Annotated in this window: 47 protein-coding genes (2 of these 47 cut by a window edge); 6 read left to right on the plus strand and 41 right to left on the minus strand. The window is 62.4% G+C overall.

Features of this window, described 5'->3' with window-relative positions:
- The 7 genes from DWV48_RS04020 to DWV48_RS04050 form a co-directional block, all read right to left on the minus strand.
- Positions 1 to 75 carry the start of a serine dehydratase subunit alpha family protein gene (locus DWV48_RS04020; RefSeq protein WP_118653632.1) on the minus strand. It extends 1,290 nt beyond the left edge of the window, so only the first 75 of its 1,365 coding nucleotides appear in the window; its start codon is at positions 73 to 75; its stop codon lies beyond the left edge, outside the window.
- 201 nt (positions 76 to 276) lie between these two features.
- Positions 277 to 684 (minus strand): nucleoside-diphosphate kinase, encoded by a 408-nt coding sequence (gene ndk / locus DWV48_RS04025; RefSeq protein WP_118653560.1) that lies wholly within the window; start codon positions 682 to 684, stop codon positions 277 to 279.
- A 392-nt stretch (positions 685 to 1,076) separates the two neighbouring features.
- Entirely contained in the window at positions 1,077 to 2,504 is a 1,428-nt protein-coding gene (argH, locus tag DWV48_RS04030; RefSeq protein ID WP_118653561.1) for an argininosuccinate lyase, read from the minus strand.
- Positions 2,505 to 2,541: 37 nt separating this feature from the next.
- Positions 2,542 to 3,843, minus strand: coding sequence for an argininosuccinate synthase (locus DWV48_RS04035; RefSeq protein WP_118653562.1), 1,302 nt, complete (start codon positions 3,841 to 3,843; stop codon positions 2,542 to 2,544).
- Between the two features lie 779 nt (positions 3,844 to 4,622).
- Positions 4,623 to 5,399 carry an amino acid ABC transporter ATP-binding protein gene (locus tag DWV48_RS04040; protein WP_294122561.1) on the minus strand — a complete coding sequence of 259 codons (777 nt, stop codon included), beginning with the start codon at positions 5,397 to 5,399 and terminating at the stop codon, positions 4,623 to 4,625.
- 3 nt (positions 5,400 to 5,402) lie between these two features.
- A complete protein-coding gene (locus DWV48_RS04045; RefSeq protein WP_199588893.1) occupies positions 5,403 to 6,596 on the minus strand; it encodes an amino acid ABC transporter permease in 1,194 nt (397 codons plus the stop codon).
- A 169-nt stretch (positions 6,597 to 6,765) separates the two neighbouring features.
- Complete coding sequence (locus DWV48_RS04050) at positions 6,766 to 7,647, minus strand: transporter substrate-binding domain-containing protein (protein WP_199588897.1); 882 nt, start codon at positions 7,645 to 7,647, stop codon at positions 6,766 to 6,768.
- A gap of 351 nt (positions 7,648 to 7,998) precedes the next feature.
- Between DWV48_RS04050 and DWV48_RS04055 the strand changes: the two genes are divergently transcribed.
- Positions 7,999 to 8,832, plus strand: coding sequence for an HAD family hydrolase (locus DWV48_RS04055; protein WP_118653563.1), 834 nt, complete (start codon positions 7,999 to 8,001; stop codon positions 8,830 to 8,832).
- Positions 8,833 to 9,189: 357 nt separating this feature from the next.
- Here the strand turns inward: DWV48_RS04055 and polA are convergent, their stop codons facing one another.
- The 3 genes from polA to glf form a co-directional block, all read right to left on the minus strand.
- Complete coding sequence (gene polA / locus DWV48_RS04060; protein ID WP_118653564.1) at positions 9,190 to 11,988, minus strand: DNA polymerase I; 2,799 nt, start codon at positions 11,986 to 11,988, stop codon at positions 9,190 to 9,192.
- A gap of 204 nt (positions 11,989 to 12,192) precedes the next feature.
- Complete coding sequence (locus tag DWV48_RS04065) at positions 12,193 to 13,326, minus strand: glycosyltransferase family 2 protein (RefSeq protein WP_118653565.1); 1,134 nt, start codon at positions 13,324 to 13,326, stop codon at positions 12,193 to 12,195.
- On the minus strand, positions 13,319 to 14,521 hold the full coding sequence (glf, locus tag DWV48_RS04070) for a UDP-galactopyranose mutase (RefSeq protein ID WP_118653566.1): 1,203 nt from the start codon (positions 14,519 to 14,521) through the stop codon (positions 13,319 to 13,321). Before glf ends, DWV48_RS04065 begins: the two co-directional genes overlap by 8 nt.
- A gap of 186 nt (positions 14,522 to 14,707) precedes the next feature.
- Here glf and pta point away from each other — a divergent pair, with 186 nt between their 5' ends.
- Together pta and DWV48_RS04080 are read left to right on the plus strand one after the other, a co-directional pair.
- Positions 14,708 to 15,688 carry a phosphate acetyltransferase gene (pta, locus tag DWV48_RS04075; protein WP_118653567.1) on the plus strand — a complete coding sequence of 327 codons (981 nt, stop codon included), beginning with the start codon at positions 14,708 to 14,710 and terminating at the stop codon, positions 15,686 to 15,688.
- Positions 15,689 to 15,847: 159 nt separating this feature from the next.
- Positions 15,848 to 16,330, plus strand: a complete 483-nt coding sequence (locus DWV48_RS04080; protein WP_118653568.1) for a universal stress protein — start codon at positions 15,848 to 15,850, stop codon at positions 16,328 to 16,330.
- Between the two features lie 63 nt (positions 16,331 to 16,393).
- Here the strand turns inward: DWV48_RS04080 and DWV48_RS04085 are convergent, their stop codons facing one another.
- The 8 genes from DWV48_RS04085 to DWV48_RS04120 all read right to left on the minus strand — a co-directional run bounded on the left by DWV48_RS04085 (position 16,394) and on the right by DWV48_RS04120 (position 24,528).
- Positions 16,394 to 17,563, minus strand: coding sequence for an acetate/propionate family kinase (locus tag DWV48_RS04085; RefSeq protein ID WP_118653569.1), 1,170 nt, complete (start codon positions 17,561 to 17,563; stop codon positions 16,394 to 16,396).
- A 135-nt stretch (positions 17,564 to 17,698) separates the two neighbouring features.
- A complete protein-coding gene (locus tag DWV48_RS04090) occupies positions 17,699 to 18,034 on the minus strand; it encodes an HIT family protein (protein ID WP_118653570.1) in 336 nt (111 codons plus the stop codon).
- Between the two features lie 201 nt (positions 18,035 to 18,235).
- Positions 18,236 to 18,502: an exodeoxyribonuclease VII small subunit gene (gene xseB / locus DWV48_RS04095; protein WP_118653571.1), complete on the minus strand. Its 267-nt coding sequence runs from the start codon at positions 18,500 to 18,502 to the stop codon at positions 18,236 to 18,238.
- Positions 18,503 to 18,561: 59 nt separating this feature from the next.
- On the minus strand, positions 18,562 to 20,019 hold the full coding sequence (gene xseA, locus DWV48_RS04100) for an exodeoxyribonuclease VII large subunit (protein ID WP_118653572.1): 1,458 nt from the start codon (positions 20,017 to 20,019) through the stop codon (positions 18,562 to 18,564).
- Between the two features lie 240 nt (positions 20,020 to 20,259).
- A complete protein-coding gene (locus DWV48_RS04105; RefSeq protein WP_118653573.1) occupies positions 20,260 to 20,973 on the minus strand; it encodes a zinc metallopeptidase in 714 nt (237 codons plus the stop codon).
- 245 nt (positions 20,974 to 21,218) lie between these two features.
- On the minus strand, positions 21,219 to 22,358 hold the full coding sequence (tgt, locus tag DWV48_RS04110; RefSeq protein WP_118653574.1) for a tRNA guanosine(34) transglycosylase Tgt: 1,140 nt from the start codon (positions 22,356 to 22,358) through the stop codon (positions 21,219 to 21,221).
- 213 nt (positions 22,359 to 22,571) lie between these two features.
- Positions 22,572 to 23,030, minus strand: a complete 459-nt coding sequence (locus DWV48_RS04115) for a hypothetical protein (protein WP_118653575.1) — start codon at positions 23,028 to 23,030, stop codon at positions 22,572 to 22,574.
- A 697-nt stretch (positions 23,031 to 23,727) separates the two neighbouring features.
- A complete protein-coding gene (locus tag DWV48_RS04120; RefSeq protein ID WP_118653576.1) occupies positions 23,728 to 24,528 on the minus strand; it encodes an SDR family NAD(P)-dependent oxidoreductase in 801 nt (266 codons plus the stop codon).
- Between the two features lie 282 nt (positions 24,529 to 24,810).
- Here DWV48_RS04120 and DWV48_RS04125 point away from each other — a divergent pair, with 282 nt between their 5' ends.
- Positions 24,811 to 26,226 (plus strand): hypothetical protein, encoded by a 1,416-nt coding sequence (locus DWV48_RS04125; RefSeq protein ID WP_118653577.1) that lies wholly within the window; start codon positions 24,811 to 24,813, stop codon positions 26,224 to 26,226.
- Between the two features lie 117 nt (positions 26,227 to 26,343).
- On the opposite strand, the gene DWV48_RS04130 is transcribed toward DWV48_RS04125, so the two are convergent.
- The 3 genes from DWV48_RS04130 to DWV48_RS04140 all read right to left on the minus strand — a co-directional run bounded on the left by DWV48_RS04130 (position 26,344) and on the right by DWV48_RS04140 (position 29,044).
- Entirely contained in the window at positions 26,344 to 26,772 is a 429-nt protein-coding gene (locus tag DWV48_RS04130) for a peptidylprolyl isomerase (protein WP_039910319.1), read from the minus strand.
- A gap of 103 nt (positions 26,773 to 26,875) precedes the next feature.
- Positions 26,876 to 27,646, minus strand: coding sequence for an AAA family ATPase (locus DWV48_RS04135; RefSeq protein WP_118653578.1), 771 nt, complete (start codon positions 27,644 to 27,646; stop codon positions 26,876 to 26,878).
- 114 nt (positions 27,647 to 27,760) lie between these two features.
- Positions 27,761 to 29,044, minus strand: coding sequence for a uracil-xanthine permease family protein (locus tag DWV48_RS04140; RefSeq protein WP_118653579.1), 1,284 nt, complete (start codon positions 29,042 to 29,044; stop codon positions 27,761 to 27,763).
- Positions 29,045 to 29,316: 272 nt separating this feature from the next.
- Here DWV48_RS04140 and DWV48_RS04145 point away from each other — a divergent pair, with 272 nt between their 5' ends.
- Positions 29,317 to 30,039 (plus strand): M48 family metallopeptidase, encoded by a 723-nt coding sequence (locus DWV48_RS04145; RefSeq protein WP_118653580.1) that lies wholly within the window; start codon positions 29,317 to 29,319, stop codon positions 30,037 to 30,039.
- Positions 30,040 to 30,147: 108 nt separating this feature from the next.
- On the opposite strand, the gene DWV48_RS04150 is transcribed toward DWV48_RS04145, so the two are convergent.
- The 17 genes from DWV48_RS04150 to DWV48_RS04235 form a co-directional block, all read right to left on the minus strand.
- Positions 30,148 to 30,285: a rubredoxin-like domain-containing protein gene (locus tag DWV48_RS04150; protein WP_118653581.1), complete on the minus strand. Its 138-nt coding sequence runs from the start codon at positions 30,283 to 30,285 to the stop codon at positions 30,148 to 30,150.
- Positions 30,286 to 30,512: 227 nt separating this feature from the next.
- Positions 30,513 to 31,022: a flavin reductase family protein gene (locus DWV48_RS04155; protein ID WP_199588894.1), complete on the minus strand. Its 510-nt coding sequence runs from the start codon at positions 31,020 to 31,022 to the stop codon at positions 30,513 to 30,515.
- Between the two features lie 219 nt (positions 31,023 to 31,241).
- Complete coding sequence (gene smpB, locus DWV48_RS04160; protein WP_118653582.1) at positions 31,242 to 31,730, minus strand: SsrA-binding protein SmpB; 489 nt, start codon at positions 31,728 to 31,730, stop codon at positions 31,242 to 31,244.
- A 2-nt stretch (positions 31,731 to 31,732) separates the two neighbouring features.
- Entirely contained in the window at positions 31,733 to 32,590 is an 858-nt protein-coding gene (locus DWV48_RS04165; RefSeq protein WP_118653583.1) for a lipopolysaccharide assembly protein LapB, read from the minus strand.
- A 119-nt stretch (positions 32,591 to 32,709) separates the two neighbouring features.
- Positions 32,710 to 34,908, minus strand: a complete 2,199-nt coding sequence (locus tag DWV48_RS04170; protein ID WP_118653584.1) for a ribonuclease R family protein — start codon at positions 34,906 to 34,908, stop codon at positions 32,710 to 32,712.
- A 337-nt stretch (positions 34,909 to 35,245) separates the two neighbouring features.
- Positions 35,246 to 36,193 carry a permease-like cell division protein FtsX gene (gene ftsX, locus DWV48_RS04175; protein WP_118653585.1) on the minus strand — a complete coding sequence of 316 codons (948 nt, stop codon included), beginning with the start codon at positions 36,191 to 36,193 and terminating at the stop codon, positions 35,246 to 35,248.
- Positions 36,180 to 37,343, minus strand: coding sequence for a cell division ATP-binding protein FtsE (ftsE, locus tag DWV48_RS04180; RefSeq protein WP_118653586.1), 1,164 nt, complete (start codon positions 37,341 to 37,343; stop codon positions 36,180 to 36,182). The genes ftsX and ftsE overlap by 14 nt, the downstream gene beginning before the upstream one ends.
- A 109-nt stretch (positions 37,344 to 37,452) precedes the next feature.
- The gene (locus tag DWV48_RS04185; RefSeq protein ID WP_118653587.1) at positions 37,453 to 38,340 is read right to left on the minus strand and encodes a YitT family protein; all 888 of its coding nucleotides are present in this window, start codon (positions 38,338 to 38,340) and stop codon (positions 37,453 to 37,455) included.
- A 7-nt stretch (positions 38,341 to 38,347) separates the two neighbouring features.
- Positions 38,348 to 39,478 (minus strand): peptide chain release factor 2, encoded by a 1,131-nt coding sequence (prfB, locus tag DWV48_RS04190; protein ID WP_118653588.1) that lies wholly within the window; start codon positions 39,476 to 39,478, stop codon positions 38,348 to 38,350.
- Positions 39,478 to 42,453: a preprotein translocase subunit SecA gene (gene secA / locus DWV48_RS04195; RefSeq protein WP_118653589.1), complete on the minus strand. Its 2,976-nt coding sequence runs from the start codon at positions 42,451 to 42,453 to the stop codon at positions 39,478 to 39,480. The genes prfB and secA overlap by 1 nt, the downstream gene beginning before the upstream one ends.
- Before the next feature lie 337 nt (positions 42,454 to 42,790).
- Complete coding sequence (gene rpmE / locus DWV48_RS04200; protein WP_118653590.1) at positions 42,791 to 43,231, minus strand: 50S ribosomal protein L31; 441 nt, start codon at positions 43,229 to 43,231, stop codon at positions 42,791 to 42,793.
- 181 nt (positions 43,232 to 43,412) lie between these two features.
- Positions 43,413 to 44,861 carry a citrate synthase gene (locus tag DWV48_RS04205; RefSeq protein WP_118653591.1) on the minus strand — a complete coding sequence of 483 codons (1,449 nt, stop codon included), beginning with the start codon at positions 44,859 to 44,861 and terminating at the stop codon, positions 43,413 to 43,415.
- Between the two features lie 116 nt (positions 44,862 to 44,977).
- Complete coding sequence (locus DWV48_RS04210; protein WP_118653592.1) at positions 44,978 to 45,265, minus strand: ACT domain-containing protein; 288 nt, start codon at positions 45,263 to 45,265, stop codon at positions 44,978 to 44,980.
- Positions 45,266 to 45,491: 226 nt separating this feature from the next.
- Positions 45,492 to 46,295: a Cof-type HAD-IIB family hydrolase gene (locus DWV48_RS04215; RefSeq protein WP_118653593.1), complete on the minus strand. Its 804-nt coding sequence runs from the start codon at positions 46,293 to 46,295 to the stop codon at positions 45,492 to 45,494.
- Positions 46,296 to 46,470: 175 nt separating this feature from the next.
- Positions 46,471 to 48,333, minus strand: a complete 1,863-nt coding sequence (locus DWV48_RS04225) for an adenine deaminase (protein WP_233546135.1) — start codon at positions 48,331 to 48,333, stop codon at positions 46,471 to 46,473.
- Positions 48,334 to 48,673: 340 nt separating this feature from the next.
- Positions 48,674 to 49,888: a tyrosine--tRNA ligase gene (tyrS, locus tag DWV48_RS04230; protein ID WP_199588895.1), complete on the minus strand. Its 1,215-nt coding sequence runs from the start codon at positions 49,886 to 49,888 to the stop codon at positions 48,674 to 48,676.
- Positions 49,889 to 50,001: 113 nt separating this feature from the next.
- Positions 50,002 to 52,098 (minus strand): U32 family peptidase, encoded by a 2,097-nt coding sequence (locus DWV48_RS04235; RefSeq protein WP_158574815.1) that lies wholly within the window; start codon positions 52,096 to 52,098, stop codon positions 50,002 to 50,004.
- A gap of 181 nt (positions 52,099 to 52,279) precedes the next feature.
- On the opposite strand from DWV48_RS04235, the gene DWV48_RS04240 reads away from it, so the two are divergent.
- Entirely contained in the window at positions 52,280 to 54,490 is a 2,211-nt protein-coding gene (locus DWV48_RS04240) for a transglycosylase domain-containing protein (protein WP_118653596.1), read from the plus strand.
- Between the two features lie 168 nt (positions 54,491 to 54,658).
- Here DWV48_RS04240 and DWV48_RS04245 read toward each other — a convergent pair whose 3' ends face one another.
- The 3 genes from DWV48_RS04245 to DWV48_RS04255 form a co-directional block, all read right to left on the minus strand.
- Entirely contained in the window at positions 54,659 to 55,096 is a 438-nt protein-coding gene (locus DWV48_RS04245) for an arginine repressor (RefSeq protein WP_118653639.1), read from the minus strand.
- Between the two features lie 153 nt (positions 55,097 to 55,249).
- Complete coding sequence (truA, locus tag DWV48_RS04250; RefSeq protein ID WP_118653640.1) at positions 55,250 to 56,077, minus strand: tRNA pseudouridine(38-40) synthase TruA; 828 nt, start codon at positions 56,075 to 56,077, stop codon at positions 55,250 to 55,252.
- A 61-nt stretch (positions 56,078 to 56,138) separates the two neighbouring features.
- Positions 56,139 to 57,671: the 3' portion of an ATP-binding cassette domain-containing protein gene (locus tag DWV48_RS04255; protein ID WP_118653597.1), read on the minus strand. It continues 792 nt past the right edge of the window; only the last 1,533 of its 2,325 coding nucleotides appear in the window; its start codon lies off the right edge, out of view — the gene reads right to left on this strand; its stop codon occupies positions 56,139 to 56,141.

Raw genomic sequence — 57,671 nt, forward strand, 5'->3', positions numbered from 1 at the left:
CGTGCATCCCAGCGCGCAGATGAGTTCGCCGTTCAACAGGTCGCCCAACGCGGCGTCGCGATCCTCAACCGTCATCTCGTCTACGCTCTTCTCTGCCACGGGAACCCCCTCGTTCGTATGTCCGATGCTCTTCAGTGTAGCGAACCCGAGCGGCTCCGCGCCATAACAAACCCCGCGCCGTCCGCCGTTAGGCAGATGGCGCGGGGTCGTTAGGGGGTACCGTGCGATTCGACCCCCGACACGGCTTGCAATTGGACTACGTCTCCAACTGGGAAACTAGCCGAAGAAGCGCTCGATCTCGATGGCGGCGTTCTCCAGCGAATCGGAACCGTGGATGACGTTGGCGTTCACATCGACGGCGAAGTCACCGCGGATGGTGCCGGGCGCGGCGTCAAGCGGGTTGGTGGCGCCCATGAGCGTGCGCATCTTGGAGACTGCGGAGAGGCCCGAGACGACCATCTTGACCACGGGACCGCTCGTCATGAACGCGACGAGATTGGGGAAGAACGGCTTGTCGGCGAGGTGGGCGTAGTGGACCTTGACGGTCTCGTCGTCGAGCACGCACTTCTCCATCTTCTCGATGGTAAGACCGGAGCGCTCGATGCGGTCGATGATGAGCCCGGTCTTGCGGTCACGCACGGCATCGGGCTTAATCATGATGAAGGTCTGCTCCATAGCGGGCATGACGTCCCCTTTCAACAGGTATCAACGGTGCGCGCAGGTCGGGCACCCATGAGGAGCCTTCATTGACGGCGACGCGCTGGCCTCATCTTACCCCATGCCACCCTTGACGATTCTCCACCCTCTCCCAAAGTTCACTTTGGAACGCTTCAATTCAGCTATCTGCGGGAAATCACCATCGAGAGTTAACTCTCGATGCAGCAACGACGTCCAAACCGCAACGGTGTTCGGGCAGAGGCGCCATCCGGGTCGCATCGGTATCCGGGACGCAGCGACCACCCGGAGCCGGCGTCTCGCCGCAATTGCCACCCGACGGAGGCGCGGCCTCGGTCGGGTGGCCAGCGAGAGCGGCATCAGGAGCCGCAACCGCGCCTTCAACCGGAGCCCAAGGGTCCCTACGCGCCCGCACCCATGGAGACTACATAGCCCAGACCGCCCACGCGCGCCTCGTCGCCCACGAGCGACGTGCGAACGAACTTGAGCTGCTCCTTCACCGCGGAAGGCGACGTCCCACCCTCCGTGGTGCGCGCGGCGACAATCGCATCGATATCGAGTGCCGAGGTAATGTCGGGCGCGAACAACGGGCTCGCCTCTTGGAAGACCTCGAACGGCAGATCCTCCAGCTGGCATCCGCGGTGGTCGCACTCCAGCACCAAATGCCCCACGACGGCATGGGCTTCACGAAAGGGCATGCCCTTCTTGGCGAGATAATCGGCAACATCCGTGGCTGCCAAATGACCGACCCTGCAGGCGGCGCGCATGCGCTCGGCGTTGATGTGCATCGTGTCCACCATGCCCGCCATCACCTCGAGGCACTGGCTAAGCGTACGAGCGGAGTCGAGCGCCCCCTCCTTGTCCTCTTGGAGATCCTTGTTGTACGCAAGCGGCAGACCTTTGCAGGTCACCAACAGCTGCATGAGGTTACCGTACACGCGCCCGGTCTTACCGCGGATAAGTTCGGCGAAATCGGGGTTCTTCTTTTGCGGCATGATGGACGAGCCGGTCGAGAAGGAATCAGACAGCGTGATGTACCCGAACTCGGAGCTGCTCCACAGCACGATTTCCTCGGCCAGACGCGAGAGATGCATGGCCATGGTCGAACAGGCAAAGTGCAAATCGAGAAGAAAATCTCGATCGGACACGGCGTCAAGCGAATTGGGGATCACGCGCGTGAAACCCATGGCGTAAGCGGTTGCCACGCGGTCGAGCGGATACGTGGTGCCCGCAAGCGCAGCGGCACCGAGCGGAGAGGCATCCGCGGCCTCAAACGCCGCATCGAGCCGCTTGAAGTCGCGCGTGAACATCCAGTAATACGCGAGCAGATGATGCGAGAGCAAGACCGGCTGCGCGTGCTGCAGGTGCGTCATGCCGGGCAGGACCACCGTGCCATTATCGATCGCCACGCGCACCAACACCTGCCGAAGCTTGAGGTTGGCCTCCATGAGCTGCTTGGAAAGAGCCTTGGCGGCGAGGCGCGTGTCGGTGGCCACCTGGTCATTGCGCGAGCGACCCGTGTGTAGGCGCTTGCCCGCTTCGCCTATCCTGCGCGTCAACTCGCTCTCGATGGCCATATGGATGTCTTCGTCATTGATGTCAAAGACGAACGCGCCCGCATCGATCTCGGCCTCAATCGCCGCGAGACCGCTGGCGATGGCTTCATAATCCGCCTCGGTGATGATTCCTTGCTTAGCGAGCATCGCGGCATGTGCGCGCGAACCGGCGATATCCTGTTTATACAGATGCTTATCGACGGGAAGCGATGCACCGAACTCCTGCGTGGACACATCCACGCCGCCCTCGAACCGTCCGCCCCAAAGTGCCATATATCCGCTCTCCTTAGGTAAACTCGATGCGGTTTCGTTAGTAATTCACGACCTGGTCGCAAGCAGTGGACTGGGCATCCGCCACGACCTCGAAATGGACATCTTGACCAGCACCGGCGAGCTGCGCCTGCTTGATGGCCCACGTCTTGATGGAGAGGCCCTGGATGTCGATGAAGCCCTTGGCGGCCTTCTGGTCGAACGCATCGTCGTTGTCGTAGGTGGCGAGCGCGGGGTCGTACAGGGCAGCGGCGCTCTTGCGGCCCACGACCACGCATCCGCCCTTGTAGAACTTGAGCTTCACCGCGCCGGTGAGATCCTGCTGCGTGGCGCCCATAAAGGCATCGAGCGCCTGCTTGAAGGGGCTGAACCAACGGCCGTTGTAGACCTGGTCGGCCCAAAGCTGCTCAAGGGCGAGCTTGTGGTGGAGCACGTCGCGCTCCAGGCACAGATCCTCAAGCGCCTTGTGAGCCTGAATGAGCGCAAGACCCGCCGGGACCTCGTAGCACTCGCGAGACTTGAGACCCACGTAGCGGTTCTCGATCATGTCGATGCGGCCGTAGCCGTTCGCGCCTGCGATGGCGTTGAGCTTTGCAATGAGCTCCGCCAGCGGCAGCTCCCGCCCGTCAAGGCTCGCCGGCACGCCAGCGACGAAGCCGATCTCGACATAGGTGGGCGCGTCGGGCGCGTCAACGGGGTCGACGGTCATCGTCCAGATGTCCGCCGGGGGCTCCGCCCACGGATCCTCGAGGACGCCGGCCTCGATGGCACGGCCCCAGAGGTTATCGTCGATGGAATACGGCTTCTCGATGCTCTGCGCAACCGGCACGCCATGCTTCTGGGCATAAGCAATCTCGTCGGGGCGCATGCCGAGGTCCCACTCACGCACCGGGGCGATGACCTTGAGAGAGGGGTCGAGGGCCGTGATGGAGGTCTCGAAGCGCACCTGGTCGTTGCCCTTACCGGTGCACCCGTGGGCAACGCTCGCCGCGCCGTACTTGTGAGCCACCTCAACGAGGTGCTTGGAGATCAACGGACGGGACAACGCGGAAAGCAGCGGATACTTGTTCTCGTACATGGCATTGGCAGCAAGCGCGCAGGTGATGTAGTCCGAGGCGAACTCGTCGGTCATGTCGACCACTTCGACGGCGATGCAGCCGAGCATCTTGGCCTTCTCGGCAACCTTCTCCAGGCCGTCGTGCTCCTGGCCCACATTGCCGAGCATGGCGATGACGTCGAGACCCATCTCGTTTTGCAGCCATTTTATGCAGACGGAGGTATCGAGGCCGCCAGAATAGGCAAGTACGACTTTTTCCTTGGAGACAGTGTTCACGGTGTTCATGGGTTCATCCTTTCGATATGCCATTCGGCTTGAGAACGGGTGAGCCCAACTGATTGCGATATCCCCACATGGTGCAATTGGGGTACGTCCCCATTGCACCAAACGCGCCGCGAGTCGCGTGCGGCCGTTTGGTAAGAAAAATCCGCCTTGCGGCGGACCCTCCCTCGACGATATCAGTTGGACTCTGCTTGGAGGACTTGACCTCCAAGCGAACAGAGACAACGAGTTATCGTCGTCGGGAGATTGAACGCTGGCGTCGGGCGGCCGCATCGGCGGCGTTCTGGCAAGGCATGATGGCGATGTGCGCCATGCCCTCATATGTAGCCAGAAGCTGTGCCACGGTTACTCATCCCTTCGAAACCAGCCGTGTCAATCGTTGGTCACTATAGTAGCCTAAAGTGACATCGATTCACGCGACGTTCTGTTATGTTGCGACTTTGTTACCACCCCGTACCCTGGCGCGCATCATCCGGCGCTCGAACAATCCTGCTCGCACGAAGGCCACATTAAGTGGCCTTCGGCTCGTGCGGAACTCGCGGCGGATGATGCGCGCCAGGGGACGGGCTACGGCAACGAATAGAAATTCCACGTACTACGCCTCTCCCCAAACATGTGCCGCGCCCCCTCCGCCCATATCGTCCCGCGCGCAGTTCGCGACAGCGCTGTTTGAGCACGGGATGATATGGGCGGAGGGGGCGCGTTCGCCTTGAAGTGATGAGGTGAAAAACTGTTCGAGCGCCGGATGATACGGTCCGAGACGCGGGGCGGCGAGCGCCTGTCTACTCTTTGAGATAACGCGAGAGGAACTCACGGGTACGTGCGTGGTGTGGCGCAGTGAAGATCTGCTCGGGGTCGCCCTGCTCGGCAATCACGCCCTTGTCCATGAAGACCACGCGGTCGGACACGGTGCGCGCAAACTCCATCTCATGCGTCACCACGACCATCGTCATACCGTCGCTGGCCAGGCCTCGCATGACTTCGAGCACCTCTCCGACAATCTGCGGGTCCAAGGCGCTGGTAGGCTCGTCGAACAGCATGATCTTGGGACGCATGCATAAGGCGCGGGCAATCGCCACGCGCTGCTTCTGGCCACCGGATAGCGTCGAGGGCGCAGCGTGGGCAAAATCCGCCAGACCCACCGAGCGCAAGTGCTCGAGAGCGACCGTCTCGGCCTCCCCCTTCGACATCTTCTTGCGCGTTACGGGAGCCAGCGTGCAGTTTGCCAGCACATCCATGTTGTTGAACAGGTTGAATCCCTGGAAAACCATGCCGATGTCCTCGCGTAGCGAGTTCACGTCCACGTGGTCGGCGGTGAGGTCGCTTCCTTGAAACCACACGTGTCCCGCGTCGGGCGTCTCGAGCAGGTTGATGCAGCGCAGAAGCGTCGACTTACCCGATCCGGAGGCACCGATGATCGTCACCACCTCGCCGGGTGCGACCTCCAGATTGACGTCGCGCAGGACTTCGAGGTCGCCGAAGGACTTGCGCAGGCCCTCGATACGCACCATGTAATCGCCGGCGGGAGCCGTAACGGCGGTGTTGTCGTTCATAGCCATGGTCTAGTGCTCCTCGACGTTGACGGGCTGATCGGAAGTGCTGCCAAGCTTCACCGACTTGACGTTGAGGCGGTTCGCCAGGCGACCAAGCAGCCACGAAGCGATCATGGTGAGGCACAGGTAGATCACGCTCGTCACGAGCGCCGCCTCGAACTTGGCATAGTAGATGCCGCCCACGGTGGTAGTTGCGAACATAAGGTCAAAGGTGCCAATGACGGAAAGGACCGACGAGTCCTTGATATTGATGACGAGCTCGTTGGAAAGACCGGGGATGGCGAATTTGACGCCCTGGGGGAACACGACCTTGCGCATGGCCTCCCACTGGGACAGGCCAAGCGAACGGGCCGCCTCGGTCTGACCGGTGTCAACCGACTCGATGCCGCCGCGTAGCACCTCCATCATATACGCCGTTGAGTTGAGGACGATGGTGACGAGACCGGCGGTAAACGTGCTCCAGATCGCGTTGATCTGCGTGGTGGTGAGGTCGGTCATCTTAAAAAGCGCGAACACGCCGAAGAAGATGATCATGGCCTGGACCATCATGGGCGTGCCGCGGACCACGGTGCTGTAAAGGCGCGCGAAACCGCTGCCCACGACTTTCCAAAAGCGAACGAAATCGTTGTCGGAACGGTCGATGACCTGGATGCGCAGGAACACCAAGAGCAGTGCGAGGAAAAACGCGATCACCGTGCCGAACACCGCGAGCGCGACGGTGGTCTTGAAGCCGGAGAAGAAGATGGCGCGACTGTTGTAGAGCATATAGAGCATGCTCTCGAGCGTGGAGGCGGGACGCGTCTCGGCCGTAACCGCGACCTGCCAAGCAGATGCGATCCCCATGCCAAGGCGGTCGAGCGCGAGTACGGCAGTGATACCGCACACCGCATACGATCCGTAGCGCAACGCGCGCGCAACGGTAGGTTGGGTAAAGGGCGACACCTGCGCGTACGTCTTCCACCGAGCGAGCTTGAACGCCAAGGCCACGGCGGCAAGCACGAGCCAAGCAACGAGCAGGTAGTACAAGACGACCTCAAGCGCATACGCACCGGCAAGGAAACTCAGTGCGGGGCGCGGCTGGCTGGACAGGCTCATGCCCATCGCCGCAATCACACTCGTTCCCAACAACACGTAGCGATGATCATCCAAAACAAACGAGGCCAAGCGACCAAGCGGGCGAGCACCCGCCGATGCGGTGGTCATGGATCGACTCCTTTAATTGAATAATAGCGATACGGCCACCGATCGTGAGATGGCGGCCCAGCAAGATGTATAAAGCCCGAGCGCGAACATATTCTCGTAGGGCGTTTTGTGGAGCGAAGCGCAACCACGCCCGAAGAGATTATGTCCGCGCTCGGGCGGTTTGGATACGTTATGCAGGCTGACGATCCATGCAGGCGGACCACATGTCCTGACGCTCCTCGTCATCGATGCCCGCGATGATCTCGTTGATCTGGTCGAGGACGGCCTTGTTCTCATTGGCCACCGCGGCGTTATCGGGCATGAGGGAATCCTCGAAGGAGTCCTCCATGTCGAGCACCACGAGCTCCGGATAGACCTCGAGCAGCTTGGGGGCGGAGAGCATGGAATAGGTGATGATGTCGCACGTACCGTTCATCAGGTTCTCGACGACCATGGGCTGCGTCTCAGCAGGCGTCATATGGTTGACGTCAGGAATCTGCTCGATCACGTCGTCGTACATGGTCGCCGCCTGGCCGAGAATCGAGGCGCCCGCAAGCTCGGCAAACGTCGTGGCACCGGCGTAGGCCGAATCGTTCTTGCAAATCATGATGATGTCGTCATCGACATAGGAGTCGGAGAACGCGGCGGCGTCCTCGCGCTCGGGCGTGACGGACATACCGGCGCACACGATATCGATCTGACCGTTGTTGAGCGCGTCGATCAGCGAGCCGAACTCGAGCTTGACCGCGACGGGCTCCATACCCAGGCCCTCGGCGATCATCTTGGCAACTTGGACGTCATAGCCGTCGGCGTAAGCACCCGAGACGTTCTCGATTGGAATGGTGTACTCAGACTCCTCGGAGACCTGCCAGTTATACGGGGCGTATGCGGCCTCCATACCAACACGCAGCGTCTTGCCATCGCCCAGCTGAGCCGCCGATGCGGAAGCGTCGGTGCTACCGCTCTGTCCTGCATCCTGGGCAGCGGGGCCGCAGCCCGCAAGGAACATCATGCCTCCCACGCTCATAGCCGTTATGCCGGAGAGCTTAAGGAACTCCCTGCGCGAACGCATAGCGGGTTGGATAGATACGTCAACAGTCTCACGAGTCATGATGAACCTCCAATGTTTGTCTGAGACCCCTTCCGCACGACGCAACCAGAGGGGGCCCATCCCCCTCTCCCTTGCAACTTAATGCGTGAAAGTTCCGCGTGCTGTAGGGCAGGATACTCCGTTTTGGTGGAGCATAATCAGGAGGTATACCAAGAAATAGATTAGTTACATTTCTTATACATGCACATGCATAGAATTTCAGCGGGCAGAGAAATCGAGCGCGGTAACCGCTTTTGTACCGATGTGCGGCACTCAGGCTATACAATACCTGCGAACATCAAGGCGCGCGCCGCCCAAACCGGAAAGGATCACATGCTTCCCTCGTACCTCGCCGATACCGACCTCTCCTCGATCAGACTCGTCGCCACCGACATGGACCTCACCCTGCTCGCCGATGACAAATCCATGCCCGAGGGCGTTGACGAACGCATTGACGCACTCGCGCGACGCGGCGTCGTGTTCTGCGCGGCGAGCGGCAGGCCCGCGCTCGCCCTGCGCGAATCCTTCCCGGCCCATCACCAAGATATGGCGCTCGTCGCCGACAACGGGGCATCCGTCTACCTGCGCGATGAGCTCATCTACCGCGACCTCATCGATCACGACCTGTACCGCGAGGTCCTCACGCGTTGCGTCGAATCGGGGTGCGGCGTCCCCGTGCTCTGCGCCTTCGACGTCGCGTACGCGCTTGAGCGCGACCGTGTGCACCATGACGTGGTGAGCATCTACTACCGCAATATCATCTACATCGACACCTTCGAGGAAATCGATGTCGACTCGAATAAGATCTCGATATACTTCCCCAACTGGGACAGCAAGCGCAATTTCGATGAGGTGTATGGGCCGGAATTCGGAGAGCGCCTGTACGTCACGTGCGCCGGTGATGAATGGCTCGATTTCATGAACCTCGGTATCGACAAGGGGTCGGGCATTCGCCATCTGGCGGAACATCTGGGCATCAAGCTCACCGATATCGCCGCCTTCGGCGACACCTATAACGACATCCCCATGCTCGACATCATAGGCCACAGCTACGTGATGGCCAATGCCGCCGAGCACATGCATGCCCACGGCAAGTTCCTCGCCCCGAGCAACAACGAGGCGGGCGTGCTCACCGTCATCGACCGCATCATCGAGGCGATGGCATAAAGCCCCATCACGATCGACTCGCAAACCAAAACCGCGAAGCCCATCACCAGCGACATGCAGTCGATTAAAAATCGAGTTTCGCACCGCTGATGATGCGGAATGATCAGAAGCCAGAGGCCCAGCACCAGCCTCCACGCCCCTTCTTCCATCTACCAACGCACGGCCAGCGAGACTCTGCCGCGAATCGGACGAAAATGTAACGAATTCTCGAAGGGGTCGAGTAGACGGGGGTTTTGGCCTCCTGCCAACTGGGGTTTTACCATCCAGACCGGCCGTCTACTCGGGGCGTCTCGAAACTCGTTACAAAATCGAGCGATTCGCGGTAACTCGGCGGGAAAACCGCGATATCGCAAAGAGCTACTTCGCCTCTGCCCAGGTCTCGCCGATGCTGGCGTCCGCGATGAGGGGCACGCGGAGCTGAGCCACGCCCTCCATTTCCTCGCGCACCATGGCCACGAGCGCGTCGACCTCGGATGCCGGGCACTCGAAGTCCAACTCGTCATGCACCTGCAGAATCATCTTGGCGGCAAAGCCCTCGGCACGCAGTCGCTCGGACACGCGCACCATGGCGATCTTGATGATGTCTGCAGCGGAGCCCTGCATCGGATGATTCATCGCCGTGCGTTCGCCGAACATGCGCTGCGCGGGCACGCGCAACTCAGGGATGGGGCGGCGGCGCCCGTACATGGTCTCGGCATATCCGGTCTGCTTCGCGAAGGCCACCGTCTCATCCAGGTATGTGCGCACGCCCGGGTACGCGCGGAAGTAGGCGTCGATCATCTCACGGGCCTCCGCCATGGGGATATCGAGCGTCTGCGACAGACCGTATGCCTGCTGGCCGTACACGATGCCGAAGTTCACCGCCTTGGCGCGGCTGCGCAGCTGCGGGGTCACCTCGTCAACCGCGACACCGAACACGCGCGCGGCGGTCTCGGCATGGAAGTCCTCGCCCTCGTTGAAGGCACTCACCAGATGCTCGTCGCCCGAGAGGTGCGCCAGCAGCCTCAGCTCGATCTGCGAGTAGTCGATGGCCACAAAGACCGAGCCCTCCTCCACCGAGAACGCCTTTTTGACCGCATGGCCCAGCTCGGAGCGAGTGGGGATGTTCTGCAGGTTGGGATTGGAGCTCGATAGGCGGCCCGTCGCGGTGATGGTCTGGTTGTAGGTTGTGTGTACGCGGCCGTCGTTGCGGCGCTGGCCGCCGAGGGTGTCCAGGTACGTCGACTTGATCTTGGTCTTCTCGCGGTACTCAAGGATGAGGCGGACGATCTCGTGGTCCTTCGCGAGATCCTCGAGGACCTTGGCGTTGGTGGAGTAGTAGCCGCGCTGGGTTTTCTTGAGGCCAGCCGTGGGCAAGCCGAGCTTGTCGAAGAGAATGCGGGAGAGCTGCATAGGGCTCGAGAGATTGAACTCCTCGCCACCCGCAAGCTCGCGAATGCGAAGCTCGAGCGACTGGATTTGACCAACGAGTTCCTCGGACTGCGCCGCCAATCGTGCGGGGTCGACGTACATGCCCGCGCGCTCCATGGACGCAAGCACGCGCACGAGCGGCATCTCGATCTTGGTGAAAATGTCCTCCGCGCCCTGAGCCCCAAGCGCGGCGGCGAGCGGCTCACGCAGGATGCGGGCGAGCCAGGCGGATCGAGCAGAGGCGCTCACGGCATCCGCCGGCGCGCCCGCCTCCCCCGCCGCGGGTGGCAACGAGGCATGCAGGTACGTCTCGGCAAGATAGGAATCGGCAAAATCCGAACGCACGGAATCGAGCAGGTACGCGGCAACCACCGTGTCAAATAACCGCGAAGAGTCAACCAACAGCGGGTCCAGGAGCTCCGTCTCACTCGAATCGACGGGCGAGAGCTCGTGGAGCAACGCCTTAACGTCGCAAGAGATCACGCGCCCCTCGCTCAGGATATGATGCAGCACCCCAGGAATGACCCCCGCCGAGAGGTCAAGGTCGATCGTGGATATCGCACAGGGGCCGAGCGGTTCCTCGAATGACAGCAGGGCGCGGTCGGTGGCGACCCACAGGCGACGCGTCATGCCGAAGAGCGCTCCATCTTCCTTGTCATCCTCCATGGCGACACCCAGCCACTCGTCCGCATCGAGGGCACGACAGAGCTCGTCGAAGCACGCGTTCATCTCCTCAGATGCGGCCCGCTCTTCCTCATCGCCCTTCTGGGCCGCAGAGGCGTCGAGGGCAACACGCAGCACCTCGGGCATCTCCAGGCTCGTAGCCACAGGAGCCGAAGCGGCGCCTTCCCCGAGCAGCGCGAGGAAGCGGTTCTGCATCGCCATGATGCCGAGCTCACCCAGGGCGGCAGAAACGGACGACGCGTCGAACGCCGGGAACGCCACCTCGGTCAGGTCGCACTCGATGGGCGCGTCCGTCATGATCGTGGCGATCTTGCGGGAGATGAGCGCGTCATCGATGTGCGCGCGCAGGTTCTCGCCCATCTTGCCCTTGACCTCGTCGGCATGGGCAATAACCTCGTCCAAGCTGCCGTACCGGGCGATCAATGCGCTCGCCTTTTTGGGGCCGATGCCCGGCACGCCGGGAATGTTATCGGAAGAGTCGCCCTTGAGACCGTAGAAATCGGGTACGAGATTGGGCGTGATGCCATGGTAGAGGTCGTCCACGCTCTCGGGTGTCATGATGGCGATGTCGGAAAGGCCCTTGCGCGTGGAGACCACATGCACATGTTCTGTAACAAGTTGATACATATCGCGGTCACCGGTGACGAGATACATATCGCACTCCGCCTCTTCACCGCGGCGGGCGAGCGTACCCAGAATATCGTCGCCCTCCCAGCCTTCGAGCTCGATCACGGGGATCGAGAGGTTCTTCAGCAGTTCTTTGATCATGGGGAATTGGCTGCGAAGATTCGGATCCATGGGTGGACGCTGGGCCTTGTACTGGGGCAGCATCTCCATGCGGACCTTCGGACGGCCCTTGTCGAACGCGCAGACCACGCCGTCGGGCGAGAACTCGTCGACCATCTTAAGGAACATGTTGAGGAAGCCGAATACTGCGTTGGTGGGGCGGCCGTCCGGCGCGTTCATGGTGGGGGGCACAGCATGGAAGGCGCGGTGCATGAGCGAGTTGCCATCGATGACGGCGATGACGCGTCGGGCACGGGCAGGCGTGAAATCAGGCATGGAGGACCTCTCTCGTCCGTTTTCTCTCGCAAACCAGTCTACCCCACCGCCCGGACAAGTAGGCGCAGGCCGATAGATGGCAGTAGGCCCCGGAAGGACATCCCTCACTAATCATTCCACAGGATTTGCGCAAAGCGCAGATCCGAGGGCGTTTGGGGAGGGATGTCTTTCCGGGGCCGACCGAGCACGTCCGCTCGGCAAACCCTAGTTGAACTTGAAGATCTTAGACGCAAGATGGTACATACCGATGGTGGTCTTCTCTCCCAGCTTGCCCGGCAGGTTCGTGCCCCAGCCAATCACGCCGTGGCGCGCCTTGCGGTACATCTTCTCGTCATACGTGCGCAGATCGTTCCATAGGGCAGCAAGCTCATCATCGATGCCCGGCTTGTCGGAAAGCTTGGTGAACACCGAGCAGATGGCCATCATCATGGTGAAGTAACCCATCATGTAGGAGCGCAATTTCTCCTGTTCGACGTCCTCGTACAGGTGGTAGGACTCCATCATGATGCGCGTAATGCGGAACTGCTGGTCCAGGCGCTTGACCATAGTGGCCTCGTTTACGCTCTGACCCTCACGACCAATGAAGTAACGATACAGGTCGATGTCGGCGTAATAGAGAGTCTTGCAGTTGGGCAACGGCACGTACGCGTAGATATTGTCCACGTAGAAGGTGTGCGGTGGCATGGGGAGGTCGTGCCCGCGCAAGACATCCGTGCGGTAGCACAAAGAGTGCATGAGCAGGTTCTGATCGGGGCGGAAGCGCCCGATCTCCTCCCAGGAAAAGACCTTTTTGCGCGGCAACGCCATGCGATAGCTGATCGTGGTGTGCGTGCCCTCGTGAACCTTCTCGTACACGTAGTTCGAGATGAACAGGTCAACGCGCAGGTTACGCTCCTCAAATCCGCGAAGAATGGTGAGCATGGTGGAAAGCGCGGCGGCGTCGAGCCAGTCGTCGGAATCGACGACCTTGTAGTACGTACCCTGGGCTTCGCGCAGGCCGGCACGCACAGCCATGCCATGGCCGCCGTTCTCCTGATGCACCACGCGGACAATGCCCGGATACCGCGCCTCCCATTCATCTGCCTTGGCGCCCGTTTCGTCCTCCGAGCCGTCATCGACGATGATGATCTCGATGTCGGACGCGAACTTGGATCCCTCGAGGATTGAGGTGATGCAGTGATCCATATCCTTAGCGGCATTGTAACTGGGGATGCCAAAAGAGAGCACCTTGTGGCCCTCCCCCGCCGGCGTCACAGAAATCGTCCTGATGGGAAACGCGACGCGGGCAGCCTCGATATCGTAAGCAGTCGCAACGCAGTTCTGTTCGGTATTAGGCATGGCAGGCGATGATCTCGTCGGAGAGGTTAAGGGCGGAAGCGGTCACGGCATCCATATCGTAGTAACGATACTCGGCAAGACGGCCGACCGGGTGGAAATTCGTGATGTGCTGCACGCGCTCGAGATACCGCTCGTAGAGCTTGCGGTTGTCGGGGTCGAGAATCGCGTAGTACGGGGTCTGGCCGCTACCCGGCTCGTAAGCGTGGCTGTACTCCTTCATGATGGTGGTCTTGCCTTCGACCTCTTGCCCTGTCATGTTCTTGAACTCGGTGATACGCGTGAAGTCCTCGGACACCGTGTAGTTAACCGTGCCAACCGGCTGGAAGCGATCCATGTCGAGGGTCTCGAACTTCATGTCGAGCGTACGGTACGGCAGAGCGCCCAGATCAAGGTTGAACAGCTCATCAAGCGGACCGGTGTAGATGACCTCGCCACCGTAGACGTTGCCGCGAACCTTAACCGTGGTCTCGTCGAGCTCGAAGATGTCGCGTGCGTCGACACCACAGAACACATCGATGCAATCATGGTCGAGCATGTTCTCGAACAGGGCGGTGTAGCCTTCCGCGGGCATACCCTGGAAGGGGGCCTGGGGGAAGTAACGGTCATCGTCACCCACGAACACGGGGACGCGCGCAGTGACGGACGGATCGATCTCGTCGGGCGTCTGACCCCACTGCTTCATCGTGTAGTGCAGGAATACGTTCTCGTACACGTAGTCGGCGACCTCGGCCAGGTCCGGGTCGTTTTTCTCGCGAAGCTTCAGGATCGGAACCTTCACATCCTTGCCGAACGTGTCGACGAGCTTGTTGTAGAGCTCCTCACCGCGCTGATCGCCAAAAGCGAGCAACAGGCTCTTGTGGTTGAAGGGCACCGGCATGAACGTGCCGTGAACGTTGGCGAGCACTTTGTGCTGATAATCGGTCCACTCGGTGAAGCGGGAGAGGAAATTGTGCACGTTCTCGTTGAACGTATGGTAGATATGCGGGCCGTACATATGCACCAGAATCCCGGCCTCGTCGTAATAGTCATACGCGTTGCCGGCGATATGGTCGCGACGCTCCAAGACGGCGACGCGGAATCCGACGGTCTCGGCGAGGCGACGGGCGCACACGGCGCCGGCGTATCCCGCGCCGACGACGATCATGTCGTACGCGTTCGGGTTGAAGTCCTCCGGGAGACCGAAAGTGATCTGCATGACAGCTCCTTGCAGGCGGTGGCGACATCTCTTCCCATGAAGCGACGAGCGGGGTCGCCATGGCCCGCATATCGCGTTTTCATCCAAATGATTATAGCGGTCGAGTCATATAATTACCTCTGTCACACCAATAATGCTCATCGCGCGCAGCGGCACGCGATGAGCGATTCATTCTGAGGAGCGTACATGAGCGATTTCCTGAGCCGCATGAAAGCCACCGCCAAGGCGGATAAAAAGACCGTCGTCCTGCCCGAGGGCGAAGATCAGCGCACCATCGACGCAGCGAAGATCATCGTCGAGGAGGATCTCGCCAACCTGGTCATCTTGGGTGACCCCGATAAGATCGACGTCCCCGGCGTCACCGTGATCGACCCCAAGTGCGGCCCCAAGCACGAAGAGTACGCCCAGAAGTTCGCCGAGCTCCGCGCAAAGAAGGGCGTGACCATCGAACAGGCCCGCGCCCAAATGAACGACGCCACCTATTACGGCACCATGATGGTCAAGATGGGAGATGCAGACGGCCTCGTGTCCGGCGCCTGCCACTCCACCGCCGACACGCTGCGCCCCGCCCTGCAGATCCTCAAGACCGCCCCGGGCACCAAGCTCGTCTCCGCATTCTTCATCATGTGCACCCAGACCCCGCAGTTCGGCACCGACGGCACGCTGATCTTCGCCGACTGCGGCCTGAACATCAACCCCACCTCCGACGAGCTCTCCGAGATCGCCATCGCGTCCGCCAAGAGCTGGCAGACCTTCATGGGAGGTGCCGAGCCGCACGTGGCGCTACTCTCCTACTCCACCATGGGATCGGCTGGCGGCGAGGTCGCCAAGAAGGTCCAGGAGGCTGTGGCGTTCTGCAAGGACAAGGCTCCCGAGCTCGCCATCGACGGCGACCTTCAGCTCGATGCCGCCATCGTGCCCACCGTGGCGCAACTCAAGGCCCCGGGCTCCCCGGTCGCCGGCAAGGCGAACGTACTCGTGTTCCCCGACCTCGAGGCCGGCAACATCGGCTACAAGCTCGTGCAGCGTTTCGCCGGTGCGGATGCCTACGGCCCGATCCTGCAGGGCATCGCCAAACCGGTGAACGACCTGTCGCGCGGCTGCTCGGCCGAGGACATCGTGGGCGTGGTGGCCATCACGGCCGTTCAGGCTCAGATGGCCGAGTAAGCCTCCGATTCATCGCACGTGGCCATGGGGCCGGGCGTTGCTTTGGCAGCGCCCGGCCCTTTCCCTATCAAAACGCAAGGTGCGGCCGAAACGACTACGGTTGCCCGCCAAAGGGTACAGATGTCATAACGGATGCCAAGGCGAGAGAAAGGGGCACCCATGTTGTTCAAGAACGTTTTGGTTCCCTTCGATGAGTCCGAGCACGCGCAGGCGGCGCTCCATCTTGCCATCGACTTCGTGGGGGACGACCCCACGGCGACGATCCATATCGTCACGGTCGTATCGAACGATATCATGCCGCCCTCGATGATCTCCGCCGCTGGTGCCTTTGGAGAGGTCCCCATCGACTACACGAGCTACGAGTCACTCCTCACCTCGATCGCCGAGCGCTCTGACCGCGAGCTGCGCGACAGCATCGGCAGCATCCTTGGCAAGGACCTAGATGCCATCAAGGCCAAGGTCGTCATTGATACGCGCCTGGCACCCTCCCCTGTGGACGGGATCACCAACTACGCCGCCGACCATCGCTGCGACCTCATCATCATGGGCCGGCGCGGCTTGGGCGCCCTGCGCGGCATGCTCGGCAGCGTGAGTTACGGCGTTCTGCGTTCGTCCGAGATTCCCGTCCTCACGGTCAAGTAGTCCCCAACTGAAAGCGGCCCCTCATGTGAGGGGCCGCTTCGCGTGATGCTCTGGTGAGCGAGGTTACTTGGCCAAGCGCTCGACGTCCAGCGAAATCATATACTCCTCGTCCGTGGGAATGACCACGACGGTGACGCTAGAGCCGGCAGCGGAAATGACGCCGCCCTTGCCGCCCACGCACTCCCTGTTCTTGGCGCGATCAACGCGAACGCCGAGCCACTCGAGGAACTCGCAGAACGCCTGACGGGTCGCCCAGTCGTTCTCGCCAATGCCACCAGCGAAGGTGATGGTGTCGACGCCGGCCATGGAGAAGATCATGGAGCCGGAGTGCAGCATCGCCTTGTAGGCGAACAGGTCGAGCGTGAACAGCGCCTTCTCGTCGCCCTCGAGCGCCGCCTCGCGAATGTCGCGCGCATCGCTCGTCTTCTCATACATGGCGAGGATACCGGACTGCTTGTTCATCATGGTATCGACCTCGTCGGCGGTGTAGCCACCCACGCGCTGCAGGTAGCAGACGGTGGCGGGGTCGATGGAGCCGCAGCGGGTGCCCATCATGAGGCCGTCGAGCGGGGTCAGGCCCATCGTGGTGTCGCGGCACACGCCGTCCTCGATGGCGCACAGGGAGCTGCCATTGCCCAAGTGGCAGGACAGCAGGCGGTGGCAGCGGTCGCCGAGCATCTCCTTGGCGGTCTTCCACTCATAGCGATGGCTCGTGCCGTGCGCGCCGTACTTGCGCACGTGGTACTTCTCGCGAACCTCGCGAGGCAGCGGGTAGGTGTAGGACATCTCGGGCATGCCCATGTGGAAGGAGGTGTCGAACACAGCGACGTTCGGAATACTCGGATAGGCATCGCGGCAGAACTCGATTACGCCGGCCTCAGCGTAGTTGTGCAGGGGGGCGAGGGGCGCCACCTCGTAGATCTTGGCGAGCACGTCGTCGTCAACGAGGGCAGAATCGGTGAAGTGCCAGCCGCCCTGGACGATACGATGGCCGATGGCGTCCATCTCGAAGCCATGCTCGTTGATAAGATCGATGACCATGCGAACGGCCGTGCCGTGGTCGGGTAGAACGACGGCCTCCTTGACCTTTTCCCCACCCTCGCTGTGACCGAAGATTCCCTCTTCGAGGCCGATCTTCTCGCAGTTGCCCTTGGTGAAGACCTCGCGAGTCTTGGTGTTCATGAGCTGGAACTTGAGACTCGAGCTACCGGCGTTGAGAACGAGGACGTTCATGACACTCCCTACAAATGATGCGCGGACAATCGTGCGTCGCGCAGGACGTTACAACGGTTCTATCATAGCGCGAATGTGCGCACGCAGGCATCCCACCGCGCGCACAACGCTATTTTGCATGCGGGCCCTGCGGCCTCAAATGAGTCCTTCGCCGAGCGGCTTGCCGCCGAGCACGTGCAAGTGAACGTGCATGACGGTTTGACCGGCGGCCTCGCCCTTGTTCGAAATCACGCGGAAGCCCTCATCGAGGCCCTTGATGCGGGCGACCTCGGCCACTGCGTGCATCATGGCGGCGAGCGTCTCGGCGGGAATGCCATCGATGATGTTGTCGTAGTGCTCCTTGGGAATCACGAGCGTGTGCGCGGGCGCCTGCGGGTTGAGGTCGTCAAACGCGATGACCAGGTCATCCTCGTAGACGATGGTCGAGGGGATCTCGTGGGCGGCGATTTTGCAGAAGATGCATTCGGACATGGGGCTCCTTTCAATTGTGTTCCCGTGTCGGCAGGGGGGGCATATCGTCCCGTGCTCAAACAGTCCTGGCTCGCACGGACCGTCCACCGGACGGTCCGGCTCGTGCGGAACTGCGCGCGGGACGATATGCCCCCTACCGACAAACGACGTCCCCCTCGATTATCGCATCGAAAGGGCGACTACGGGTTGAGGGGATGGCTCTTAGAGGGTAAGGCTGTCGGCATCGTCCGCGGGCTCGCCGGGAACGAGCTGATCGGAGCCGTCGACATCTTGCAGCAGGACGGAGACCTTTTGCTCGGCCGCTGCCAGACGACCGCGGAGGCTCTTGAGAAGCTCCACGCCGCGCGTGTAGCTCTCGAGCGATTCCTCGAGCTCCATATCACCTGACTCGAGACTGCGGATGATAAGCTCAAGCTCGGTGGACGCCTCCTTGTAGGTAAGCTCCTCAACGTTCTTGCGATCTGCCATGTTCTTCTCCTTACTCGGCGCCACTCCGGGCAACGCGTAGCTTCCTGTATCTTCTCGGCTTATTTCCCAGCATGTGTGATGTTGCGGACAGATGCACTCACTTCGCCGTCGGCCATGCGTACCCGCACTTCGTCACCCGGCGCGAACACGTCCACGCTCGTCGCGACGCGCCCGGCACCGTCGTAGGCGATGGAGTACCCGCGGCCGAGGACCTTGAGCGGCGAGAGCGCATCGAGTGCTGCCGCGCTTTTCCCCAGTTCCGCCACGGGGCCGCTCAAGATGATCGAACCCTTGGCACGTAGCTTAGAGGTGTACAGGTCCAGGGCGTGACGTTTGACGCCCAGACCGGAAACGCTCGCCTCCAGGCGCGGTGCCAGGCGGTCGAGCGCACCGGTAAAACGCTCCTGTGAGCGGTCGCACGCGACGGCGAATCGATCCGCCGTCTGCGCGAGCTCGGCACGGCGACAATCGACGACATTCGTGGGGTCGACCAGGCACGGACGCGACGCATAGCCATCGACCTCGAGTGCAAGACGCTCGAGCCGCATGGACATCGCGCGGGAGATCCTCCCCAACATGCCCTCACATTCCGCATCCGCGGAAGCGGTCAACGATACCAGGGAGCGCTGCAGCCGCTGCTCACGCATATTCAGCACATTAACGAGTTCGGCGAACTCGGGGGCCACCGACTCCGCCGCCGCTGTGGGTGTGGAGCACCGGCGGTCGCTTACCATATCGCAAATCGAATTGTCGGGCTCGTGTCCGATGCCGGTCACCACGGGCACGGGACTGGCCGCGACGGCGCGGGCGAGGGACTCGTCGTTGAAGGTCATGAGATCCTCGAAGGAACCGCCACCGCGAACGAGCAGGATGCAATCGGGTGCGGGCGAAATCGCGGCCGCACGGCGCAGCCCCTCGATGAGCTCGGCGGGAGCACCCTCCCCTTGGACCTTCGCCCCCACACAGACGACCTCGACCAGCGGGTTGCGGCGGCGCAGCGTGCGCTTGACATCGTTGACGACGGCACCGGATAGCGACGTGACGACGGCGATGCGCGTGCAAAAGACCGGAATGCGGCGCTTGCGCTCGGGTTCCATGAGGCCCTCGCGGCGTAGCTTCTCCGCAAGTTGGGCAACCTGCTGACGAAGCAGGCCCTCCCCCGCCAAGGTGAAGGAGCTCGCCTTGAAGCTCATCTTCCCCGTGGGCTTGTACAGGTCGAACGTCCCCGTGAACAGCACTTGCAGGCCGTCGCGCAAATCAAAGGCGCGCTTGTCGTACGTGCCCTTCCACACGATGCAATCGAGCGCCGCAGACTCGTCCTTGATCTGAAAATAGCAATGGCCGCTACGAGCGTTTGGACCGCGAAAGCCGGTCACCTCGCCGAGCACGGTGATCTTGGGAATGTCGTGGAGCGCACCGGCGGCGAGCTCTGCCGCTTGCGAGACGGAAAGCGCGTCCTCATCGGGCACCGCGGAAGGTGCCTCGGGCGAGGAGCCCGTCAGGTTCCACGCGTTCATATGCCCTCCTCTCACTCGTATCTTCGAACTCGAACCAGTGTAGCAACGCGTGCGGACAAAACGAAGCACCGCGTGAGCGAGCAGAACCGCACCCGGGCACGCGCCATCCGCCTCGCGGGCGCGTTCCGCCCTCTTGCGGCCGCGCCACGCCCCCTCGCAGCCACGCGCCCCGAGCACGGCCACGCAACGGTGCGTGGGGCACCGCGCAGGGGCTGCTCACGTATGGCTGCTCGCGAAGGGCTACTCGTCGCGATTCCTGTTGGTGCGGGCGAGCAGATAGAGCAGCTGCATCACGCTGGCAAGCGCTGCCGCCACGTAGGTGAGGGCGGCGGCGGTGAGCACCTTGCGAGCACCGCGCACATTGACCTCGCTCATGCCCGAACGCTCGATATAGGCCACCGCACGGCGGCTGGCGTCGATCTCGACGGGAAGCGTTACGAGCTGGAAGATGACGGAGAACGCGAACAAACCGATAGCGATCGTGGTGAGACCCGCCATGTTCATCATGACGCCGAGCAAAAACACGATGGTCCAGACGTTCTGGGTGAAGTTCACCACGGGCACGAGCGCATGGCGAACCTTCATCAAGAAATACCCGCTCTCACGCTGCACGGCGTGGCCCGCCTCGTGGCAGGCGACCGCGACACTCGCGACCGATCCGCCGCTGAGGTTCTCTCGGGAGAGGTAGAGGTTGTTATCGCGCGGGTCGTAGTGGTCGGACAGGTGACCCGAGGTGCCCCTGATGCCCACGCGACCGCACCCGAGGTCGTCGAGCATGCGACGCGCAACCTGCTCGCCCGTCTCCCCGTCCGAGGCGACTTTGGACCAGCGACGATAGGTCGAGTTGACGTAGTTTTGCGCCATCAGGCCGATAACCGTGGTAACCAGCACGATAACGAGATACAACGGGTCAAATCCAAACCCGTAGCCATATCCATAGCCGTAGTAAGGCATCTGCGAATCCTTTCAAGCACGCGTCCATTCGCACATGCAGCTTGTTCTACCCAAAAAACCGCCCAAGGCGCGGGAGATGGGCGCCCACAATGAAAAGAGAACCAAAAGGGGGTAGGAATGTCGAAAAACGAGGGCGAGAGAGGCTCGATTTTCGACATTCCTACCCTCTACGCAGCGCAAACGGGGACGATTGCGCAATGCGGACGGGGGCGATGAACCCTCCGCTCTTTCAATTGCCGGGCAGACTAGAAGTCCACGGCTCCCTCGCCAGCCATCCACTCGGCCTGGAACTCGGCGTAGCGGCCTTCGATGATGGCCTGACGCGCGCGACGCATGAGGTCGAGCAGGAAGTAAATGTTGTGCTGGGACAGCAGAATGCCGCCGAGCATCTCCTTCTGCGTGACCATATGGCGGATGAGCGCGCGCGAGTAGCCGCCGGTACACACCGGGCAGGTGCACTTCTCGTCGATGGGGCGCGGGTCCTTCGCGAACTTGGCGTTCTTGAGATTCATGCGGCCGGTGCTGGAGAACGCCGTGCCCATACGGCCGGTACGCGTGGGCAGGACGCAGTCGAACATGTCGATGCCGCAGCCCACGCCGCGCACGAGCGTAGTGGGGTTGCCCACGCCCATGAGGTAGCGGGGCTTGCAGCGCGGCATGTGCTCGGACACGAGCGGCTCGAGCGTCTCGAACATGACCTCGTGGGGCTCGCCCACGGAGTAGCCGCCGATGCCGTAGCCGGGAAAGTCGCCGATCTCCTCGAGGTGCTTGAGGGAGCGCAGGCGCAGATCGAGGTGCATGCCGCCCTGGACGATGCCGAACAGGGCCTGGTCGTCGCGGGTATGAGCCTTGTAGCAACGCTCGGCCCACATGCTGGAGAGCTCGACGGCGCGCTCGACGAACTTGCGCGTGGCGGGGTACCCGGGGCACTGGTCGAGCTGCATGCAGATATCGCTGCCGAGCTTCATGGCGATCTCCATGTTGTCCTCGGGCGTCCAGAAGACATGGGAGCCGTCGTAATCGGTGGCGATGAAGCGCACGCCCTCGTCGGTGAGCTTGACTGCGTCGGAATGGGAGAAGATCTGGAAGCCACCCGAGTCCGTGAGGATGGGGCCGTGCCAATTCATGAAATCGTGCAGGCCTCCGAGCTCGGCGATGGTGTCCGCGCCGGGGCGCATGGCGAGGTGATAGGTATTGGCGAGCACGATCTGGGCGCCAAGGTCCTTGACCGTCTCGGTGGGAATGCCCTTGACGTTCGCCTTGGTGCCCACCGGCATGAAAATCGGGGTCTCGATATCACCGTGCGGCGTGTGTAGAATGCCCGCACGGGCATGCGTCTTGGGGTCTTCGGCGACGATCTCGTACTTGAACAGGGACTGATCCATGAAACGGCTCCTCGGTTATTCGGTGCCGGGCGCACACGGGGCGATCACCCTTCCGTGCGAGGCGCTCCCGCGAAGGGGACCTCGCATCCGCGCGCCGGCGGCACCGCGCGATATCAGCCGCTTATTGTACTATCGGGCACGCCCTTTCCGCGCACTCCCGCCTGAGCAGCACAAAATATGTCTGTCCAAACCCTTTTACATCTGTCGTTTTGCCTACTCCGCGCCCGGCAGGCCGTTGCCCGCGCCGCGGTTGGGCCGCCGAAGCGCGAGGAGCTGATCGCGCACCTGCTCGCACTGGGCGATCGCCTTGTCAACGCGCCCCTTCGACTCCATTATGCGCTGCTGGACCATGGCGTCCATGAAGGCGTTGTCGAACAGCCAGTCGGCAGTGAGGAGGAAGTCGCCGACGTCGGGGCCGAGCCCGGCGAAGCCCTGAACGTCATCCAGCTCGTCTGCCAGGCGTGCCAGTGACGCTTGAGCAGCGGAGAGGTGGCGGCGCGCGGCCTGCATCTTGTCGTGCTTAATCAGTGAACTAAAGAATCCCCCGCCGAAGATGTCAAACCATCCCCAGTTGCCGGCGCTCTTGAGATCACGCGCCGCGGCGTCAAGGCAGTTAAGCGCGTCCTCCACCGCCGTGAGCGCCTCATCAATCTCGATATCCTGACGTGCCATCGTCTTCCCTTCCAAGTCGGTTGCTCGATTCTACCCGCTATGGACCCGTTCGTTCTTCCAAGCGCAGGGATGGCGGCATTGCATGCACCAGCCGATGGCAAATCAGCCGACTCCGAGCGCGCGAGACGCGCCACGAGCATACGGAACGGGCGAGAGACAGGACAAGTTGAGGTTTTTCGTATCGATATCGAGAAATAGAAAGAAGCGACAATAGTGGCAAGCGCATGACCTGCGGCGATTATAGATGCAAAGCCGCCTCTACTTCACGAAACCAATTTTCAATACGAAAAAGCTCAAGTTTGTGAGCAACGGGCGACTTGCGTGCCGTTTCTGCCACGGGAAAGGCGGCTTGCGTGCCGTTTCGACCATGGAAAGGCGGCTCAGACTTACGGGCAGTCGGCTCACCCTTGCGGAAAGGCGGCTCGCCTCGCCTCGCGAAGCCATGCAAAAGCCTCCCACCCCCAGCTTTTGCCTCTTGCCGGGAAATGGGAGGCCGAATGCGGGTCCGTCCGACCGAATCGCACGCCAATCCAGTCGCCCCTTGCCAATGGGAACATGAACGCATGGATTACAGCCCGAAGCGCGCCTTGATCCCACTCGTCAAAGGCGGTAACGATTCGGCGCCAGGTCGTTCGCTGGGGGCGATTGCCACATCAACGTCAGGACCGCCGATGTGGCCTTGCAGCGCAGCCTTACCTTACGGGCGCTGGCCCATACCACCCTCGAGCGTGAGGGTCTCGCCGTTCATGTACTTGAAGTCGGGTCCGCACAGCTGAACGACGACGCGGCCGATCTCGGTCTCGACGTCACCGTAGTGGCCCGCCGGCGGCATGTGGACGTTGGCCTCGAAGGCCTCGGGATACGCGTTCTGGAAATTCTCGAGCTGGGCGGTCCAGGCGAGCGGGCAGACGATGTTCACGTTGACGCCGTCATTACCCCACTCGTTCGCGGCAACACGCGTCAAGCCGCGGATGCCCTCCTTGGCGGCGGCGTATGAGCACTGGCCGTAATTGCCGAACAGGCCTGCACCGGAGGCGAAGTTCACCACGGAGCCCTTGGTCTCCTTGAGGTGCGGATAGCACTTCTGCATGTAGAGGAACGTCGCGTACAGGCCGGAGTACAGGGCAAGGTCAAACTGCTCCATGGTGTGGTCGGCAATAGTAACACCGGACGCAGAAGCTTGGGCGTTGTTCACGAGCGCGTCGATGCGGCCGAACTTGGCGATCGCCTCGTCGACGACATGCTGCACGATAGCCTCATTGTCCTGGCCGGCGGAGACATCGGCCTGGACCGGAAGGACCTCGATGCCGTACTCGGCCTCGAGCGACTCCTTGGCCGCCTCGAGCTTTGCCACGTTGCGGCCAGTGATGACGAGGTTGGCGCCCTCCTTGGCAAAGGCGATATCGATGCCGTAACCGATGGATCCGGCGGAACCATCCTGGAGCGTGGCCTTGCCGCCACCCGTGACGATTACGGTCTTACCGGTGAAAAGCCCCATGTCTTTCTCCTCTCAATTAATTATTGTGCAGAAACCTGCACACAACTACCGCAACCATACCCCTCTTACACCTCACGCAATCAAAGTCGGCAACGCTGTTCGTTAAGCGGCGTTCCGCGATTCGCCAAACGGATAAACAAGACCGCCCATTCCCAGAGGCAGCGCTAAGACAAGTATGCGAAAACGTCTTGGAATCAAGGTAGCCAAAGCCATGCGTCCGCACCGCGCCGTATGATAGAGCCATACGAACGGCGGGCATCGACCGCATGCGAAAGGGGCACCATGAGCGAACGTGACGATATGCAGCCTGTTGATGCGACGTCAAACCAAAACGACGAGACGGCAACCAACAGCGACTCAGCCAAAGAAGTACACGCAGATGGGGTCGCAGTCGAGCCCGAAAACCGAGCCATTGAGCCGACCGGTTCGGCCCGTTCGGCCAATTCGACAGGTTCGGCCATCTCGGCTGATTCGACCGGCGCGACCGGCACCACCGAGCCAGCCGGCTCAACCGATTTGGCCAACATGCCTGACCGGACAGAAACCAACGCCGCGCGGGCAGTAGGTGCGTTCTTTGCAGAGGGCGTGGCGAGCATGAAGGAGATGAGCGCAGCCCATCGCGCTCACAGCGAGGCGCGCGGAGAGCTCGAGCGCCTGGACAACACCATAGCCGCTCGCGAACGCGAACTCGCGCGCCGCCGCGACATCGAGTCGCGCTATGACGAGATCGTCGCAGAAGAAACAGCTCGCAAGAACGCCGCCGTTCAGACACGTGAGGCCGCCGAGGAGCGTCGCGCCGCAATAGCCGCAGAAGTCGCCGAACTCAAAAACAACCTGGAGAAGATGCGAGACGAGGACGCCTCCGTTGAGCGTCGCCTCAAGTCCGCCGTCGATGCGGCGGAGGACAAGGAGCGGTCATCGCGCGAATCCGGCAAACGCCTTCAGCGTCGGCTCGATGATGCGCAGGAGAATCTCGAGCGTACGGTCAAGGAGCACGACGAAGGCGTCTCGACCGCACAGCAGGCGGTCAAGAGCGCCGAGTCGCTGCTGGCGACGCTCAATGCCGAATACGCCGAGATCCAGCGCAACCCTTCCGCCAATCCCGCTGGGTACTCCGTGCGCAAACGCGAGCTCGAAGATGAGATCTCCGACGCGGCGTGCGCGCTGCGAACGGCAAAGGATGACGTTCCGCGCATCGAACAAGAAACCCAAGCGGCAATTGACGAGGCTCGCGCCGCCGTCGCCGAGGCAGAGAAGCCCATGGCGTCGGCACGCGAGGCATTCAACGCCGTCGCAGCGGCGGCGGACCGCGCGCGAGATGCGTACAGCGAGGCGAAAGATGACGCCGAGAAGCGTCAGAAAAAACTGCGTGGCGAGATTTCCGAACGCGAAAAGGAGGCAAAAGCCGAAGAGCACGCCGCCCAAGTTGCGCAAAAGGAGGCGGACGCCGCCCAATCGACGCTTGATGAAGCCAATGAGATCCACGCGCATCCCGAGGCGACCGCATCTCTTGCCCATGCCCTCGAGGCAGATCGTGCCGAGCGCATTGACCGCGTCGCCGAAGTCGAGGAGCTCGCCGCCGCCGAAAAGACCGTCCGCGAGCGCACGCGAGGGGCGCGCTTGAAGCTCGTACTTGCAATTGCCAGCATCGTGCTCGTCGTGGTGCTCATGCTGGTTTGGACGTATCTCGCCCAATAGCCCCATTGCCCCGACGTGACGGCGGCAATCACGCAAAAGCCCGGCCCCCGCTATGAGGAGTCGGGCTTCGACTTGAGCCAAGGGGCCATCGGCCCTAGCGACGGCGCGAACGCGACGCTACTCCACGACCTCGACGAGCTCGATGTCGAAGTTAAGATCGCAGCCTGCCAGCTCGTGGTTGGCGTCGAGCTTGACGCCCTCGGGCGAGACCTCGACGACCGTCACGGGCACGGGCATACCGCCGGGACCCTGCAGGAAGAGCTTCATGCCGACCTCGATCTTCTCGAAATCCGGCACCTGATCGGCCGGGAAGAAGAGGATCATGTCCTCGGAGCGCTCACCGTACGCCTCGGCGGCCGGGATGTGGACGGTCTTCTTCTCGCCCACCTCCATGTCGAGCACGGCGGCGTCGAAGCCCTTGATCATCTGGCCGGCGCCGGCCACGAACTCGATGGGCTCGCCGCGATCGTAGCTGGAATCGAACTGGGTGCCGTCGTCGAGCGTGCCGCGGTAGTGGGCCTTGACCGTCTTACCCTGGTTGGACATGTGCATCCTCTTTCAATCGTAGTAATCCCCGCCCGGATGAAGGCGGAAGGCTTGCAAAATGGCCGAAGGCGAGTTCAGGCCTCCCCGCCGGCACGTTGAACCACTATACCCGAGGCTCGAGCAGCTCATGCAGTATGCGCTCCCGATTATTGATAAAGAGCTCCGTGACCTGATAGCTCTCAGTCTCCTCGTAACCGATCTCATGCAACTCACCATCGTCAAATGAGATGATGCGCGCACCCGGAAGCCCCAAGAGAATGGGCGAGTGCGTAGCCACGATGAGCTGGCTGCCGTGATGTGCAAGCTGGTCCATCTCGTACAGCAAGGTCAGCTGCCGCGCAGGCGAAAGGGCCGCCTCGGGCTCATCGAGAAAATACAGGCCATTGTCCCGGGAGCCGTCTTGGATGAATCCGAGAAACGCCTCCCCATGGCTCATCTCGTGCAGCGGGACCCTTGCGCCTGTAACGGGATTCGTGTACATCGCACCCGGAAGCCCCGGCCTCATGCTGCACCGATCGGCCTCGGACGCGACGTTATAGAAGCTCTCCGCCCGCAAAAAGAAGCTGCTGCGCGGCGCCAAACGCCCCCGCTCCATGTAAATGCCCTCGTGGAGGACGGAATGGGAATCCCTCGTGGCAAACGTGTAGTTGGACGTGCCTCCCTCGGCGTTGAGGCCATACGCGACCGCCATGGCCTCGAGCAGGGTCGACTTACCCGACCCGTTCTCGCCAACGAAAAACGTGACGTTCGAGTCGAAGGCGAGCGAACGCTCGCCCAGCGACGCGAGCGCGGAGATACGGCGCAGGTACTCGTCTCCGTGGACAAGCTCCCACAGAATCGAAACGGAAGATATGAACAGCTCACCATCGAGCATGACGCCCCCTATCGTCCGTGCCCCAAATGCTGTCATTGTACGCGCGCGCCAAGACAAAGCCCTCCGTCACGATGAGGTGACAGAGGGCTTTCGTCACATGAGGCAGTTCGTTGGTTACTCGTCAGACCCTTTCGGCTCGGCGTTCTTCTCCGGCGGGAGCACCAGGTTCAAGATGATGCCCACGAGCGCGGAGGTCGCCATGCCGGGCAGAGTATAGTCGCCCAACGGGATGGCAATGCCCGCTGTCTCCATGCCCACGCCCAGGATGATGACAACCGAAGCGATCATGAGGTTGCGGTTCACGTCGAAATCCACGCCATTGGACACGAGCATGCGCAGGCCGTTGGAGGCAATGAGGCCGAACAGCAGCAGGCACACGCCGCCCATGACCGGGCTCGGGATGGAGTTGATGAGCGCAGCGAGCTTGGGGCACAGGCCGCCGACGATGAGCGCGAATCCGCCCGCGTACCAGAAGATCTGGGTGGAGTAGACGCGCGTGACGCTCATGACGCCGATGTTCTCGGCATACGTGGTGGTGGGAGGACCTCCCAGGAAGCCCGAGATCATGGTGGACAGGCCGTCGCCGGCGAGTGAGCGCGGCAGCAGCGGGCGATAGTCCTTGTCGACGATCTCGCCCACGGCGAGCAGGTGGCCGATATGTTCGATGACCGTGACCACGGCGACCGGCGCGATGAGCGCGATGGCGCCCATGTCGAACTTGGGGAAGCTGATGCTGGGCAGGCCGATCCATGCGGCCTGGGCGATGGGCGCGAAATCCACCATGCCGAACGCCACGGCGACCGCATAGCCCACGATGATGGCGAGCAGCACCGGCACCGTGCCGACGATGCCGCCGCGCCCGGAAAAGATCACCGCCGCGAGCAGCGTGACGGCGGCGACCAGGGCGCCCTGCGGGTTGAACACCGATGCACCCGCGGCGTCGGTACCCATAAAGGCCATGTTGGCGGCGGTGGCGGACAGACCCACGCCGATGACCACCATGACGGAGGCAACGAGCACGGGCGGCAGCAGGCGGTCAAGCCAGCCCGTGCCGACGAGCTTGATGATGCCCGCCACCACGAGGAACACTGCGCCCGCCACAATCACACCGGACATGGCGGCGTCGAGGCCGCGCGTGGCGCCCACCGCGAGGATGGGGCTGATGAAGGCGAACGAGCTGCCCAGATAGCTGGGAATCTTGTTGCCGGTCACGAGCAGGTAGCAGATGGTGCCGATGCCCGAGCACATGATGGCGACGTTGGGATCGAGGCCGGTCAGCACGGGTACGAGCACCGTGGAGCCGAACATGCTCATCATGTGCTGGATTCCCAGCGGAATGGCGCGCGCCGGGGAGACCCGGTCGTCGACGCCGATGACCTCGCGTTCGCGGTGGCTCATGGGCGGTCCTTTCTGTAGGCGACAGTTCAGTCTATGGTACCGTGTAACCCGCAACAGAAGTGCGACGACGCGCGCAAGCTAGAAGAGTTTGCGCAGCGATGTGATACGGACTGCAGCTGATCCATCCGTCTCGCCCCGCGACTCGCTGCACCCCAGTTCACGTCAGCCACGTAACCCGCGGCCGAGGCCGCTCGTCCATGCGCGGTGCACCAGCGGCGCGACAAGGCGCCACCAACCAAAGGCCCGCCGACCTCGAAAGGAGCCCGCAACGCATGAGCGACACCCGCCTCGTCCTCACCCTGCACGCCGATGGGCTCGAGATCCCCGTCAAGGTCACTCGCAAACACGTAAAGAACCTCAACCTGCGCGTCCGCGGCGACGGGTCGGTCGCACTCAGCATTCCACAGCGCCTCTCCTTCACCCGCGCGCAGGCGTTTCTGGACTGCAAGGCAAGCTGGATAATCGAACGCGTCCGCCGCGCCCAGATGCGGAACACGCGTATTTCCCCAACCGAGGGGGAAAGCGATGGCGATGGACGAACCTCGTACCCGCTGTGGGGAGACCTCACGCCCCTCGGCTTCGATCACGGCAGTCAAGACTTCATCGACAACCTCTACCGCGAAGAACTGGGGCGCGTCCTTCCCCGCATCGCTGCTCGACTGGAGCGGAGGATGGGCGTCCGCGCCTCGCGGTGGAGCATCCGCACGATGAAAACCCGATGGGGCTCGTGCACCCCGTCCACAGGCGCCATTCGCATCAACGCTCGCCTCGCCGCCTATCCGCCCGAATGCCTTGAGTTCGTGGTCGCCCATGAACTCGTCCACCTGCTGGAACCCAGCCACAACGCACGCTTCCACGCATTACTCGACGAATTCTGCCCCGACAACCGGGCTCTCGCCCGGCGTCTCAGGCAAGGCCCCGTTTCGCCTGACACGGAGAAGCGGAGCGATCACGACGACGAGCTCGAGGCAAAACTGCCTATGGCTGATTTGTAATTACCCCGGCATATCTCCCACAATGAAAAGGACGCCTCCGAAGAGACGTCCCTGCTGCAAATTGAGTTGCTTGTTACGAGCGAACGAATCGCCCCTCGAAACTCGAAGCTACTCCTCGACGAGCTCGAACTGATCCGGGCCAACGCCGCAGACGGGGCAGACATAATCCTCGGGCAGCTCGGGAGTGTCGACCTCGACCTCGAAACCGCAAACAACGCAAACGAACTTGTAAGTCTTGTCAGCCATGATTGGCTCCTTTCACAGGCGATTGAACGTAGGTTGAGTATACCCAAGTTTACCGAACATGAGACACGCCAAGCTTCCCATGAACGATCTCGGATCTCCCTCAAACGTTCCGATATGTTATCGGAATGGTTTCCTATTATCAAGCAGTTTCTCTAAGGATGCGACGCATCGGGCAGCGCGCAGTAACCGTCCCGCTAGACTTCAAGCCGGCCATGCCAGCGGGGACGCTACCCCTGATACGAACTCGCTTTGGGGGGCGTCTTGCCTTTGAGCGTGCTGTGGTAGTAAGCATACGTGAGAGGAGGCTCATCGGAAAGCCGCTCGGCTTGCACGACCTCGCCGACGAACAGATAATGTGTCCCCACGTCGACGCTGTCGATCAGCTTGCATGCATATACCGCGCACGCGTGCTCCGGACAATAGGGGCTCCCCACCTCCGAGATTGCCGTCTCGTATTTCTCGAATTTGTCATAGGTGTCACTGGAGCGAAAGCCGAAGTTGCCGATGTAGGGCATGTCCGCCGTTTGATCGATTGCGGTAACTGTGAACGCCCCCGCCTTTGCGATGACCCCAGATGTCACGTTGTCCTTGTGCACCGCGACGGTCATGCGAATGGGCTCGGCGGTCACCTGCACCGCCGTATTGACCACGCATCCCGCCTTGGTGCCGTCCGCCTCTGCAGACACGACATACAACCCATAGCTCATCGCGAACATCGCCGTGGAATCGATAGCCATGACATTCCCCTTTCTCAAATGTCTCGCGTGCCACGCGCTTATCACCAGTATAGGGATTACAAAGGCGCGGGGACGGTCGCATCCGTATGAGTCGGTGGGAGGGACGTCGAACGCGTCCGCGCAGGCAGCGTCCATTGCATGGGCATCGAATGCCGAGAGCCTCAAACGCAAACGGGCACCCGATCGCACATGGGTGCCCGTCTGAAGGAAAATGGGCGATTACCGGCTACGTTGCTTGAGAGCCCGATCGATCTCGCGCTGCACGTCGCGCTTGGCCATGTCCTCGCGCTTGTCGTACAGCTTCTTACCTCGGCCAAGGCCAAGCAGAAGCTTGACACGGCCATCCTCGTTGAAATACAACTCCAAGGGCACGAGCGCCACCCCGCGCGTGCGCAGTTTACCGTCGAGATAGTCGATCTGCTTGCGGTGAAGCAGCAGCTTGCGACGGCGATCGGGATCACGGTTGAAAATCGATCCGTTGGAATACGGATGAATGTGCACGTTATGAAGCCAGCACTCGCCGTTGCGGATAAGGGCGAAGGAGTCCGTGATCTGACAGGCGCGTTCACGCAGGCTGCGTACCTCGGTACCGGCAAGCTCGACCCCACACTCGAAGGTCTCGTCAATAAAGTACTCATGATGAGCCGAACGGTTCTTGGCGATAAGCTTCTTTTCCCTGCGCGGCTTACGAGCAAATCCGTCTGCCATAGTTACTCACCTCCCTGTTCGTTGGAAAGCTCCGCGTCAGACTCGCGAATGAGGCGAAGGAGGGCCTCACACGCCGGAGCTCCGACCAAATCGCGGGCGAGCAGGGTGAGGCGCGTGGCCTCATTGCGGTCGCCCTCATCGGCCGCGTCCGTTGCGCACATGAGCAGGCACACGGCGATCTCGGCATTGGCACCGGTTGCCAGGCCCTCCCCCTCGACCGCAGCGTTCGCATCGGCATCGGAGAGCTCGGCGAGTTCGGGATGCTCACGGTCAAGGTGCGAGGCGAGAGCCGTGGCGGCGGCGTCATCGGCGCACGCGCGAATCGCCGCCCGACGGCAACCCTCCGCGGCGGGGAGCTTATCGCAAGACAGGAAAAAATGGCCCAAATTCGCAAAGGCACGCGCAAGCGCTTGCGGAGTCGTGGCACGCTCGAGAACTGAAGCCGAAAGCGCCGCCCACTCCCTGGTGTCCCCGAGCGCACGATAGACCTCGGCGAGGTTCAGGCGGTGGGCGCAATTCATGGGATTCCAGCGCACGGCCTGCTTGAGCGCATCGCGCGCAAGCTCATAGTCGCGTTTTTGCACGTACACATAGGCAAGTGCCGCATAGAGACGATCAAGCGGAGCGTCTACCTGCGTGAGCTCGCGGGGATCCTGCTCCACGCGACGATAGGCAAGACGCTCGAACGGGTTGGCAAAGCTGAACCATTGGCGTGCCTCGGTGGCGATGCAAGCGGTATCGGCATACTCACCAGCCTCGGCGGCAAGTTCCTCGAGCAGCATGCGCGCCGTATCGAGCTCGCCTTCCGCCAGCAGATCCTCGGCATAATCGATGTCATGCGCCGCAATGGGCATATCCATGGTGTCCTCCTAGAAAAGAGTCGAGGCTTCAGTGTAGCGCAGAAGCGTACAGGTACGAAACACACGAAAGACCCGGTGCCGGACGCCCCATCTCATCGGCATACGGGAGCCCTCACGGGCTAGCGATTGGGGCCCTCGATATGGATGAGTTTGAAATCCAGGTGCCCACGCAACACGTCGACGGAAGCCACCTCGATTATCGCACGCTGCCCGAGCTCGATCACCGTGCCACTCGATTCACCCACAAGACGCAGGCGGATGTCGTCGTACTCCCACCACTCGGCACCAAGCGCCGCCATGCGCATCAGGCCTTCGGCACCCGTGTCATCCAAACGCACGAATGCGCCCATGTCCGAAATCCACGAAACCGTTCCAGCAAAGCGCTCCCCCACGCGCCCCGCGAAGAACTGTGCGACCTTGATTTTTTGCGAGGCCGTCGCCGCCGCGTCGGCAGCACGCTCGTTGTCGCTCGCCTGTCGGCAGAGTGTGGAACACACCTGCACGAGCGACTGGGGACCCTTGCCCACGAGACGGGGGGATCGGGTCGCAGCCTCCTTTTTCCCCAGCTCCCGCTTGGCAAGTGCCACTTTGAGCACGCGATGCACCATAAGGTCGGGGTAACGGCGGATGGGGCTCGTGAAGTGACAGTACGCGCGGGCACCGAGCGCATAGTGCCCGCCGTTCTCCGACCGGTACACAGCACGCTGCTGAGCACGCAGGAGCAGGGCGTTCACCAGCGGTGCCATCGGCGAGCCATGGGCATCGACGACCGCGCTGGCGATGGCACGCGGCTCCCCCAGCATGATGCCCGCTGCAAGACCACCCTCAAGTGCACCGAGTTCGGTGAGCGTCTTGACGGCAGAGGCTAGCGTGTCTGCCGAGGGCTCCTCATGCACGCGGTACGCCGCAGTCAGATTGTGGTCGGAGAGGAACTCAGCGACGCATTCGTTGGCGAGCAACATCGCCTCTTCAACCAAGCTGGTGGCGGCACTACGTTCGCGCGTGACGATGTCGATGGGAATGCCCTCGTCATCCAAGAGCACGTGAACCTCGGACGTCTCGAAGTCGATCGAGCCGCGCTTACGACGAACCTCACGCCGAGCGCAGGCAAGCGCGTCTGCGTTTCTGAGGAAGGAGGCGAGGGCGACGCCAGAGACGCGAGCAGCGTCGAGGGCGGCGTGGGCACGGCGAACGGTCGCAGCGTCCGCCGTGCCAGGTTCAGGCGTCCGTGGGCAATCAAGCGCGTCGCCGGCCCCACAGCCCGGTCCTCCATGAACGGGCGCGGGCACAGAGTCGTCTACAGCAGACGCCGCAGCGGGAACATCTCCAGCAAGCAGGTTGTCTGCCGCACCGTAATCCAAGCGCACGCGCGAGCGAATCACGCTCGGATACGCTTCATACGCACGAACGCGGCCCCGCGCGTCGAGTTCGATATCGACGGTAAAGGCGAGCCGGTCCTCATTGGGCCGCAGCGAGCACAAATCGTTGCACAGGCGCTCGGGAAGCATGGGCAACACGCGGTCGGCAAGGTACACCGATGTCGAGCGGCGACGCGCCTCCAGGTCAATCGAGCTTTCCCAGTCAACGTAATGGGACACGTCAGCGATGTGCACGCCGAGCATCCACCCGCCACGCACGGTGCGCGCAACGGAGATCGCGTCGTCAAAATCACGAGCATCGACGGGGTCGATCGTGATGGCGAACCTATCGCGGATATCGCGACGCAGCGGATCGGCCAAAGCGGCATCGACATCGACCGAGAGCCCCGCGGCCTCATCGATCGCTTCCTGAGGGTACCCGTCCGTAAGTCCATACCGCGCCATGATGCACTCGATGCCCAGGCTCGGCTCGTTGGCATCGCCGATACGGCGCTCGATGGTGACCACACCGGCCTCCGCACGGGAAGGATATTCGACGATGTGCGCTGCGACGATATCACCTGGCGTGACCTTGAGACGCGCAGGGGAGTCATCAGAGGGAAGGACGAAGAAATCCTGCTTGATGCGCGCGTCGAGCGGACGTACGGCGCCCAGAGGACCAGCCAGCTCGAAGGTGCCCACAACGGCCTCGGCCGCACGCTCGATCACGTGCTCCACAACCGCGCGACGAGCTCCGCCGCGACCGCGATGCAAGCTTACGTACACACGGTCGCCAGGCATCGCCTCGCGCATCGAGCGCGAGCCCAAGCGGTACGTACCCTCCGCTGTCTCGACCTCGGCGCGCGAGTCATACACGCGCACCGTCCCCGTGAGCCCCGGCAACCGCCGCGACCGAGCAGGCCCGTGCCGTCCGTTCTTCCCGCGCTTTCCTCTACCCATGCATTCCTCTCGTCCAAATAGAGCCGATTCAAACCAGCTCTCTTGTACCCAAACCCAAGGGTGCCCGACAAACCCTCAACCGAACCTCAGGTCACTGCACACCAGCCCCGTCCCCGGCAAAACCCGAGGCCGCCACAACAAAGACCCCGTCAGACCCAACGTCAACCCCACAACACCAAACCCCCGCCACCACGCGCGCGGCGCCGTGAGAGCAGGAGACCCCCTGGGTCATCCCTAAGTAAACATTCCGCAGGCCGCCGAGCAAAGCTCGCCGGCCGAGGACGTTTACGCGGGATGACCCAGGGGGTCTCCGATGGGATCGAACGACGTTCGTGCTCTACACCTTGAGATAGCGCCTCATCGCGATCGCCGAACCAAACAGGCCGATGATCACGCCGAGGAGGACGAGCGCGCCGTACGTGGCATAGTAGATCTCCATGGGCACATTGAAGCTCATGAAGCTGATGCCGGAAGCTACCTTTGGAATCACCAGGTTGCGGAACAGCTCAAGCACGCCAATGGAGAACAGCGCGCCAAGCAGAGCTTGGAGCACACCCTCGGTGATAAACGGCCCGCGAATGAAACCGTTGGACGCGCCAACGAGTCGCATGATGGCAATCTCACGGCGACGCGCGGTGATGGACAGGCGAATCGTGTTGTTGATGAAGATGAACGCCACAAAGGTCAGCAAGGCAACCAGCACCACAGCCGCGATGCGAATGTAGTTGGTAAGCTGGAACAGGCGGGAGACCTCCTTCTGGCCGTAACGAACGTTCTCAGCGACATCGGCGTCTTTGTCGTCGACGTCGGTGTTGGCATCGTCCACGATCTCGCGGAAGTCGGAGTCGGCCTTGATCTCATCGGCCATGGCCTCGACCTGAGAGGGATCCTCCATCTCGATGCGGAAGGAGCGCGGCAGCGGATTCTGGCCGTCAAGCGCCGAGAGGGTGGCGTCGGCATTGCTCGAGATCGAGGAGCTGTACTCCTCGAGAGCGTCCTCCTTGCTCACGAACTCGACGTTCTTGACGTTGTCCATGCGCTCGAGTTTGTCCTGATAGGCCTCGACGGCTTCATCGGAGGCGTCATCGGAGATGTAGGCCTGGATCGTGACCTGGTCCTCGACGTTGCCGATGGCCGAGTTGACGAGCACCGAGCCGACGATGAACAAGCCGATGATGAACAGGGACAGGAAGATAGTGATGACGGCGCCGAACGACGTCGTCCAATTGCGGAAGAAGTGGCGGAAGGCCTCTTTGGTGGAATATCCGAGATTAGAAGGCGCCATAGTTGCCGTAGCCTCCCCTCTCCTGGTCGCGAACCACTCGACCGCCCTCAAGGGCGATGACGCGACGCTGCATGGAATCGACCATGGCGCGGTCATGCGTGGCCACGATCACGGTCGTGCCGGTACGGTTGATGCGCTCAAGGAGCTTCATGATGCCGAGCGAGATCGCCGGGTCGAGGTTGCCCGTTGGCTCGTCACAAATGAGCAGGGGCGGCCGGTTGACCATAGCGCGGGCAACGGAGACACGCTGCTGCTCGCCGCCGGAAAGCTGGTCTGGCAGAGAATCCATCTGATCACCCAGGCCGACAAGACGCAGGACCTCGGGGACCTGGGCCTTGATGACCGCTTTGGGCTTGCCAATGCACTGCAGGGCAAAGGCCACGTTCTCGTAGGCGGTGCGGTTGGGCAGCAGCTTGTAATCCTGGAACACGGCGCCGATCTGGCGACGCAGGAACGGGATCTTACGGTTCTTGATCTTCATGAGATCCTGGCCCGCCACCATCACGCGGCCGCTGGTCGGCTTAACATTGCGCAGCATGGTGTTGAGCAGGGTAGTCTTGCCAGAACCGGAGTGGCCAACCAAGAAGACGAACTCGCCCGGATAGATCTCGATGTTCACATCGTCGAGCGCGGGCTTGTTGGGCTGCGCCGGGTAGATCTTGGTGACGTGCTCCATGAGGATGACGGGCTCGACACCGGCCTCGCGCGCCTGGCGGGCGCGGGAGTCGTCGACGGGCGCGAACACCGTGGTGAAGTCCGGATTGTTCGCAAGTGCCGCGTCAAGGGACGCGACTTCGGCCGCCTGATCGGGCGTGACCGCGGGGGCTGGCGCATCCATGGGGGACGGAACGCTCACAGGCGTTGCGGCGGGTGCATCGGGCGCGGGCACGTTGAACAGCGGATTCGCTGCAGGCTGCGGAGACGGAGCCGCCTCGCCCTGCTGGGCGGCGGCGAACACCTGAGACTCGAGCGCATCGGGCGTGGCCGGAGCATCGAACATGGATTGGGGGGTGTTCTGCGGAACGGGTTGATCGAACAACCGGTCCTGCACATCCGGTGACGGAACGGCGTGCAAAGGGCTCACAGGATCAACCTGGGGCACCTGAGGTGCAGCCTGCTCGTCTCCGGGGGTACGGAAGTGGTTACCCACTAGAGCTCCTTAGAGTCGTGCGTTTGAACTACAGACTCTCCTATTTTAGCAATACGGCGGGTCTACCATCAAAGCAACACGGCAAGCGCCGGGGCATCGGGGACCAGTTCTACCCAATGGATTTAAACCCGTATCCAATCGCCTCGTTGACATCGGTGATGATAAGCATAGCGTTGGCATCGTGCTCGTAGACGACCGTCTTGATGATCGAGACCTCGCGGCGGCTCAACACAAAGAACAGCACGGGCCGGTCCTTCTTGGTCCAAGACCCCTGCGCCATGAGACGTGTGCAGCCGCGGTCCATGGCATGCAGGATATCGTGCTCGATATCCTCGTAGGCATCGGAGATGATGAAGGCGGCGCGCTGGCTGTTGCCACCATCGACCACCGCATCCACGACATATCCCATGACGACCATGGCAAGGGCGGCGTACAGTGCGTTGGTGAGGGAAAACACCGGGGCGGAGGCGGCACACACCGCGACGTCTATCGCCATGACCGTGGCACCCACCGGCAGCGAGCTCTTACGTGCGATGATCTGGCCAATGGTATCCGAACCGCCCGTGTTGGCTCCGCAGCGGAACACAAGCCCGTAACCGATACCCGAGATGATACCGCCCCACAACGCCGAAAGCATGAGGTCGCTATGGCTCACTTGGAGCACGAACGGGGCGAACAGATCGGTGAAGAAACCGAAGAGCACAAAGCCCGTGACCGTCTGCACCACGTACTTGAGCCCGCCCGACCGCACGACCACGAGCAGCAGCAACGCGTTCATGATAATGGTCTGCAAGCCAACGGGCAGACTAATCCCCGCGCGTCGCCCGAGCTCGGCGATGATGGTGGCGAGACCCGTCAGGCCACCGGCGGCAAGGCCGTTGGGAATCATGAAGGCATCCGTCGCGAACGCGGCGATCGCGCAACCCGCGATGATAAGCGGCAGGTCGCTCACGAACTGCGACTGGATGATGCGGTTGATGTCGATGCGCCGTGCCATATGACCCTTACTCCGCCTGCTCGGTAGCCCAGCGGTGGTAGCCGATGATGAACGGATCGAGATCTCCGTCCTCGAGCACACCGTCCACGTTGCTTGTCTCCACGCCGCTGCGCAGGTCCTTCACCATCTGATAGGGGTACAGGACATAACTGCGAATCTGGTTGCCAAAGCCGATGTCGGTCTTGGGTCCGCGAATCTCGTCTAGCATCTCACCGCGCTTCTCGAGCTCCAGCTCGTACAGGCGTGCCTTCAGGATCTGCATACACGCCGCCTTGTTCTGGATCTGGCTACGCTCGTTTTGGCAGGTGACCACGATACCCGTGGGCATGTGCGTGACGCGAACGGCGGAGTCGGTGGTATTGACGCCCTGTCCACCAGGGCCACTCGCATGGTAGACGTCCACGCGAATGTCGTCGGGCGCAACCTCGATCTCGATGTCATCGGGCAGAACGGGGATGACCTCGACGCCGGCGAAGGTGGTCTGGCGGCGCTTCTTGGCATCCGTGGGGCTGATGCGCACCAGGCGGTGCACGCCCGCCTCGGCACGGAGCATGCCGAACGCGTCCTTGCCCTCAACCGTGATGGTGGCGCGGTCGATGCCGATGACCTCCGCTGCGGGGCAATCGTTCACCGTGACCTTCCAGCCACGACGGGCACAGTACTTCATGTACATCTTGAACAGCATGAAGGTCCAGTCTTGGGCCTCTAGGCCGCCCTGGCCGGGCTTGATGGACAAGATGGCGCTGCCGTGGTCGAACTCTCCCGTGAACCAGCTGGAAAGCTCCATCTCATCGATGGCGCGGGTAAGCTCCTCGGCAGCCGTCGCGGCCTCCGCCACGAACTCGGCTCCGTCCTCCCCCATTTCCTCGGCCAGCTCGAGTGCGGCGCGGGCGTCGGAAAGACGCTCGTGCGCGCGGTCAACCAGCTCGACGTCGCCCTTCACCTGGGAGAGCTCCGCCATATGCGCGCGAGCAGCGTCGGCGTCATCCCAAAATCCCGGCGCAGAGCTGGCCTGCTCGAGCTCGGTCACACGACCCCTGGCCTCGTCGATATGCAGATACGCCTCGACCTCTGTCAAACGCGCGGCGAGGGCATCCAGCTCTGCCAGAATCGACTCAGCGCTTGCATCCGCCGCCATTAGCGATTCCTACCGTGGCAGTTCTTGAACTTCTTGCCGCTGCCGCACGGACACGGATCATTGCGACCCACGTTTGAGTACGGGTCGCCGCTTTGGTCTTTGCGGTACGTGCGCACGGTGGAACCGGCGTTACCCAAGGTCCCCTGGGGTGCCCGCCCAGCACCGGCGGTCACCGCCTGCTGCGCGGCCTGGCGCTGGATGGTGGATGAGCCGGTGTCGCCATCGACCTCGGCCGGACCGCTCATGCGGGCGCCGGCGAGGGCGGGGTTGCGCTCCCCCTCGATCCGCGCGCGGGCGGCATCGGGGTTCTTGAACTCGGCATGCATCACCGTGCGCAGATAGTCCTCGTACATGGTGTTGACGAGCGTCTGGAACGCACGGAACGCCTCGGTCTTGTATTCGACGAGCGGATCGCGCTGACCGAACCCACGCAAGCCGATGCCCTGCTTGAGATAGTCCATCTCCTGGAGGTAGCCCATCCAGCGGGTGTCGATGACACGCAGCATGACCTGGCAGTTGAGTTCCTGCATGAGGCCCTCGCCCAGGCGCTCGGCCTTGGCGTCGTAGGCCTTCTCCACAAACGCGAGCACCGCATCGCAGAGCTCCCCATAGGGGGCGTCCGCAAACTGAGGGGCATCCGGGCGTCCGGTGAGCTCCACGACCCACTTATGCAGACCTTCGAGATCACGCTCGCCCTCATGCGAGTCAACCGGGCAGAACTCGGTCACGCAGCGCTTGATGGTGTCGTCAATGACCTCGTCGATGTGGTTAGAGAGATCCTTGCCGTCCAAAATCTTGTTGCGCTCGGCGTAGATGACCTGACGCTGCTTGTTCATAACGTCATCGTACTCGAGGACGTTCTTGCGCATGGAGAAGTTGATGTTCTCGACTTTGCGCTGGGCGCCTTCCACGGCCTTGGAGATCATCTTGTGCTGAATGGGCATATCGTCGCCCATGTCGGACGCGATCATGAGGTTGGAGATCTTGTCCATGCGCTCGCCGCCGAACATGCGCATGAGGTCGTCCTCGAGCGAGAGATAGAACTGGGTCTCGCCGGGATCGCCCTGACGGCCGGCGCGGCCGCGAAGCTGGTTATCGATACGGCGGGATTCGTGGCGCTCGGTGCCGATCACCGTGAGGCCACCGGCGGCGACCACCTGGTCGTGCTCGGCGCTGCACACGGCCTTCGTCTTGCGCACCAGGTCCTCGTAGACACGGGCGATCTCGGCGAAGGTTGCGGTGTCGATATCGATGCCAAGTGCACGAATGCCTTCGAGTACCTGGTTGAAGACGGTGCGCTCCACCGGCTCGAGTTCCTTCTCGTCCTTGGCGAGCAGGCGCCAGTTGGCCTCGTGGAGGATGCGATCGAGCACCTCGGCGTCGATGCCGAAGTCGTAGCGCATGAGCTCGTCGCGCGCCATCTCCTCGGCGTTGCCGCCGAGTAGGATGTCCGTTCCGCGGCCGGCCATGTTGGTGGCGATGGTGACGGCGCCCAAGCGTCCCGCCTGGGCCACGATCTGTGCCTCGCGCTCGTGGAACTTGGCGTTCAGGACCTCGTGCTTGATGCCGCGCTTGTTGAGCAGGCGGGAGAGGCGCTCGGAGCTTTCGATGGAGACGGTGCCCACCAGCACGGGCTGGCCGTTCGCGTGGCGCACCTCGATCTCGCTGGCGACGGCGTTGAACTTGGCGTCGATGGTGCGGTACACCAGGTCATCGTGGTCGACGCGGGCGACGGGTCGGTTGGTGGGGATCACCTGGACCGGCAGGTTGTAGATCTCGCGGAACTCGGCGTCCTCGGTGATGGCGGTACCGGTCATGCCGGAGAGCTTGTCGTACAGGCGGAAATAATTCTGCAGTGTGATGGTGGCGAGCGTCTGGTTCTCCTCGCGCACGAGCACGCCTTCTTTCGCCTCGATCGCCTGGTGCAGACCCTCGGAGTAGCGGCGACCCTCCATGATGCGACCCGTGAACTCGTCGACGATCTTGACCTCGCCGTTGGTGACGACGTACTGCTTATCGCGATGGAACATGTACTGCGCCTTGAGCGCCTGCTGCAGGTGGTTGACGAGGGCGCCGGAGAGGTCGCTGTAGATGTCGTCGATGCCGAGGCGCTGCTCGATCTTCTTCAAGCCCTGCTCAGTGGCGGCGATGGTGTGCTTGGCCTCGTCCATGACGAAGTCTCCGGTCGCCTCCACGGGCTCACCGGCAGCGAGCATGTCGAACTGGGCCTCCTCACCCTGCGTGAGGCCGCGCACGGCACGGGCGAAATCCTTGTAGGTGCTGGCGCTCTTGGTGCCCGCGCCCGAGATGATGAGCGGGGTGCGCGCCTCGTCGATGAGAATGGAGTCGACCTCGTCGACGATGGCGAAGGCGTGATCGCGCTGGACGCGCTGGCCGGCGCGCAAAACCATGTTGTCGCGCAGGTAGTCAAAACCAAATTCGGAATTGGTACCGTAGATGACATCGCACTGATAGGCGTCGCGCTTGTCGGATAGCGGCATGCCGTTTTGAAGCAGACCCACCTTGAGTCCGAGGAAGCGGTAGATGGAGCCCATCCACTCGGAGTCGCGCTTGGCAAGGTAATCGTTGACCGTGACGACATGCACGCCTTTGCCGGAAAGCGCGTTCAGGTAGCCGGCGAGCGTGGACACGAGCGTCTTGCCCTCGCCCGTCTTCATCTCGGCGATCTGCCCCTCGTGCAGAGCCATGCCGCCGATGAGCTGCACATCGAAGTGGCGAAGACCGATGGTGCGCTTGGACGCCTCGCGCACGACGGCAAACGCCTCGGGCAGCAAGGCGTCGAGCGTCTCCCCGGCGGCCAGGCGGTCGCGGAACACACGCGTTTGGTCACGGAGTTCCTCGTCGCCCATGCCCTCATACGCGGGCTCGAGCGCGTTGATGGCGTCGACGGTCTTCCAATAGCGCTTGAGGTCCTTGTCGGAGCCGAAGGACAGCAGCTTAGAAACGAATCCCATGTGGTTTCCTCTTCACGATGCGCCAGAGCGGGCAGCGCACATTCGCGCGCGATACTCGCGTTGACGCATAGACACAGTTAAGGAAACTTTAGCCAAATGGCGCACAAGCTATGCGCAGGATGTATGTGCACACAAAACGACCCTGTACACGGCGGCGGGCCGAGTGAGCGCAAAACCTACGTTTGCGATGGTCCAGACGTTGGTTTTGCGCTCACTCGATTCGAATACCGGAAAACGTTACGGATATCGCCGAAAGGCGGGGAAAAAGATGATCGCAAAATGAAAACCCCGCACCCAGATGGGCGCGGGGTTTCACGCGTACGTCTAAAGGCGAAGGCTACTCGGCGACCTCAGCGGTCTCCTCGGCAGCGACCTCGGCCTCAGCGGCAGCCTCCTCGGCAGGAGCCTCAGCGGCCTTCTTGGCGGCCTCAGCGGCGGCCTTCTTCTCGTACTCAGCGGCACGCTTGGCCTTCTCGGCGGCCTTGGCCTCGCGCTCGGCGGCCTTCTTGGCAGCGGCCTCCTCGGCAGCGGCCTGCTTGGCGGCCTTCTTGGCGGCCTCGCGCTCGAGGGCGGCCTGAGCGGCGCCACCGAACTTGTCGGCGAATCGCTGGACGCGTCCACCGGTGTCGACGAACTTCTGCTGGCCGGTGTAGAACGGATGGCACTCGTTGCAGAGTTCGACCTGGATCTCGGACTTGGTGGAATGGGTCTTGAAGGTGTTGCCGCAGCTGCAGCGCACCGTGCACTCCACATACTCGGGATGGATGCCAGACTTCATGGCAGGGCTCCTCTTCTGGTCACGTCCTGGTTACCGACCAGGACAAAGGGGTGACTTGGTTTCCGACCAAGTCAAAATAGCTTGTCAATGCTACCACACGCACCGCGCGGCAGCGAACGTGCACAAAAGGTCCATGGGCGCATGGGGGCAGCGTGCCTCACCGCGTTCCTTATGCGAGGACCTACCCCGCCAAGCACTCGCGACGGCCCTTGCGCTCAGCCAGCGGCACGTATCTGCCCGACTCGAGCACCGAGCGATACGCGGGGCGGATGATGCGGTGCGCGCAGATGAGCTCCTCCATGCGGTGTGCCGCCCAACCGGCAGTGCGTGCCACGGCGAACAACGGGGTGAACAGGGTGTCGGGGATACCCAGCATCTTGTAGATGAAGCCCGTGTACAAGTCGATGTTCGCGCAGATGGGCTTGGTGGTACCACGCACATCGGCCATCACCTGCGGGGCGAGCTTCTCGATGCGCTCGATCAGCTCGAATTCCTCCCCCATGCCCTTGGCGTGGGCCAGGCCGCGGGCATAGCGCTTGCACAGCACGGCGCGCGGGTCAGACAGGGTATAGACCGCGTGCCCCATGCCGTAGATAAGACCGCTGCCGTCGAAGGCCTGGCGGCGCAAGATCTTCTCCAGGTACGCGGCGAGCTCATCCTCATCATCCCAATTAGTCACGTGCGCGCGGATGTCCTCGTGCATCGCCACAACCTTAGCGTTGGCGCCGCCGTGGCGCGGACCCTTGAGCGAGCCGATGGCGGCGGCATAAGCGGAATACGCATCCGTTGCGGAGCTGGACAGCACGCGGCAGGCGAACGTCGAGTTGTTACCGCCGCCGTGCTCGGCATGGAGCATGAGCATGACGTCGAGCAGCATGGCCTCGGCGCGGGTATACCCGTCCTCGCCGCGAAGGATCTGCAAAATCGCCCCAGCCGTGGAGAAGCCGGGCTCCGGAATGGGAACGGGCGCACGCTTGCCGCTCACCTGGGCGGTGCGGAACGTCTGGGCAAAGGCGGCAAGACGGGGCAGACGGGACAGCAGCGAGATGGCGACGTCGACCTCGTGCTCGGGCGTTATGGAATCCGGATCGGAGTCGAAGGCGTAGAGCAGCAGCACGGCGCGCTGCAGCGCATTCATGATCGAGGGGCTCACCGTGGTGATGGGAAACTGACGCACGAACTCACTCGACAGATGACGATACGCGCCCAGGCGACCGTTGAAATCGTCGAGTTCGCTGGCAGTGGGCAGCTCGCCGGTGATGAGCAGATACGCGACCTCCTCATACCCAAAACGGTCCTCCTTCTGGGCATTCTCTATAAGGTCCTCGATGTCGTAACCACGCAGGATAAGATGGCCCTCGTCGGGCACGACCCGACCGTCGACCACGTTGTATCCGTGCACGTCCGAGATACGCGTGAGGCCGGCGACCACGCCGGAGCCGTCCGCATTGCGCAGGCCGCGCTTCACGTTGTGGGTGCGGAACAGGTCCTCGGAGTATTCCTCAGAGGGAATATCGTGGTAGAGACGGTCGGAATTCTCATCAACGCGGCGGCTCGCCTCGTAATCGAGAACCAAGCGGCTCAGGTGATCGTCGAAGCGATAGTAGATGTTGTGGGCGTCGTACGACATAGCGGGCTCCTTATTTGGCAAGCGCCCCGGCATATCGCCGGGGCGAACGAGGAACGATGGACGGAGTCGAGGATCACGCCGTGCGCAAACATGCACCCGTCACCAAATGGCACAGGCTACAGGCGGTACATGAACTGGAAGACATCCTCGCGCTGCATCTCGACGGTGACGCCGAGCTCATCACCCTTAGCGGAAAGCGCCTCTTGGAGCTCGGAGAAGCCGAGCGTCGAGGCGGACACGTCGGCGATGAGGGTCATGGTGAAGATGTCCTCGATGATGCTTTGCGTGATGTCGCGGATATCGACGCTCGCCTCGGATAGGACGCACGTCATGCCGGCGACGATGCCGGGGCGGTTCTTACCGAGGACAGTGATGACGACGCGGCTGGAAGAGGTCTCTGCCATGGGATTCCTTTCGGGTCATGCGGCGATGCCGCCCAAATCGTTGCAAAGTGCCCGCCCTCGACGGCGTGCGGAAGACGGGTGGAGCCACGCGGCGCTAAGCCAGCATCCGGCATGTCCAAGCGCACTCCATTGCGATGCAGTGTTCCCAGTCTAGCCGATTTCGCGTGTCACAAGGCACGCCGAGACCCCCGCATCGACAAATGCAATCAAATTGCAAATCTCCGCGTTACCGCAGCGACTCGAGGACTCGGCGCATCTCCGCCTGCACGGCATGGTCGGCGTTGCACCCAACGACCCTGTCGGCGACAGCCTGCAAGGCGGGGCGGCCGTTGGCCATTGCGCAACCCGTGCCGACAAATCGGATAATCTCGTAATCGTTCATCGCGTCTCCAAAGGCCATGACCTCATCACGCTCGATGCCGTAATGGTCCATGAGCAACGCGATGCCCGACGCCTTGGACACCCCGGGCTGCATCGCGTCGATATAGGAGTTGCCCGAAGGCGCGAAAGTGAACAGATCGCCGAGCTCGCGCTGGAGGACATAGGCGTTGTCCATCACGTTACCATCGTCGCAAAAGATACTCGCCTTGATGATGTTGACCTTCGGCGACGGAAGCTCATAGATACGCTCCGCATTGGGAAGGTCCTTATCGACCTCCCGTACAAATATGTCCTCATCGTCGAGCAGGTAGGACTTTGTACGATCGAATAACGCCAGATGCATGTTAGGAAACATGGCCACGGTCCGTGCCAGGCGGCGAATCGCCAGGTGCGAGTACACCTCTCGGTCAATCTGCACACCATCCGCGTAGACTTGGGCCCCGTTAGATGCGACGAAGTCCATGCTGTCCTTTATGGGGGCGAAGAACTCGCACAGTCGGTCATACCGCCTGCCCGAACTTGCCGCAAAGTGAACGCCGTGCTCCTTGAGTTCGAGGATGAGGTCGTATGTCTCGGCGGGAACCATTCCGCTCTCGTCGAGGAGGGTGCCGTCCATGTCGGAGGCGATGAGCTTGATGTGTCGTGCCATGATGACGCTTCCTTACGTGTACAGGCCCCGCGGCTTATATATGGCCGCGGGGCACAACCTGTTGAGAAGCGTACCCGACGCAATCGGATGCAAGCACCACGCATCAAAGGTGCTCGAAACCCTTACCGAGCACTTATATTTCGCAGGGACCACGGGGAAATGAACGCGTCGCGGCCTACTCGGCGTATGAAAACGTCGTGACGTCGAACATGCCCTCGGGGCGAATGCGCAGGGTGGGGATAACCGGCAGCGGCAGGAAGATCATGCCCATGATGGGATCGAGCGGAGGCTCGATGCCCATTGCGCGCCCGGCCTCCATGAAGGCGTCGTGCTCGCGTGCGACCTCCTCGGCCGTCTTGTCGCTCATAAGACCACCGAGCGGCAGGTCGATCTTGGCCCTGACCTCGCCATCTTGCACGAGGACGAAGCCGCCGGAGCCCACCGCGCGCACGGCTGCGAGCATGTCAGCGGGGTCATCGCCCACCACGCAGACGTTATGGGAGTCGTGGCCGATGGTGCTCGCGATGGCGCCCCGGATGGCAAAACCGCGCACCCAGCCCTGCCCGATGTGCCTGCCCGCGAGCCCCGTGCCCGCCGCGCCATCGCCGTCGGCACCTGAGAGCTGTGCCTCGACCCCGCGGCCGTGACGCTCGATGAGCATGATGCGGCGGAGGCCCTCGGCGGTCTCGGGTCGTGCCATTCCCGTGACGGCGTTACCGGGGATCACGTCGATGACGGCTTCACCGGGGCGGAATTTGTAGGAGAAGACATCGAGCGAGAGCTCGGGCAGTTGGACGGAGTCACGCAGGCGCCCCTCGAGCTTGTCGAGGCCGGGTCGCGAGTCGACCGGCGCGATGGAGCCCACGAAGGCACCATCCTCGGCGAGGAGCTCGCCCGCAACGTATACGCGATGTGGGGCACCCTCAAACGCAAGGTTGTCGAGCAGCAGGACGTCCGCGCGCTTGCCCGGAGCGATGGCGCCGCGACGGTCGAAGGCGCACAGCGCGCCGTGGTCGAGACCGAAGACGTCCGCCGTGGAGAGCGTCGCCATGGAGATGGCAACCACCGGGTCGATACCCGCCTCGACAGCGACGCGGCACGCATTGTCGATCATGCCGACGTTGAGGGCGTCCGAGGGGGCGCGATCGTCCGTGGCGAAGCAGCAGCGGCGCGCGAGCGCGGGGTTCTCGACGATGAGCGGGGCGAGATTCGCGAGGTCGTGACTGCAGGTGCCCTCGCGAAGCATCACGTACATACCGCGGGAGAGCTCGTCGAGGGCCTCCTCGACGCCCGTGTTCTCGTGGTCGGCGATGATGCCCGCGGCGACGTAGGCGTTGAGGTCGTTGCCGCACGCCATGGGCGCATGGCCGTCCACCTGGCCGGATGCGGTCTTCGCGCCCACCGCGATGCGGCGGCAGGTCTCCTCGTCCGCACCGTACACGCCGGGCAGGTTCATCATCTCGCCCAAGCCGAAGATCGCACCGTGATACTCGTTCATAAAGGCTTCCATGTCCGCCGCGGTGATCGCGGCTCCGGCCTGCTCGTCAGGCAGGGCGGGTACGCAGGAGGGCATCATGAACTTGATGTCGAGCGGCGCACGGGAGGCGTCCTCGATCATGAACGCAAGGCCCTCGAGGCCGCATACGTTGGCGATCTCGTGGCTGTCGGCGATGGCGGTGGTGGTGCCCCGGGTGAGCGCCATGCGGGCGTACTCGGACGGGCGAATGTTGGAGCTCTCGATGTGCAGGTGGCCGTCGATGAAACCGGGGGCGAGGTAGCGGCCCTCGCAATCGACGACGCGGGCGGCCTCCCAGGCGGGAACGGACGCGTCTGCGCAGTCGCGCCCCTCGAACAGGACGCCCGCGATGCAGCCGCATGTAACCGCGACCTGACCGCGCGCCACGCGCAAACGGTACACGTCGACGATCTGCGCGTTCACGAACACCGTGTCCGCCGGCACGCGACCCTCCGCCGTGTCGATGAGAGCCTGCATCAATTTGACCAGATTGGGTTCCATATCCTTGGCACCGCCCTTCATGTGAGCCGTCATTTCATCCATGGTACCCAATGCGGCAGCCGAACCGATGCGAAAGGAGCGTTGCCTTTTTGGTCGTGGCCCCTTCACGGCTGATCGCAGGCGCAGCCTTTCCGCGAGCGAGCGCATCGGGAAACCGCTCCTGAATGGGGTTCGTTTCGCAAGGGCACCCAAACGCTTATCAAAACAAAAGGTCGACCGAGAAAACCGGTCGACCTTTCTTCAATATCCGGATACCGGATGCGAGCGCGGACGAAGGGCGCCTCGACGCTATTGCGGTCCAAAGGACGTACAGGCGCCGCCGCCATCCGAGGACAGGGAGTCGTACACGCAGGGGCACGCCCTACGCCAGGCGGGCGAAGTGGCGCTTGCCAACCTGCAGGATCGTGCCGGGCTTGAGGGAGGCCGGGTCCACGTTGTAGGTCTTGGGCGAGACCGGCTCGCCGTCGAGCTTGACGCCGCCGCCGTCGATGTCGCGACGGGCCTGGCCGGCGCTCGGGACCAGACCGGCGGCCTGGAGCACGGCGGGCAGGTACACGAGGCCCTCATCGTTCACCGCGATCTCGACCGCGACCTCTGCTATGTCGGTGGGCATGTCGCGATTCTTGTGCACGCGATCGAACTCGGCCTCGGCCTCGACCGCGGCCTCGGCGCTGTGGTACGTGGTCACCAGGTCGCGGCCGAGCGCGCGCTTGAGCTCGTAGGGGTTGGCGGAACCGTCGGCCAAGGCGGCGTCGATCTTATCGACCTCGGCCGGCGCGAGCGAGCTTGCCAGACGGTAGTACTTGCCAATCATCTCGTCCGGGATGGACATCGTCTTGCCGAACATGTCCGCGGGGGCGTCGGTGAGGCCGATGTAGTTGCCATAGGACTTGGACATCTTACGGGTGCCGTCGGTGCCCTCGAGCAGCGGCATAGTGAGCGCGATCTGCGGCTCCATACCCATCTTCTCCATGAGCTCACGGCCGGCGAGCAGGTTGAAAAGCTGGTCGTTGCCGCCCATCTCCACGTCCGCCTCGATCTTGACCGAGTCGTAGGCCTGCATGATCGGGTACAGGAACTCGTGCAGGGCGATGGGGGTCTGGGACTGGTAGCGCTTGGTGAAGTCGTCGCGCTCGAGAATGCGGGCGACGGTGAACTTGGACGCGATTGAGAGGAGCTCCTTCAGGCCCATGGGGAACATCCAGTCGCCGTTGTGGACGATGGTCGTCTTCTCGGGGTCGAGGATCTTCATCGCCTGGGAGACGTAAGTCGCGGCGTTGGCCTCGACCTCCTCCTGGGTGAGCTGCGGGCGCGTGGAGTTCTTGCCGGACGGGTCGCCGATAGTGGCGGTGCCGTTGCCGATGATGAGGGTCACGCGGTGGCCGAGGTCCTGGAACTGGCGCATCTTGCGCAGCGGGACGGCGTGGCCGAGATGCAGGTCGGGGCTGGTGGGGTCGACGCCGAGCTTGATGTTGAGCGGGACGCCGCGCTCGAGCTTCTTCTTGAGGTCCGCCTCGGGCACGATCTTGGCGGCGCCGGAGGTGATGATGCGCATCTGCTCGTCTACGGGCAACATAGGTGCACCTTTCTGCAAGGTCATAGCACCCTCGCCACGTGCCGGCGGGAACTCGCGCGGACGGGCGGTGCTGGGGAACGACATATGGGCATTAGTGTAACGCAGAACCGCCCTCAGCGGTACAGCCGCGTCCTCCCCCGCTCGTCCACGCGCACCGCAAGACGGGCATCGGAGGCATTTCGGTCGAGCTCCACCAAAAAGCGATCGCCGCGCTTGCTCGCCAGGCGCCGGGAACACGTCGCGCATGCACCATCGCAGGGTCCCTCGGCAGTAAGTACGCAATGCTCCATGACCATCAGCGGAGTCGATCCGCTTGCGACCCGCGCAACGGGAACAGACACACCTGCAAGGCGGGCGGCATTCTGCACGCCGACAACATTTTCATCGGAAAGCTCCTCGGGCAACCAGATACGACGAGCGCCCAAACCCTGTAGGACGCGCGCCGTTTGTGCGTTCCACACATTGAGCGGCGGTGCGACCTCCCACGCAACTGCCGCCTCGCACGCAGCGTCGACTTGCCCGATGTTGCGACAGAGTAAGGCGTCGGCCTCGCCACGCGCAACCGCCGCGCATGCCTCGACCACGAACGGTATGTCCCCCGCTCGGCAGACCTCACCCAAATCGATGACGCCATCGAGCTCGCCTGCTTCGCGCACGGCATCCCCAGTTCCTTCCGCGGCTCCTCCCGCGGCTCTCGCCCCCTCGGCTCCTCCCGCAGCCCCGAGAGTTAACTCTCGATGAGCAAAATCGTTCATTTGCGCGCAATCGTGCCGCGAGAGTTCACTCTCGCGGACAGGTCGCCGCTCCGCCGGGGACAGATGCGGCGACTTACGGCGCGCGTGGGCGAATCGGCCTCCGTCGTCCAGACGCCCATCCCCCTCACACGGCTCCGTAAGGGCCGAGCCCAACGAGAGTTCCTCGTCTCGCACGATATCGACGGCGGCACGCGAGGCAGCAACCAGCGCAGCAGACCTAACCAGGTGAACCGCGCTGCCCACCTCGACTTTGCGCTTGCATCGCACGAACGCGCGGTCTTGGGCGCCCACGTTGGCCGGGCACGGGACGATCGGCCAGCGCTTGGGCACGTCGGCAGGGGCATTGGCACCTGGGGTCGAGCAAATCTCCAACATATCCCCGGCTGCGACCTCGCGGGTAAATCTCACCCATGCGCCCTCGTATCCGGGTTCATCTACGATGCCCACCTCAAGACCCTGGTTGATGGCGCGCTCTACGCTCATAAGCCCAGCCCCCGTCGCGGTGTGACCTCCACGCAGGTAGCCATCGGTGAATCCGCGATTGAACGACCGTGCGAGCCGTGCCTCCAACTCGTCCAGCTCGCACTCATCGAGCTCGACCCCGGCGAGCGCGGCATCGAGCGCCTCACGATAACAGCCCACGACGTTGTACACGTAATCGGGCCCCTTCATGCGACCCTCGATCTTAAGGGACGCGACTCCGGCGCCAACCAGCGCGGAAACATGACGGATCCCCAGGTAATCACGCGGGCACAGCAGGCGGTCGCCCTGTGCGGCGGAGCGTCCGGCGCCCCTCGCCTCGGAAACGTCCCGCTCCCACGCCCCGCCCGCGAGCAGACGGCCCTCATCGTCCTCAAGCGCATAGGCCAGACGACAGGGCTGGGTGCAGTCCCCGCGGTTGGCCGAACGCCCGCGCATGAGAGCCGAATAGGAGCACGCGCCCGAATAACAGATGCAGATGGCGCCATGACAGAACGCCTCGATGGGCGTTCCCCCAGCGCAAAGACCCGCGAGCTCCGCCAAGGACAATTCGCGCGCGCACGTCACGCGTGACACTCCCAGCTCGCGCACGGCAAGGCGGACGGCACCAACGGACTGCGCGCCCGTCTGCGTGGACAAGTGGAGCTCCACGCCGGGCAGCTCGCGATGAATGAGGTCGCACAGACCCACATCGGCGACGATCAGCGCATCGGCGCCCGCGTCAAGCGCGGCCGACGCAAGCTCCAGCGCAGAAGCGAGTTCGTCATCGTGCATGCAGACGTTCAGGGCCACATAAACACGTGAGCCATGTGCGTGGGCGAGGGCGCAGCCGCGCGAAAGCTCGGAGAGCGAGAACCCGCCGTTCGCCGCACGCGCATTAAAGGAGCCGAGCCCCACGTACACGGCATCCGCCCCCGCCGCAATCGCCGCTCGAAACGCATCCGGCGTGCCCGCCGGAGCCAGCAACTCGACCATACTCGATGCCTCCCCTCTCACGCGCCCCATCAACCTGTACGGCGCAATCTGAACGCTCCAACGTGTTTTTCGCATTGAGTAAGGATACCCGAGCGGACGTCTGCGCTGCTTGCGCTATCGTATGAATATCTATGTGTTACGGCTTTTGGGCACGCGCCCACCTGTATATGGGAGGTCGTTTATGGGTCATCGACAGCGCTACGCGCGCAGCCGCGCAAAAACGCACGCCGTCCCCGTCATCCTCGTCTCCGCTCTCGGCTTTTTGCTCGTGGCGGGCATCGCGTTCGGCATTGGCATGATCGGTAACGTGAACCGCTGGCTCTCCGATCTTCCCGACTACACGAATGCCGACGAGTACCTCGTGAGCGAGCCCACGCACATCCTTGACGCCGCGGGCAACGAGATCGCCGAGTTCTTTGTCCAGAACCGCGAGAGCGTCACCGCCGACCAGGTATCGCCGTGGGTTCTCCAGGGCACCGTCGACGTTGAGGACGAGCGCTTTTACGAGCATCCGGGCGTCGATATCATCGGCATCGGCCGCGCTGTGCTCGCGCAGCTCACCGGTCGCTCCGAGGGCGCCTCGACCATCACCCAGCAGCTCGTGCGTAATACCATCCTCTCGGAGGAGCAATTCGACCAGACCATCGAGCGTAAGGTGCGCGAGGCCTACATCGCCCTCGAAATGGAAAAGATCTATTCCAAAGACGAGATCTTGATGATGTACCTCAACTGCATCTACTACGGCCACGGAGCCTACGGCATCCAAGCCGCCTCACAAACGTACCTCTCCAAAAACGCGAGTGACCTCACGCTCGCCGAAGCAGCCCTACTCATCGGCCTACCCAACTCGCCCTCATACTACGACCCCACCGTTAATCCAGACGTCGCCGTCGAGCGACGCAACAAGGTGTTGGGCAACATGCTCCGCCTGGGCACCATCACCCAAGAAGAATACGACGCCGCCGTGGCCGAGCCGCTCGCGCTCAACGTGACCGAGGTCTCCGAGTCCGGCATCAACGTCTTCTCACAGCCGTACTTTGTCGACTACGTCAAAACCCTCCTTCAAGAGGAGTTCTCGACCGACGTCCTGTTCAAAGGCGGTCTCACCGTCAAGACGACGCTCGACCCCGCGGTGCAGCAGGCCGCTGAGACCGCCGCGGTGGAGAACATCAACAAGTACCCCGCCGCCGCACGCGACGCCAAGGACCTCGACATCGGCATGACGGTCATCGACCCTAAGACCGGGTACATCAAGGCGATGGTTGGCGGGCGCGATTACAACCGCGTCGAGGACGACGGCAGCGTCCTCCACATCAACCATGCGACTTCGCGCAACCAGCCCGGCTCATCGTTCAAGACGTTCACGCTCGCCACCGCCATCGAGATGGGCATGAACCCCAACATCACGATCAACTGCAACTCGCCGCTCACCTGGAAGATCGCCGGGCAGGCAGATTACGTGGCGCAAAACTACGGCAACCAGAGCATGGGCTACATCTCGCTCGCCCGCGCGACCGAGCTCTCGTCCAACACCGGCTACCTGCAGGTAGCAGAGACCATCGGCAACCAGAACATCATCGCCATGTGCAAGAAGCTTGGGCTCGACACCTCCGAGATGAACGATGTCCTGTCCATGACCCTTGGTACGGGCAGTTTCTCCACCGTTGAGATGGCATCCGCCTACGCCGTCTTCGCGAACGGTGGCTACTATCGTGAGCCCGTCGCGATCTCCGAGATCGTGGGGCGCGGCGGCAAAACCGTGTACAAGCACGAAGACGCTGGCAAGCAGGTCATTTCCGCTGGAGTGGCCGCAGCCGTGACCGATGTCCTCGAGGGCGTCATGACCAACGGCCTGGGCGCTCCTGGCAACCCGTACATGAACCAGCCCGTCGCCGGTAAGACCGGTACGGCCGGCACCGCGGACACCGCAACCAACCTGTGGTTTGTGGGCTACACCCCGCAGTATGCCACCGCAATCTGGGTGGGCGGCTACAACGGCACCGTCGACCTCGGTTCCCTTATGGGCAACCAGATGACGCTCCCGGTGTTCAAGAGCCTGATGCAACAGATTCTGAACGGGCTTGCTCGCGAGGAGTTCCCCACCGGAGAAACACCCACCTACAAGAAGGACTCCGAGTGGAAGTTCTCCAAGACCAACCCCAAGGGCGAAGACGAGGACGAGGAAAAGGAAGAGGAGACGACGGAGGAAACCGAACAGCAGCAGACCACGACGCCCACGCCGGAGCAGCCGACCACGCCTCAGGAGCCCACGACGCCTACTCCGGAACCCGAGCCTGAGCCCACGCCCGAACCCGAGCCTGAGGTGCCCGACGGCGGCACCACCGGTGGCGGTACAACGGGCGGCGGACAAACCACGACGCCAACCGCATAGGAGACAGCCATACAAAAACCCTCGTCCATAGGGACGAGGGTTTTTCTTTTTGGAGTCTCATGCTCCCCTATCGATGCAAGCGACGCCAGTACGCCACCAGCAACAAAACAAGCACAATGGGCAACGTGATGAGTAAGGCGAACAGGAGCATATGGATTACCATCGGGCTCACTTGCGCACGCTCCTCAGCTTGGAGATCATCGCCTCAAACGTCTCTCCGTCCAACGGCGTCTGCGTGATGACGAGAATCGTGTCGTTTCCAGCCAGCGAGCCGAGAACATCGGGCAGCTCGGCGGCATCGATTGCCGCGGCGATGCCCAGGGCGGTACCGGGCTGCGCCTTGATGATGACGAGGTTCTCCGTGCGCTGAACGCCAACCACGAGCTCAGAGACCATACGTTGCAGATGTAGATCCTCCGCAAGGACGTACATGCCCTCGGGCAGCTTACGAAGCCCCATGTCGGCGATATCGCGCGAGACGGTCGCCTGCGTGCAATCGAACCCACGCGCTTTAAGCTCGTCCACGAGCACGCGCTGAGTGCGCACGTCCTCAGTTCGGACGATCTCTCGAATAGCATCTTGGCGGCCATTGCGTTTTTTGGCCATGTTCTCCACCATTCCCTAGCGGTTCCCCACATTTCGAGTACAGCATACCGCCGAATCTCTTTAAAACGGATTAGCAGGCATCACGCTATCTAATTGAAACATTTTTGCATAGAACAGGCAAATGCAATCATATATGTGCATATTGAAGCATTTTTACGGGCAGGCCGTCAAAGCTCCATCGTCATATGCCACGTCCATAAAGCACAAACCACGCGCAGGAGCAGTAGGGCCCGCCGCCCGACGATCGCACGCTGTAATCACCTCTAAAACCCACTCCGGATCTCGACGACCCGCGCCGACTTCAACGAGGGTCCCAACGATCGTCCTGACCATGGAATGCAGGAACGCATTACCCGTGATGGTAAAGGCTATGTGCTCCTCACCCAGCGCGCCCTCCCTTTCGAAGGAGACCTCAATCACGTTGCGACACGTGGGCTTGCCGATGGCGGAAGACATCTTGCAGAAGCTCTTGAAGTCATGCTCCCCCACCAAATACGAAGCGCCGCACTCCATCGCCTCGACATCCAAGGGCAGTCGATGCCACCAAGTCACCTTGCGCGTGAGCAGCGGCGGTGCGTCGCCCGTAGCTATGCGATAGGTATAGGTTCGAGCACGCGCGTCAAAGCGAGCCGAGAAGCCGGAGGAGGCATGAAACACCCTACCAAGCGCTATGTCATCGGGGAGCAAGGCCGCCATCGCGCGCATCCACCGTCGATGCTCGATGGCCAACTCATCATGGTGTGCGGGGACGCTCACGTACTGCGCTATGGCGTGAACACCTGCATCGGTGCGACCGGCACACGTGAGGTCGATAGGACGGCGTAAAAAGGTCTCGAGCGCGCAGCGGACCTCCCCTGCGACCGTCCTAAGCCCCGGTTGCTCGGCAAACCCGGAGAAGCCGGCGCCATCGTAGCCCAGCCGAAACACCAAGGTGCCGTCGAGCACCTCCGGTTCGAAATAGGACGGCGCGCCCACGCGCATATCGTCTGTTTGGGCCACTGAAGCCTCCTTATTGCAATCTTTCGTGCCTATGCTACCAAAATCACCAACATAAACCCAGGATGGTCAAGACGAGCACGAGCGCCGCCCCCAATGCGAGCACAAGGCGATCATAAGGAGCCAATCGACGAGGAGCGGGCAGTTTCCCAGCGGCAACGGAATCATAGCAACGGGCGGACATGGCCTCGGCCAAACGATCCGCACGGCGGAACAGGCCAATCATGAGGGGCGTGAACACCGAAGCCCACACGCCGATGCGCGAGAAGAGCGGACCGGCATCGAACTGGGCTCCGCGCGCACGCTGGGCGAGTCGAATCCGATTGAGCTCCTCACTCACGAGCGGGATGAATCGCAGTGCCACGGCGAGCACGGTGCCCAAAGGACCCACGCTCACACCAAAACGGGCCAGGGGGCTCAACAGGCGCACGCAGGCATCACTCAGCTGAGTCGCGGTCGTCGACGAGGCAACAACGAGTGAGAAGCCCACGAGTAACAAGATGCGCGTTATAGCCATGAGTCCCCGCAAGCCTCCCGCCGGGCTGAGACCAATCGCGCCAACCAACTCCACCGTTCCCCGGCCATCGCACGACACCAGGTTCGCAACGAGCGTGAACGCGAGGATGACGGCAACGGGTCGTATGCCGCGCAGCACACGGCCCAACCGCATGCGCGACGACGCGAGGCAGCCGAACAGGATCAGCAGCCAAACAACGAGCATGGCCGGCACTCCGGCAGAAAAGACCCCAGCCGTCGCAAGCAACAGAAGCACGATTTTCACACGGGCATCGAGGCGTGCAACGGGTGTCCCGGGAACATACTCACCAAAAACCGTGCCAAACGCTTGAGGCCCCCTCGACGCATGACCCATGGCAGAGTCACCCGCAAACGGCTGTAAAGAGGCATCTGAGGGGCCTTCAGGCGCGCGGGCTGCATGTAGGGACCCATTTGACAACATGAGCTCGCGTGTCGCAAAGGGACGCCACTCATCGACATCATGCGTAATCACCAAAACCGACCGGCCCTCCGCGGCAAGATCCGTCACGAAACGGTGCGCGAATGCCCTGCCCCGCGCATCAAGGGCGGCGCTCGGCTCATCGAGCACGTATACGGACGCATCGAGCGAAAGCACCGATGCAAGCGCAACGCGGCGAGCCTGCCCCCCGGAAAGCTCAAAAGGAGAGGCATCGGCAAGCTTCCGATCGAGCCCTACGGCATCGATGGCCTTAAAGACCCGACGATCGACCTCGTCCTCACTGAGCGAAAGGTTGCGCGGAGCATAGGCGACTTCGTCGTAGACCGTCTCGAGGAAAAACTGCGCTTCTGGCTGCTGGAACGACAGCCCGACAGTGCCGGGAACTGGATGCACCGGGGAAGCAGGGGCAACATCTGCGACGGAGGAGTTGTCCGCGCAGGTGTGAAGGCGAATGGAGCCCGCATCAGGCGAGACCAATCCCGCGACAAGCGAGGCAAGCGTCGACTTGCCGGCACCCGATGCGCCCGTGAGCAACACCACCTCGCCGGCGTGCAGCGAAAACGAAATGTCCTTGAGGACGGCACGATCGCCATAGCTAAACGA

The sequence above is a fragment of the Collinsella sp. AF08-23 genome (assembly GCF_003479805.1).
In the GTDB taxonomy this organism is placed as follows: Bacteria; Actinomycetota; Coriobacteriia; order Coriobacteriales; family Coriobacteriaceae; genus Collinsella.

Excerpts from the sequence above, each read along its gene's own strand:
- tgt (WP_118653574.1), bottom strand. The coding sequence starts at position 22,358 with ATGGATCAGTCCCTGTTCAAGTACGAGATCGTCGCCGAAGACCCCAAG.
- DWV48_RS04170 (WP_118653584.1), bottom strand. The coding sequence starts at position 34,908 with ATGGGTAGAGGAAAGCGCGGGAAGAACGGACGGCACGGGCCTGCTCGG.
- glf (WP_118653566.1), bottom strand. The coding sequence starts at position 14,521 with ATGCAGATCACTTTCGGTCTCCCGGAGGACTTCAACCCGAACGCGTAC.
- DWV48_RS04150 (WP_118653581.1), bottom strand. The coding sequence starts at position 30,285 with ATGGCTGACAAGACTTACAAGTTCGTTTGCGTTGTTTGCGGTTTCGAG.
- xseA (WP_118653572.1), bottom strand. The coding sequence starts at position 20,019 with ATGAACGCGTGGAACCTGACGGGCTCCTCGCCCGAGGCACCTTCCGCG.
- DWV48_RS04105 (WP_118653573.1), bottom strand. The coding sequence starts at position 20,973 with ATGCCTTACTACGGCTATGGATATGGCTACGGGTTTGGATTTGACCCG.
- DWV48_RS04090 (WP_118653570.1), bottom strand. The coding sequence starts at position 18,034 with ATGTCCGAATGCATCTTCTGCAAAATCGCCGCCCACGAGATCCCCTCG.
- DWV48_RS04140 (WP_118653579.1), bottom strand. The coding sequence starts at position 29,044 with ATGAGCCACCGCGAACGCGAGGTCATCGGCGTCGACGACCGGGTCTCC.
- polA (WP_118653564.1), bottom strand. The coding sequence starts at position 11,988 with ATGCCTGATTTCACGCCTGCCCGTGCCCGACGCGTCATCGCCGTCATC.
- ndk (WP_118653560.1), bottom strand. The coding sequence starts at position 684 with ATGCCCGCTATGGAGCAGACCTTCATCATGATTAAGCCCGATGCCGTG.
- xseB (WP_118653571.1), bottom strand. The coding sequence starts at position 18,502 with ATGGCAGATCGCAAGAACGTTGAGGAGCTTACCTACAAGGAGGCGTCC.
- DWV48_RS04115 (WP_118653575.1), bottom strand. The coding sequence starts at position 23,030 with ATGGCACGTCAGGATATCGAGATTGATGAGGCGCTCACGGCGGTGGAG.
- pta (WP_118653567.1), top strand. The coding sequence starts at position 14,708 with ATGAGCGATTTCCTGAGCCGCATGAAAGCCACCGCCAAGGCGGATAAA.
- DWV48_RS04065 (WP_118653565.1), bottom strand. The coding sequence starts at position 13,326 with ATGCCTAATACCGAACAGAACTGCGTTGCGACTGCTTACGATATCGAG.
- prfB (WP_118653588.1), bottom strand. The coding sequence starts at position 39,478 with ATGGCGGCGGATGCAAGCGCTGAGTCGATTCTGGCAGAGCTGGATGCC.
- truA (WP_118653640.1), bottom strand. The coding sequence starts at position 56,077 with ATGCGCGTGGGCGCGCCGTCCTATTTCGAACCGGAGGTGCTCGACGGC.
- DWV48_RS04120 (WP_118653576.1), bottom strand. The coding sequence starts at position 24,528 with ATGGGGCTTTTCACCGGTAAGACCGTAATCGTCACGGGTGGCGGCAAG.
- argH (WP_118653561.1), bottom strand. The coding sequence starts at position 2,504 with ATGGCACTTTGGGGCGGACGGTTCGAGGGCGGCGTGGATGTGTCCACG.
- ftsX (WP_118653585.1), bottom strand. The coding sequence starts at position 36,193 with ATGGCGCCTTCTAATCTCGGATATTCCACCAAAGAGGCCTTCCGCCAC.
- DWV48_RS04165 (WP_118653583.1), bottom strand. The coding sequence starts at position 32,590 with ATGGATATGCCCATTGCGGCGCATGACATCGATTATGCCGAGGATCTG.
- rpmE (WP_118653590.1), bottom strand. The coding sequence starts at position 43,231 with ATGAAGTCTGGCATCCATCCCGAGTATGTGGAGTGCACGGTGCGCTGC.
- DWV48_RS04135 (WP_118653578.1), bottom strand. The coding sequence starts at position 27,646 with ATGCTCGATGGTGAGCTGTTCATATCTTCCGTTTCGATTCTGTGGGAG.
- DWV48_RS04225 (WP_233546135.1), bottom strand. The coding sequence starts at position 48,333 with ATGAAGGGCGGTGCCAAGGATATGGAACCCAATCTGGTCAAATTGATG.
- DWV48_RS04185 (WP_118653587.1), bottom strand. The coding sequence starts at position 38,340 with ATGGCACGGCGCATCGACATCAACCGCATCATCCAGTCGCAGTTCGTG.
- secA (WP_118653589.1), bottom strand. The coding sequence starts at position 42,453 with ATGGGATTCGTTTCTAAGCTGCTGTCCTTCGGCTCCGACAAGGACCTC.
- DWV48_RS04245 (WP_118653639.1), bottom strand. The coding sequence starts at position 55,096 with ATGGCCAAAAAACGCAATGGCCGCCAAGATGCTATTCGAGAGATCGTC.
- DWV48_RS04085 (WP_118653569.1), bottom strand. The coding sequence starts at position 17,563 with ATGAACGTCCTCGTTCTCAACGCCGGTAGCTCGAGTCTCAAGTTCCAG.
- DWV48_RS04055 (WP_118653563.1), top strand. The coding sequence starts at position 7,999 with ATGCTTCCCTCGTACCTCGCCGATACCGACCTCTCCTCGATCAGACTC.
- DWV48_RS04215 (WP_118653593.1), bottom strand. The coding sequence starts at position 46,295 with ATGGCACGACACATCAAGCTCATCGCCTCCGACATGGACGGCACCCTC.
- DWV48_RS04050 (WP_199588897.1), bottom strand. The coding sequence starts at position 7,647 with ATGCGTTCGCGCAGGGAGTTCCTTAAGCTCTCCGGCATAACGGCTATG.
- DWV48_RS04125 (WP_118653577.1), top strand. The coding sequence starts at position 24,811 with ATGAGCGAACGTGACGATATGCAGCCTGTTGATGCGACGTCAAACCAA.
- DWV48_RS04145 (WP_118653580.1), top strand. The coding sequence starts at position 29,317 with ATGAGCGACACCCGCCTCGTCCTCACCCTGCACGCCGATGGGCTCGAG.
- DWV48_RS04040 (WP_294122561.1), bottom strand. The coding sequence starts at position 5,399 with ATGGCTATGAACGACAACACCGCCGTTACGGCTCCCGCCGGCGATTAC.
- DWV48_RS04210 (WP_118653592.1), bottom strand. The coding sequence starts at position 45,265 with ATGGCAGAGACCTCTTCCAGCCGCGTCGTCATCACTGTCCTCGGTAAG.
- DWV48_RS04205 (WP_118653591.1), bottom strand. The coding sequence starts at position 44,861 with ATGTCGTACGACGCCCACAACATCTACTATCGCTTCGACGATCACCTG.
- DWV48_RS04240 (WP_118653596.1), top strand. The coding sequence starts at position 52,280 with ATGGGTCATCGACAGCGCTACGCGCGCAGCCGCGCAAAAACGCACGCC.
- DWV48_RS04155 (WP_199588894.1), bottom strand. The coding sequence starts at position 31,022 with ATGGCTATCGATTCCACGGCGATGTTCGCGATGAGCTATGGGTTGTAT.
- smpB (WP_118653582.1), bottom strand. The coding sequence starts at position 31,730 with ATGGCAGACGGATTTGCTCGTAAGCCGCGCAGGGAAAAGAAGCTTATC.
- DWV48_RS04045 (WP_199588893.1), bottom strand. The coding sequence starts at position 6,596 with ATGACCACCGCATCGGCGGGTGCTCGCCCGCTTGGTCGCTTGGCCTCG.
- DWV48_RS04035 (WP_118653562.1), bottom strand. The coding sequence starts at position 3,843 with ATGAACACCGTGAACACTGTCTCCAAGGAAAAAGTCGTACTTGCCTAT.
- DWV48_RS04130 (WP_039910319.1), bottom strand. The coding sequence starts at position 26,772 with ATGTCCAACCAGGGTAAGACGGTCAAGGCCCACTACCGCGGCACGCTC.
- DWV48_RS04080 (WP_118653568.1), top strand. The coding sequence starts at position 15,848 with ATGTTGTTCAAGAACGTTTTGGTTCCCTTCGATGAGTCCGAGCACGCG.
- DWV48_RS04235 (WP_158574815.1), bottom strand. The coding sequence starts at position 52,098 with ATGGTCGAGTTGCTGGCTCCGGCGGGCACGCCGGATGCGTTTCGAGCG.
- tyrS (WP_199588895.1), bottom strand. The coding sequence starts at position 49,888 with ATGTTGCCCGTAGACGAGCAGATGCGCATCATCACCTCCGGCGCCGCC.